Genomic DNA, 43,919 nt, shown 5'->3' on the forward strand with positions numbered 1-43,919 from the left:
TGGTCTTGGCTCAACAGCCGCATCCGCAAACAACTCGACCAGTTTAATTGTTTGCGAGATGCAATCGAGCATGTCTTATGCTTGTCGTCCTAATTACCTTGGCGATTGCTATATCTTAAAACTCAAAGAGGATTGCTATAGCCGCTTTGTGCGAACTGGCTCTTCAGGGGAATTTCTATCGAGAACTCAGTCCCCTGACCGGGTTGAGACATACATTTAAAGAAACCGCCGTGTTTTTCGACCACAATCTGGTAGCTAATGGAAAGTCCCAGACCTGTTCCTTTCCCAACCGGCTTGGTAGTGAAAAAAGGATCGAAAACTTGGCACTGCACGCCTGTACTCATGCCAGGGCCATTGTCATTAATCTGAATAACAACGCGGGGGACACCAGATGGGTTGTCCTGCATCAGAAAAGTACGAATGGTAATCTGACTGGGTAAGTTTTTAATTTCTTCTAGCGATCGCGATTCATCGCGTTGCTCTAGAGCGTCAATGGCATTGCCAATCACGTTCATAAAAACTTGATTCATCTGACCGGCGTAGCACTCAATCGGCGGTAAGTCCCCATACTCTTTCACTACGTCGATCTCGGCATGGTCTGGCTTTGCTTTCAGTCGATGTTGCAAGATTAACAGAGTGCTGTCGATGCCAGTGTGGATATTGACAGGCTTCCGATCAGCCTCGTCCAGTCGGGAGAAATTACGTAAAGACAGAACGATCTGGCGGATGCGATCGGCTCCAACCTTCATTGATGAGAGCATCTGCGGAAGATCCGAAGTCAGGAACTCTATGTCAATCGCCTCTGCTCGATCCACAATTTCAGCATGGGGATTTGGGTAATGCTGTTGATAGAGTTCCATGAGTTTGAGCATATCTTGGGTATATTCATCAACGTGGCTGATATTGCCGTAGATAAAATTAACCGGATTATTAATTTCGTGAGCAACACCGGCAACCAGTTGACCCAAACTCGACATCTTTTCGGTTTGAATTAGCTGGGTTTGGGTTTTCTGTAACTCTTGGAGGGCGCTGGAGAGTTGTTCGGCTTGCTGCTGGGTTTGAGCAAGTAATTCCGCTTGCTGTTGGTAGAGTTCGGCTTGCTGAATCGCGATCGCAGCTTGATCGGCGAGTTGTTGCAGCAGATCGACTTCCTCCGCCTTCCAAACTCTGGGTTCATGGCACTCATGGGCAACCAGTAGCCCCCACAGTTTCTCCCCTCTGCGAATCGGGACGACTAAATTGGCTTTTACCTGAATCTGTTCCAAGAATTCGACATGACAAGCTTGCAAAGAAGCTTGATGCACGTCGCTAATTGCCCGAACCCGTCCCCCCTGGTATAAGATCGCGTACTCTAGGGGAAAGCAGTTCTCGTCATAGACTTGCCCCAGAATTGATTTGGTATTGCCCGTGACCTCTTCGACAACCACCTTACCTTGCCAGCGTTGGGTGAACTGGTAAATTATCACTCGGTCTGTATTTAACAGGTTCCGGACTTCGCGCACGATGGTTTGGAGGATGGTTTTTAGTTCCAACGTGCTGCGGATTTGGTCGATGACTTGCTTCAGAACGCTTGCCCACTCCAAGGATTGTTGTAACTTGACTGTACGTTCTTGGACTTGACAATCGAGGTTGGCATTGAGACGCTGCACCTTTTGGTACAGTCCATACTGCTCAATCGCCATTGAGAAGCCATCGCCCAAAGCATCAGCGAGTTCAATCTCTTCCGGAGTCCATTGGCGCGATTGGCCTCTTTTTAGCTGTCGCCAAAGTTCAAAAGATTTCCGGGGATGAATTTGTCGCGCATCCGGGTCAAAATGCCCAGCCCATAAGGTTTCTGTGTCAATTTCATCTCGAAAAATTGTCAAGTATCCGACCAACTGTTGACGGTGTTGGAGGGGTACAATCAACACGCCTCGAATCAAAGTAGATTGAAATACAGTTTCAATCGATTGTAAATACGTTTGTTTATACAAGTCAGCGATCGCAATGATGCCACTACTACCCCTAGTATTTGCGGTAGCGACAGGGTTTAAATTTGCTCCGCCTTTTAACCATTCTTGCCACAGAGGATGCTGCTCAATTAAAACGGATGAGGCAGGTACTGCTACCACTCCCGGTTCTACGAGCTTCAATTGATCGCCACAGGTGTACACTATCGCTGACAAGCCAGTAGTTTCTGGGGCGATGTACAGTCTGCCACCGGAACCTTGCAGCGCGCTAACGGTTTCCTCCAGGGCGGATTGCAGCTCAATGGTAGGGAGTGTATGCAGCAGGGTAGCGACACGGTTAAGCGTGACTTCCCGCTGAGCTTTTTCGCGGGTTTGGGTGAGTAAAGTAGATTGAGCGATCGCAATCGATACTTGATCCGCTACCATCTGGACAATTTCCAGTTCCCGTTCTGAGATTACTTGCGGTTGCGAGTAGTGACCGACTAAAAGCCCCCACAAGCGATCGCCATGCAGAATCGGCACCACCAGAGAAGACTGCACACCCATTGCTTTGAGATATGCCACATGGCAAGGGTCTATAGGGCGATAGTGGATCTTTCTGGTTTCTAGGGATTCTCCAGAAACCGGAGAATCCATTAGCGATAAACCAATGAGTCCTGACGCAACATTCACAATCGAACGCAGACGCACTTTCTGATAGAGTTCGCGTGCTTGGGGAGGAATGTCATCCGCTGGAAAGTTCAAACCTTTTAAAGACGGAAGGCGATTTTTATAAATAAATTCGGCAATCACTTCTCCACTTTCATCAGCATGAAACCGATAGACCATGACGCGGTCTGCTTCTAGTAACGAACTGACTTCTGCCACCGTTGCGATTAAAATTTCTTGTAATTCCAAGGATTGACGAATCCGGTTAGTGATTCGGTGCAGCAATCCTTCCCGCTCTAATTCTGACTGTAATTCTGGCTTTAAAACTTGCGTATTTTTACTGATGGTCATTTTTTCATCCACTACGCTTATAATATTTGTGCCTTTTTCCGCACTGTATCTATTTTCGGTGTACTGACTAAGTTCAGCCATACGTGAAAATATGGAACTTTTTTTAAAAATTAGTTTCTATACCAATCTAAAATGATTCGTGAAGGTGCGATTCCCGACTTCGAGAAAGAAGTTAGGATCTGAAGGTTTGTCTCACAACTAAAATAGGATTGCTATATATATGTTTTCGAGCGAGTTTGAAATCGGGTTTTAAAATAATGCTGTAGATTTAGGGATTTTTTAGAAAATGAGTTGCTAAAATTCTATCCAGCTAAGGTTTCTAACTTTCTCGTCAGTGCGATCGCGCTTGATGAAGATTTGTTAGCTTAAACTCTAATTGGAATCTTGATAGCAAACTCAGCCCCTTGACCGGGTGCTGAAGTACACTCCAACTGTCCCCCATGTTTTTCGGTTACAATTTGGTAGCTAATCGCTAGACCCAGCCCAGTCCCTTTGCCAACGTTTTTCGTTGTGAAGAAAGGATCGAAAAGTCTTGACTGAACCTCAGTTGAAATCCCTGAACCATTGTCAATTATTCGGATTTCTACTTGATTGTTCCCTGCGACTTTGGTGCGAATTAAGATGGTAGCGGGATTGCCTTTAATTTCTTCGATCGAGCGTTTATGATTAAACTCATCAAGAGAATCAATTGCATTTGTAAGTAAATTCATAAACACTTGATTCAGTTGTCCGGCATAGCATTCTACTAAAGGTAAGTTGCCATACTCTTTAATCACCTGAATCTCCGGATGTCCCGGCTTATCTTTTAATTGATTCTGTAAAATTACTAGCGTATTCTCAAGACCCTCATGAATGTCAACGGCTTTCATCTCCGCTTCATCCAAACGAGAGAAGTTTCTTAGAGATAGAACAATTTGACGAATCCGTTCGGCTCCAAACTTCATGGAAGATAGAATTTTCTGAAAATCAAGGAGCAGGAAGTCGAGTTCGACTTCTTCGATATAGTCTTGAATTTCCGGGGTAGGATTGGGGTAGCATTGTTGGTACAACTTTAAGAGTTTGAGCAAATCTTCCAGATATTCATTGGCAGGAGTGATGTTGCCATAAATGAAGTTGACTGGATTGTTAATTTCATGTGCAACTCCAGCCACCAGTTGACCCAAACTAGACATTTTTTCAGTTTGAATTAATTGAGTTTGAGTTTGTCTCAACTCAGATAGAGTTTGTTGTAACTCTTGAGCTTTGTCTCGGTATTGGGTTTCAGCCTTTTGAATTTCTTCAAACAAGCGGGCATTTTCTAAAGCCGTGGCGATTTGTCCGGCGAGGGTGTTGAACGTCTCTAGATCCGTTTGACTGAAGCGATCGCTTTCCTTGTCTTGAATGTCCAGCACTCCTAGTAGCGCCCCACGGGCGACTAAGGGCACCACTGCGGAAGAACCCATTTGGATGGGTTTCAAGTCTCCTGCTAGCCCTGCACTGTCCTGTTTATCCACCCAGATCGTTTGCTGCTTTCGGGCAGCAAGGGCGACTAAGCTGCGATCGTCAAGAGACAGACAGGCGCTTTCATCATGCCCAAGCATACCCTGATTGCCAGAATCAGCCCGCCGGATGAGTTGATTCGTGGTCTGATCTAACAGATAAATTTGCACGTAGTGCAAGCCGAAGCGATTCTGCATTAGGGCGATCGCTTCGCGCAATAGCTTTTCCGGGTCTATAATCGCTTTCGACAACTCGCTGACGGCAACCGTAACGTGTTGACTAACTTCCAGTTCGCGGGTACGCTCTTCTAAGCCTTGAAGCAATTTACCGACTTGTTCTGCCATCCCATTGAAACTCAACGCTAGCACCCCAATTTCATCCTTTGATTGGATAGAAGTACGAGCATTGAGGTTGCCAGCAGTGAATTGAGTCACTGTTCCAGCGAGATTAATCAGTGGCTTAGCCAGTAGTTCTCCGATCGTAATCGCCGCGATAATGACTACACCTGCAATGATCGCAGCCAGCAACAGCGTGTCGCGGGCTTGGGCTTCGATAGGCGCTAGAAATACCGCTTTCGGTTGGACAAAAACCACAAACCACGGTCGCGTCTTTAGCTTGGTAACTGCTGCTGCGTTCGGCTCGTTGTTTGTAGAGGATAAGGCGGTTGTAAAGTAAGGGGATGTTGCAGCGTTATCTAAACCTTGCTCAAAATCAGGCAAATTTGTCGAAAAGTCTGCCGTTTTCCCCTTGGGCAACCGTCCTTCTGCTTGCAGAGCTTTCACTTTAGCCGGTGGGAGTGGTGCTACCGATTTAAAATTTAACTCAGGTGCGTTTCCGTGAGCTAAACGAATATGGTTTTCGTCTAGCAAAATCGCAAAGGAAGCGCTTCCTCTCACTAGGTCGGTATTTTGGCTAACCAATCGCTGGACAGCAGCAGCGTTATAACGGATACGTAAGACACCGATAGTATTTCCCGACGCATTTCGTACCGGACTACTGAAGTACAAACCGATCTCATTAGTACTTGGAGAAAACACGATGGGCGAGACATAGGGTAAGCCAGTTTTAAACGGTCGCTGAAAGTAATTCTGGTCAGATTTATCTGTACCGATATCTGGTGTATAGGTATCAATTACATCTCGCCCCTGACGATCGAGCAGCGCGTAGGACGAGATATTCAAAGTATCTTTACGGCTGAGCGAACGTAAAGCGCCCTCGACTTCTGAAGCGATACTTTGTCTCTGGTTAGCAGGTAAACTTAAGTACTTGGCGAAGACTGGCAACTGAGCTTCAACCCGGACAGCATCCAGATTCGAGTTTATAAAAGCATCTATACTCAGGGCAGTTTGAGAAGCAGATGTTAAGAGGGTTTGGTTAGCATTGTTCGTCAGCGTCTTTTGTGTGGCTCGCTGATTCAAGAAGGCTAGTAATGCTAAGGGGAGCAGTGCCACACCCAGGAAAGAAAAAATCAGCTTAGTGCGTAGGGTATAAAGTTGGAACTGTTTCACAGTCAATTTACCTTTTGTAACTGCTGCACAAAGGACGGGTTAATCAGTTTTTGAATATCCGGCGCAGCGCTTAGCCCTCCGGTACGAGTATAAAAGTCGGCGTACAATTTGGCTGTATGATACAGCGACTCTGTTGTTGAACCTAGAGTAAATGCCTTTAAGTTGTCTTGCAAAGTAGACAACTGGATGCCATCTACGGAAATGGTTTCAGGTTTGATATTCAGGGTTTTGGCAATTATTGCTTTGCTTTCTTCTGGATTGGCTTTCCAGTAGTCTTGGGCTTGGAACCAAGCGCGAATAAATGCCTTCACCTCTTGAGGGCGATCGCGTAGCACATTGCCGTGAAACACGATGACATCTGGAATCAACCCAGGAGTCTGCTTACTGGTGAATAGCACGTTAGCCCCAGATTTAACTGCTTGAGACACATAGGGTTCCCAGGTTTGCCCCGCTTGAATTTCACCACTTTTTAAGAAAGCTGGAATTGCTTCCGCTTCTATATTGACTAAGCTGACATCTTGACTAGAAAGACCTTTAGTTTCTAGTATCTTGGTGATAAACAGTTCTCCAAAATCACCTAACTTAGTGCCGATCCGCTTGCCCTTCAAATCAGCCACGCTTTTTATATCGCGCCCAGCTACCATTGCGTCAGCACCAGCTGATTGATCGGTGACTAAAACAATTTTTGCCTCTGGGTTTTGCCCAAGCTTACTCATCACGCTACCTAATGGCAGAGCAACCCCATCGTTTTTATTAGCACTGAAGTTAGACAGGGGTACGAGAAAGTTTTCTGAATAAACGGGTTCGACTTTAACACCCTGCGCTTGGAAGAAGCCTTTTTCTTGGGCGATCGCTATTGGAAAGTGTCCAGCCCAGAGACTATATCCGACCCTAAGAGGCAAAGACGTTGGGCTGGAAGTAACTACTGTTGTCGTGCTATTGCAGGCGGTGATTAGCACAATGCTGAGTAATACAAGAAATACAAAGCGTAGCAATCGAGATTTCATGCTAAAACCTGTTGATGTGTGTGACTGAATACGGTCAACTTCCTGGCTGCAACTGCTGCACAAAAGACGGATCGATCAGTTTTTGAATATCTGGCGCAGCGGTTAATCCTCCAGTGCGAATCGAGAAATCGGCGTACAATTTGGCGGTATGGTACAACGACTCTTCTGTGGAACCTGGAGTAAACGCTTTTAAGTTTTCTTTTAAGGTGGACAGCTGAATGTTATCGGTTGAAACGCTCTCCGGTTTAATCTTCAGCCGCTTAGCAATCAGTGATTTGCTTGCTTCTGGGTTGGCTTTCCAGTAATCTTGGGCTTGGAACCAAGCTCGGACAAATGCTTTTATCTGTCCAGGGCGATCGCGTATTACATTGCTGCGAAATAAGATGACATTCGGAATCAACCTAGGTGTTTGCTTACTGGTAAATAGTACCTGCGCTCCGGCTTTCACTGCCTCTAATGTGTAGGGATACCAAGTTTGTCCGGCTTGAATATCACCGCTTTTTATGTGTGCTGGAATGGCTTCCCCTTCTATATCGACTAGCGTCACGTCATCGGTAGTAAGACCATTGCTCTCCAGCATCTTGACAACAAACAATTCTCCGTAGTCGCCTAACTTCACGCCGAGTCGCTTGCCCTTCAAGTCAGCTACACTTTTAATATCGCGTTGCACCACTACGGTGTCAGCACCAGCCGATTGATCGGTTTCCAGGACAATGTGGATATCTGGGTTTTTCCCAATGATGCTCATCACACCACCCAATGTTACGATGATGCCATCATATTTACCTGCACTAAAATCAGAAACAACTCCTAAATAGTTTTCTGAATACACAGGTTCAACTTCCACCCCCTGTTCTGCGAAAAATCCTTGTTCTGAAGCAATCTCCATTGGGAAATATCCAGGCCACAGATTGTAGGCAATTCGCAGTGGTGGAAGCTCAGGTTTAGAGGTTATAAAGGTTCTGCCATTGCAGGCTGTAACCAGGAAAAGGCTGAGCAAAAAAAGAGACGCGAAGCGGAGAAATCGAGATTTCATCTTGAAAAACTGTTGATGTTTAACTGCATGGAATAACGCTTTTTTTCTCGTTAATTTCCTGCCTGCGACATCTGCACAAAAGAAGGATTAATCATTTTTTGAATATCTGGCGCGGTGCTTAATCCTCCGGTGCGAATATAGAAGTCGGTGTACAATTTGGCGGTATGGTACAACGACTCGGTTGTAGAACCAGGAGTAAATGCTTTTAAGTTGTCTTTTAAGGTGTACAACTTGACACCCTCAGTGGAAATTTCTTCAGGTTTGATGGAGAGCGTTTTCGCAATCAGTGCTTTACTTTCTTCGGGATTTGCCTGCCAGTAATCTTGCGCTTGAAACCAGGCGCGAATAAATGCTTGAATGTCTTTTGGGCGATCGCGTACTACTGAGGATCGAAACACTATTACACTCGAAATTAAGCCGGGTGTGTCCTTACTGGTGAATAATACTCGCCCTCCAGATTTGGTTACTTCAGATAAGTACGGTTCCCAAGTATGTCCCGCTTGAATATCCCCGCTCTTAAAACGTGCTGGAACCGCTTCTCCTTCTACGTTGACTAGGGTCAAATTATCGCTAGTCAAACCATGTTTCTGGAGCATTTCGCTGACAAATAATTCTCCATCACCTAACCTGACTCCGAGGCGCTTGCCTTTCAAGTCAGCGACACTTTTAACCTCTGGGCGAACTACTATTGAGTCAGAACCAGCCGATTCATCAGTTGCCATCGCAATCTGTAAATCCGGGTTTTTCTCAATGATGCTCATCAAGCTACTTACTGTGATGGCAACTCCATCATATTGTCCAGCACTGAATTCAGACACCGATTCTAGAAAGTTTTGGACATAGACGGGTTTGACTTTGACCCCTTGAGCTGTGAAGAATTCTTTTTCTTGAGCGATCGCGATTGGGAACAACCCAGGCCACAAATTGTAGCCGACGGTAAGGGGCTGAGTTTCTTTTTGGGAAGTCACCGTCGTGCTATTGCAGGCTGTAATCAGCACAATACTGAGCAAAAAAAGAGACACGAAGCGGAACAGTCGAGATTTCATAGAAACTATTTTTGTGACTTAACTGGGGTTATGCTGCCTTTTATCGCTGAACCGATCGACAGCTTTACGAAAGTTCGGTCTCAACTCTGGTGCTTCTATTGGCTCAAAGCCTTGTCATCCGTTGGTTTTTCTCTCGCTAACTCAAGAATTAAGCGATCGCCGACAAGGATGACCTGCAATGATTAGAGTTTGCATCAGTACCCTTCTTAGAATTCCCGATTTTCTTCGGGTTTTCACCATCTGTTCTATATCTTTAGTGGAGGGTGTGGGGATCGAAGCGGGTCGATTCCTTAGCGCTAGAGAGCCAACAAATGTAAAACACCTTGGCGTTGCCATTGGATTTGCAGGATGTGACAACGCAACTTGGTATAAGTATTAAATCAGCACCAATCAACAGATTGCTCTTTCCCAGCGCGAACTGACAAGTCAGCGCTAGGCTAACGCCTCGCTTCGGTAACGCGATCGCAGCCCAGAGGTAAGCGTTTTTGTCGAGTTGCAAGCAGTCTATGCATTTAAAATTCAGGGAGAATGCCCTATGACGATTTGGGTAAACGAACAGATCGATCCGTCTGGGATGATCCATGCCTGTATTGCCTGTTGTGATGAAGCGCAGGCAAAAGATTGTCATGAGTCCTACCAGCAAAATTTAACCGATTTCCAAAAGGAGTCCGGTTGGATCGCCAGATTGCGAACGGTTGATTCTTGGGATGAGGTGCCAGTGAATTCCCTGAAGCTGGATTAATTAAAGCGATCGCTAGGTAGAAAAACTAATTGGGTTAGGTATGCTTGGGCGGACGCAGTTTCCCAGAACTAATGGGAATGAGGATTTGGCTGAGGATTCGCAGTTGTTCTGCTGTACCCATGCAAATGAGCAAATCTCCCGCCAGTAATTGAGTTTCTCCCGTGGGACCCCCGATGAGGGTGCCATCGGCGCGACGAATGGCGAGAACTAAAGCGCCCGATTGCGATCGCAACCGGGCTTCTCTTAGGCTTTGTCTCACAACGGGACAACTTTGAGGATCGATCAGGAACTCTTCCATATAAAAAGCGCGATCGGTTCCCGTGAGGATACCATCCACAAAGTCCATCACCTGGGGTCTAAGCGCTGCTGCTGCCATGCGCCTGCCGCCAGTAATATAGGGGGAAACCACGGCATCAGCACCGGCGCGTTGCATTTTTTGCACCGCTTCTTCTGTACTTGCCCGCGCGATCGCTCGAATGTTTGGATTGAGCGTTTTCGCCGAAATCACCGTATAGAGATTTTCTGCATCCGAAGGCAGCGCCGCCACCAGACAAATCGCCCGTTCAATCGCTACCCTGTGAAGCGTGTCATCCAGTGTCGCATCGCCTTGCACCGCGATATAACCCAACTGTAGCGCCTCCTCTACCGGCTCCATCTGAGAGTCTATGGTCACAAACGCAATGCCTTCCGCCTTAAACTCTTTAGCAATCTGACGCCCGGTGCGTCCAAAGCCACAAAGGATATAGTGTTCGTTTAAAGAATCTACCAAACGCCGCCGCTGCCTCAGTCGTCCTCCCTCTTGAAAGTAGCCTTGAATCAGGGCTTCTGTAAACCGATTGACGATGTAACCGATGCTGACCACACCTGTTAAAATCAGGGCGATCGTAAACAAGCGACCGCGATTACCCAGCGGATTAGTTTCTCCATACCCCACAGTTGCTAGCGTGATCACAGTCATATAGGCGGCATCTGACCACGACCAACCCTCCACCAGCTTGTACCATAAAGTGCCGAGCAGGGCGACACCAAAGAGTGCGATCGCACCGCCAATCAACTCTTGACGAAGGCGTTCATATTTTTGCTCAAGTGCTGTCCGATCGTTGCTTACACTGCCTGTAGTCACCTAAGTCAATTTTAGAAAAAAATGTGGAGGATACCCTCGCAGGATAACCGCTCTCGACTTGTAAAGTGAAGCACAGAGTCAATATTTTTAGAGAGACAGCTATGTTTGTACTCATTGGTGGAGCCGGACTTGTTGGGTTGGATTTAGCGCAACGGCTGGTAGACCTGGGGCATACCGTCGCCGTAATTGATATCGATCCAAGTGCTTGCCGGTATGTCCGCGAACAAGTCGGCGCAATGGCATTTGAAGGCAGTGCGGTCAGTACCGAGGTGCTGCTAGAAGCCGGGATTCACAAAGCTGATGCCGTCGCAGCCGTTCTCCGTCATGATGCCTTAAATCTAGCAATGGTCACGCTTGCTAAACACTACGGCGTTTCCCATATTGTGAGTCGAGTGCGCCACCGGGATTTTGCCGAACCCCTACGCATTGTCGGGGCTTCTCATATCATCAGTACCGTTGATTTAGGAGTTTCTACAATGGTGAATGCGATTGAGTATCCGCAAGTAGAATCAATGATGCATTTTGAGCAGGGTCAAATTGAAGTTTTAAAACTCTCGATTCCCCAAAAGTGCTATGTTGTCGGTCTTACCGTTGCTGAAATCGCTCAAGAACCCCAATTTCCTACAGGCTCTTTAATTATTGGTTATCAATCCCATCCCCACATGGATTTAGAAATTCCCAACGGAAGTACAGTATTAGAGCCAGGAGCGACGATATTAATGGTGACGAAGCCAGGGTCATTACATCAAGCCATTGATTTTATTAATGGTTGTGCCTAATCATCTTCTAGTTTCATCAGTTGTTCATCAATTGTTTTTATTCGCCCTTGCACAATTTCCTCAGAGAGAATTCGCTGCCGGATCGCCTCATTTAGCGCCCCTTTTTCTGCCAAGAGTAATCGTCGTCGAATGGCGTCAAGTTTTGAGCGATCGCCTTCAACTAATTGTCCCGGACGACGATTATAAAGATTCCGCAGCGCTTTTTCTGCCCCGGCAACTTGCACCTGATAAACGGCTCGCATTTCTTCATAAACACTTTTTGGCAAAACCCCTTTTTTCAATAGACTATCCAATTCATCTTGAGCTGCCTTAGAAGCAATTAACTGAGCCTGCAATTCCTCAATTTGTTGGCGAGAATCTGAGAAGCGAGAGAGTTGCAACCGGCGTACAAACCAAGGTAAACTTACGCCCTGCCCTACGAGAGATAACAACACCGCACCAAACACTAAGGCGATCAACTGCTCTCGCCCCGGTAGTGTTGTAGGTAAGCTAAGGGCAAGAGCCATTGAAAGAGAGCCTTTGATGTTACCTAAAAACAGGACGTGCTGCCAGCGCAATGGAATCGGACGGTCAAACCAACGCACTCCAGCCAACAGCGGATAGACAGTGAGGACTCGCGCAATTTGGTAAGCCAAAACGGCAAGCAGAACCGCTGGCAAAGTCCTCCAGAACGTCACCGGGTTTATTTCTACACCAATCAGCAGAAAAATAAAGGTATTGACTGCAAAACTGGCATAGTCCCAAAAACTTAACAACGCGATCCGATCGGAAGCAGACGTGCTGCGAGAAAGCCCAACGTTCCCGAAAATTAATCCAGCTACAACCACAGCCACAGCACCGGATACCCCTAAAGATTGCCCGATTTGAAAGGTTCCTAATGCAACTGCAACGGTTAGCAAGAGACTGCTAAGGGGATCGTGTAAACGAAGAAATACAGGGATGCTTAAATAGCCCAAGACTAAGCCAACGAGACTGCCTCCCACGGCAACAAATAATAGTTGTTGGATTCCTTCTAATACTGTGAGCGAACCTGTCGAATACACTGTCAGAATCAGGTTAAATGAAACTAGGGCGGCAGCATCGTTGAAGAGGGTTTCTCCTTCAACGATCGTGGAAAGCCGGGAGGGTACAGGTATCTCCTTAAAAACGGCAATCATGGAAACCGTATCAGTGTTTGCGAGAATAACTCCAATTAGTAGCGCTGGTATCCAATCTAGCCCTAGCCCAAATTTCAACAGAACGGCAATAATCGCCGAGGAAAGTATCGCCCCTGGACCCGCTAAAAGGGCAATTGGTTTAAACGTGCTTCGGAGACGGCTAACATCTGTATTGATGCCAGCTTCAAAGATGAGAATTGGCAGGAAAAGATTCAATACTAAGGAAGGATCGAGTCCAATCCGGCGAGAAAATAGTTCCGTGATTGGTAAACCTGCCAACACTAAACCCGTGACATAGGGAACGCGAAGCCGCTGTGTCACCAGGGCAACAACTGTGGCAATTAGCAGGAGAATAATCAGAATTGGGACTAATTCTGCAATGTTTGCTTGAGGCTGCTGGTTTGTTTGGTTAAGATTAGCGAGAACAAACGGCTGCGGAAAGCACCAGACGGGGAGTTTTGCTAAGGATAAAAGATGCATCATCTGATTTAGCTGATTGGGACAAACAAAAATGAGGAGCGATCGCAACTTAAACTTTCCCAAAATCATCCTGTCAGACGAGCCGATTGGATCAAGTGCAATGCTCGCGGTCAATCTTAGACTCAACCTGGAGTCGCGTGGACGATGTTAACCGCCTCAGCTAACCTTTCGCAAGTAAGGCTGTTTCTGTTTTCTCAGGGTTTATAGTTCCCTTTAAACAGAACTTTTTGAAAATTCCCTTTAAGATTGCCAAATAAGGATAAAAAATTTCAGGAGTAAGCAGTGAGTCTAGAAACTCTGGTTGAAAATTCCTCAATTCCGGCAGAGTCAGGCGTGTCCGTTCCGTATGACCCAGAAGGCTTTGACGCCTCGGTGATGAGTACCTACGGGCGCTATCCCCTAGCTTTAGAACGGGGTGCGGGTTGCCGCCTGTGGGATAGCGAGGGGCGCGAATATCTGGACTTTGTTGCCGGGATTGCCACTTGTACCCTCGGACACGCTCACCCAGCTTTGGTGGAAACCGTAACTCGCCAAATCCAGACGCTGCACCATGTCTCTAACTTGTATTACATCCCGGTGCAAGGGGAATTGGCAAAATGGTTGATCGACCATTCCTGCGCGGATCGGGCGTTTTTCTGCAATTCCGGTGCTGAGGCAAACGAAGGGGCAATCAAACTGGCTCGGAAATATGCCCACACGGTCAAAGGGATCGAAAAGCCGATTATTTTGACGGCTCACGCCAGCTTCCACGGGCGCACGTTGGCGACGATTACCGCTACAGGTCAACCGAAGTACCAGAAAAATTTTGCCCCGTTGATGCCTGGTTTTTACTATGTGCCTTACAACGATATTGGGGCGATCAAGAATGCGATCGCTACCCTCGACGAAGGCGATCAAGGTGTCACCGCAATTATGCTGGAAGCCTTGCAGGGAGAAGGTGGCGTGCGTCCCGGCGATGTCAAATACTTCCAAGAATTGCGGAAAATCTGCGATGAGAACGACATCTTGCTAATTTTAGATGAAGTGCAAGTTGGCATGGGTCGCAGCGGCAAGTTCTGGGGATACGAGCATTTGGGAATTGAGCCGGATATCTTCACGTCTGCCAAGGGATTAGGTGGTGGCATTCCCATCGGTGCAACCTTGTGCAAGAAACATTGTGATGTTTTTCAGCCGGGAGATCATGCTAGCACTTATGGCGGCAATCCTTTTGCCTGTGCGGCTGCGTTAACCGTGTGTCAGACGCTAGAACGGGACAATATTCTGCAAAATGTACAAGATCGGGGCAAACAATTACGAGCGGGATTGAGCGCGATCGCATCTAAATATCCCGACCAAATTAGTGAAGTGCGTGGCTGGGGTTTAATCAATGGGATGGAGTTGAAGGCAGAGATTGATTTAACTTCAGCAGATGTTGTGAAAGCAGCGATCGCCGACGGCTTATTGTTGGTACCTGCTGGTCCCAAAGTGATTCGATTTGTGCCGCCGCTGATTGTCTCTGCTGAAGAGGTAGACCAAGCGCTGCAAGCCGTTGAACGGGCAATGGCAACCGTAACCGCGTAGGGAATCGGAAAGTTTTGAGTTATGAGTGTTGAGTTTTGAATTAAGAATGCTAACTCAAACTCATAACTCTTTTAAGCCGCTTCCAGAGGAGCCATTGTTAACCCAGCGCGGCTGAGTTGCTCGTGGTAAAGTTCTGCCTGCTCTTGGGGACCCACCCAAACAATCGCTTGACCTTCAAAGTGGATTTGATAGGTGTGTTCCCAAGCGAGATCGCTCGTCATGTCAGGGATATACTTCACCAAACACTCGTGAACGTGTTCAAACGTATTGAAATCATCGTCTAACACGATCACTTTGTAATTAGGATATAACTTGCGGACAACTTGACTAGATCGTTCAGGAGTCTGAACAGGAGCTTGAATCGGTGCAGCGGCGGTCGGTAAAGTTATACCGGAGGCGATCGCGCCAACAGCGGCTGAAAGTCTCCTAGTCATAAGGCAGATTGCGAAAAGACCTTAACAAAATTAATTTACAAGTATTTTGCTCTATTTTAACAATCCTGAATCCCCGAAAGTAACAGGTTAAGTCAGAATCATCTTCGTTTCCTGTGACAACCAAGCAAAACCAGAGCGGGATTTGGTGCAAAGTTTTGGCAAAATGTCAACAAAACCTAGAAACCCTCTACCAGGAATTGTTCAAAGCGTTGTATAAATCCAACCGCCAGCTGTACCAAAGGCCATCCTACCAAACAAATTAACGCCGAATTGCGAGTGCTGATATCTAACCCTTGGCGGACTGCTACAATCACAGCCAGCAAACTCCAAACGGCTAGCACCCGCTCAAGTGGTTGTCCGAACAAAGGAATCAGCGTTAAGAAATTCAGCACTTGCGGAGCATAGGCAAAGCCAATCGGAATCATCAAATCCCTATAGGTAACGTGATTTGGTTTTCGCCACTCCCCAATCTTCCAAATGGTAAGCGTCCAGAAATAGTAGCCTCCCACAATGCTCATCCCATCAATCAGAAGCGCCAGCAGCATTACGGGCAGCGTTGCCAGGTTAATTAATAAAATAACAGCACTACCCAAAGCATGGGACAGTGCTGCTAAAATCACAATAGTTTGGGCAATTCGATAGGTTTTAGGCGTATTTCGAGCATTTTCATAAAAATTTCCATCTAAAGCAAGTGCATTCCAAAGGGTCGTGCCCAAGCTTACTTTTGATTCCTCGCTGCTCACGTTGAATCCTTACTACTCACGATTGATGACAACTTTGGATAGGATACTGCGTCAGGGATGCCTCAGGGAGCCAATCACCAAAAAAATTCACTTCCTGACCGAAATTAATTGACGTTAAGACAGTAACAGTAAGCAACTAGATATTCTTGAATGCTGCGATTGATTTGGCGGATACTTATATGGCTTCGGGGGGGAACCTTAAAGCTGTTGCTCCTAGCGGTCTTTATACTCATAATCTGGGGTATTACTTCGCCAGTCGGGACTGTAGTATGGTGGCTGGAACAAGGAGCAGAAACTTTAGGTTTGAAGAAAAACCAAAGCTCGATCTTGCCACCCAACAATGACTCAAATCCTGATGCCAAATCCTCCCCAATCAATTGTTACATTGTGTTTTTGACAGGAGTAGGAGATTTTTCTGCCAATGAATTAACACCGGGGGAAGAAGTCTTTTTAGACCGGATTGTTGAGAGTCATCCTAACTGTGTAGCCGTAGGAGATGTTTTCCCATACTCAGCAGAGAACAAGGGTCTAGGAGGACAGCGCTTATTAAGCCCCGTATGGCACTTTGCGAATCGAAATGGTGGGATAGGAATCGCCAGCGTGCTGATCAAAATCCGCAATCTCTGGCGATTTGCGATTTCCGCCGATCCTCGCTATGGCTCTATTTATAATCAGGGGATTGCCAATGCCATCATCGAGCGGATGAATAGTGGGCAGCCCATTTCCCGTAAAGGGGGTCAACCGCTTGACATCATTCTCGTTGGAACGAGTGGTGGCGTACAAGTTGCCTTGGGTGCGGCTCCCTATCTTAACCAATGGCTAGATACAAAAATCACTATCGTCTCTGTGGGTGGGGTCTTTAATGGGAGGTCGGGCTTTCAGGCGGCTCGTTTCTATCACCTGCGAGGGAGTCGAGACTGGGTTGAGGATCTCGGCGGTATTGTCTTCCCCTCTCGGTGGCTGTGGAACGTGAGTTCCCAATTTAATCAAGCTCGTTTGCAAGGGCATTATTCAGCCCGGAGCAGCGGCTCCCACGCTCACGATGGCCCTGAAGGTTATTTTGGTCTAGAAGTTGCTAAGCCGGAGGACATGACTTATGTAGAGTTAACCCTCCAAGAGGTGAATAAACTTCCTATTTGGTCGCTAGAGAAGCCAGCAAAGTAGTCATTGCGAATCGGGAATGGCTATCCAATTAGCCATTCCCGATTCACAAATATCACTTCCAATCTTCCCAATTCTGGTTGAAAATTGAGGTGTCTGGAAAGACAGTCGGATTGTTATTCTTATCCAATCGACGTTTCAGCGCTTCTAGTTGTGGTTCGGCGCGTGGCAGTTCATCCACTAGCTGATAAGGCGCGATCGCATTTTCTAAGGCAAAAGCGGCTGTTGTTCCAGCAGCAGCCCCCGCCGACCATTCAAAGGAATGCACTCGATAGGCAGCGGCGGCAATATGACTGGTCGCAATACTTTTCCCTGCCACGAGCATATTGTTGATTTTTTGGGGAATCATCGCTCTGAGAGGGATTTGGAACGGATAAGCTTGACCTGCACCCCGTCGTTCACCTTCCCGTTCGGTGTTTCCTGGAGCTTCTGCGGGGCTTTGGGTCATGCAAGGATGGAAGTCGATGGCATAGTGACCAATGCCTACAGCGTCGGGATAGATGGTGGAACGAGTGCGCCGCATGACTTGTTCCGGCGGCTTGGTGCCGCTCAGTACAGACGCTACTTCCAGTCCTGCAAGCGATGCCTGTAGTCTCCGATAGGTATCTGGTGACAATGTTTGACGGTAGTAGTCGTCTTTGTAGTTACGGCGAGAAATATCAATTTCCCAAATGCTAAAACCTTGAGGATAAGCCAAGGTGGGGCGTCCAATAATTCGCCGTCCTTCCCGCATATAAGGATACTTAGATAACCCATGCACCGTTCCCATTGGGGAATCTAACCCACTCAGGTAACGGTTATTGGGTTTCGCCTGCTTAACTCCTGGGCCAAGTTGAGAGTCGGTGGTTCCAGCAACCAGCCAGTGAAAATATCCCAGCGCGTTTTCCTCGCCTTTGCGGAGGGTTTCGGTTCGCAATCCTCCCATCCATTCTCCAGGCTGTAGCTGTCCAGCGGCTTGCAACTGGTCGCGAGTGTAAACTAAGTTATCTTCGGCGTTTCCGGGGCGGTAGTCGTTGCCCCAAGTCCAGTTCTGCATGGAGATGTCGCCGGGAGTGGGTCCCGTATAGGAGAGACCCCCGAATTTGGTCGTTTCTCCAGCTTTAGGACTCCAAATCCGCCGGTAGGTGAAGACTAGCCCAAAGTCCGCCAGGCGCTTTAATTCATAGCTGTAGTAGGGTTCATATTGAGAATAGAACGGTGGCGGGGTATGGGTTTGTGGTTGTTGGGTTGCCTCCATTGCAAAGGTGTAGGTAAAGCCTTGGGTGCAATAGCGATCGCCCGTTTCACTTGAAGAAGAAGGTTCCAGGTAAGAACGGGGGTCGATACCTAGCCGGTAGGGAACGTCAGCCAGGGCAATCAGTTCGCCGGTTTCTGAGGCGTCAACCACGTACCAATTTGGGGCTGCGGGTGCTGGCTTTTTCGCTGGCTGGGGTACAAAACGGACAATGGTTTTTTCAAACTGAGGCGAGTTCTCGTAGCGATAAGAATCCTCAATCGTTTGCGATAGCGGCAGCGTGTTGAGAGGAGATGCGCCTTTAGCTGGGCGATGCTGGATAGCGATCGCACCTTGAATCAAATTGCCCGCTTGGTCGATATTCAGTTCTTTGATTACCGTCGAGGGAAACCATTTCAGCTTGCCTCTGCCTCTTTTGGCAGCATCTTGCAATTGGTCGTACAGCAGTTTGTGAGCATCGCGGGGAAGAAAGCAGGATTCACTAACCCAACAATCGCCAGGATTGAGTTCTCCATATTTGCGATTGATTCGCTGTCGCAAGTCCAGGTAGCCGCGAGAATATAACAGCTTTTGCCGTTGGGTAGGGCGTTCATCCAGTGCGGAAGTTCCCTGTGCGGAAATTTGTCCTCCTACCCAGTCGGTAATTTCCGTGAGGCAAACGGTTCGCCCCGCCAATAAGCCTTCGTAGGCAGTCGCCGCACCGGAGAGTCCCCCTCCAACGACCAAGATTTCACACTCCACTGTTTGATCTGGGTTTCTAGGGGGTGCTGCCAAAGCAATTGGAGTGAATGATTCTAGCAATGTTAAGCCTAGAGTCAGGCTAAGGAGCGATCGCTTCATGTTTAGACGTTTCAGCTTCTACGTATATCTAGCTAGCTCTCCGACGCTACCACTCTCAAATTGTTCATTGCAAGCTTTTCTGGCGGCAGTCAGAACAAGCGATCGCTCTAGCCTATCCCGAAAAGGCGATAAATATTCCTCTACTCGAATCCCCCTGTTGAATTAGATGGCGATTCAAGTCAGCATCTGCACTTTTCTATAGCTAGCAGTGCAGCTAATTCCCGCTATTGGTAGTGCTTCGGATTTTGATTGCAGTAGCGCTGCGAATAAATCCTAATTTCCTAAGGACTCGCTGAATAAGCCTCTACCTAATGAGATGTTTTTAGTTCTGAAAATCCCTTACTTTAGCCTAGTTTTTAATTTCATTATCCTGTATAAAACCGAACAAAAATAGATTGCATTCATTTTTATTCTAAAAAACAAATATCGATCGAGATTTAGTTGCAATTTAGAGCAAGCTAGAGATCGCATCTGATAGACACGGCGCTGTAATATGTTTTTTGGAATTTCCAGTGAAGCTACAAAGTAATCTTTAGCAGCAAGTAGGGTTTTAAAGAAGGAATTGATACGATTAGCTCTCTCGGTAAGCAAACATATCTAAAGAGAGAGGTAGTTGAAGAAAGATTAAGCAGTATTAGTAGATGTATACCTGCTCAGATGTAAATGATCGCTGAGTTGAGAAAAAAAATTTAGTGCATCAAGACTTTCCTGAATTTGTTAGCTCTTTTTTGGCTAACGAACCTACGGTCAGCCCTAGCAAACAAAAGCATTTCCTGGAGATTTAACCATGATGAAACGAACAACAGCAACTGCTGCCCTTGTAGCAGTTGGATTATTTACGTCTCTGGGCTTCTCAGCCGTAGCTCAGACCACCCGCCCCGTAACGCCATCAACCCGACCGGCAACGCCGTCAAACCGACAGGCAACGCCATCACGCAACAGCCAGTTGACTGCCCTAGATAGGCAGTTTATTATGGACGCCGCCCACGGGGGAATGGCAGAAGTACAACTTGGGCAACTGGCGTTAGAAAAGTCAACCGACCCGAATGTAAAGCAGTTCGCGCAGCAGATGATTCAGGAGCATACACGGGCGAACCAAGAGCTGATGCAGTTAGCGGCTCAGAAGGGAGTCACGCCTCCAACCACTCCGGGGCCAAAGTATGAAGCGGCAATGATGCGGCTTCAGCAGTTGTCTGGAAAGAGCTTCGACCAAGCCTATATGATGGAGGGCGGGCTGAACGGTCACTTGGAAAGTGCCGCAGTGTACCAGCGTCAAGTTGGACTGGGACAAGATCCCGATCTAAAAGCATTTGCTAACAAAATCTTGCCAAGGGTGCAGGGTCATTTAGAAATGGCTGCGTCGATGACAGGTGCCAGGGTGGCTGAGACAGACAATGCGATGCCTGGAATGCCTGGAATGTCTGGGATGCAGATGAACCGAGGGACGCAGATGAACCGAGGGACGCAGATGAACCGGGGGATGCAGATGAACCAGGGGACGCAGACAACCCCGAATATGCAGATGAACCGGGGAATGCAGACAACTCCTGGGACACAGATGACTCCTGGAACACAGACGACCCCAATGCAGATGAACCGTGGGACGCAGATGAACCAGTAACATTGAACCAGTAACATCGGGCAATACTATAGAGCGATCGCATTTTCCTACGGGAGAGTGCGATCGCTCTTGTTTGTAGAGACGCGATGAATCGCGTCTCTACAAACAAGGTTATTTAATCTACCATCCCAAGATGGTTTTAACGGAGGGAGCGATCGCTATTCTTTATGACTACACTAAGCGAAAAATAAACGGGTAGCGGTAGGGTTGCCATCATCTTCCACGCTGATTATCTCGCCAGAAGATAGTGAAGAACCAAGCGATCGCTCCCAACACCAACAAAACGGGTGTTAACCAATCGCCCCAACGCACATATAAAGTCTGTGTTTGTCGTCGATAAATTGTGGCTACGTGTAGCTGGTAAGTATTCATTTTAGATATCCACAAGGTTCTCCCGTGAGGATCTATCACGCCAGAAAATCCAGTATTCGTAGCGCGGACAGCCCAGCGATCGCTTTCAATTGCCCGCATTAAATCTTGAGCGTGATGTTGAGCCATCATTGATGAGGTGTAATGGGCATCGTTAGAGGCTGTAAGAATAAATTGCCCACCCGCAGCCGCCTGACGCCGGAACAGTTCGGGAAAGGCAGAATCATAGCAAATTCCCACAATGGCACGCCCAAAGGGTGTATCAAATATTTGATTTGTTTTGCCAGGAATTAAGTGAGCATCGAGAGGAGAAAGTTTATCAATTAGTTTCCCTAAAACTTTTTCAAAGGGAATAAATTCTCCTAAAGGCACTAGCTTAGTCTTGTCGTAGCGGCTAAAAGTTTCACCAGTACCCGTAATCGTATAAAGACTATTTGTATAATCATTTCCCGCTTCCCCAAAGGTTCCTATCCAAGCAACGACATCTTTATCCAAAATTGCTTGTAAGAAAGAATCTCGAATCCAACTCGGTTCCGTCCATTGGACGGGGAATGCTGTTTCTGGGATTAAAACAGCATCAACTCCTTCAGCGGCTAAAGTTTTGTAGCCACTGGTATAGCCTTCGATGGCGCGACGCCAACCAATCGGATCGAATTTGAGTTTATTGGGAATATTTCCTTGAATAATTCCTACTTTTAAAGCAGTTTGTGGAGGTTGAATCAAGGGACGGCTATACAGTCCAAATCCGAGGAGATGTAACGCGATTAATAATCCAGCCGCAATGCTTAAATAACCAGGATGGAGAACGAACCGCCTTAGCGAAGCCATGCGCGTTAGGGCTTTAGGCGAAAAGGATACGAAGGAAGAGGGAGAAGAATTAGTTTCTTCTATTTGTCTTGTGTATTGTTTGCGGTTAATCCATGCTTCGGCAATTAAGCAATTAACCGCTACAATTGCTGCGGTTACTGTGTTAGGACCAGAGATTTGACCAAGGTGTAGAATGGCGAGGTTGTGAGGACTTTGGGTATAAGAAAGGGAAGTCCACCATAGCGATCCAGAACCCCAAAGGCTTTCTAGTCCGCACCACAGAGCAACGCCAATTAAAACGCGAATTAGAGTTTTAAGTTTTAAGTTTTGAGTTTTGAGTTTTGAGTTTTGAAAATTATTTAAAATTGCCATAGCAGCCGCCCAAATGGCAACTAATACGGCTCCCCAAAGGGTGATGAAAGTCCAACAAAAGAATGCGATCGCTAAACTTGCCAGCCAGGGAACCCCTAACCACGTCATCGGGTGAATCCCGGTAATCCAAGATAAGGCAACGCCGTGATAGCCAATCCCCCACGCCAAACCAATTAAAAAGGGAGAATTAAAACTAAAAAATGAAGAAGTTTCTCCTCCTTTTTTAAGCTTCAATTCTCCCTTTTTAAGGATTAAAATCCACAGAGGGGCTAAGGCAATCCAAGCTAGGGGCCATGCTTGGATAGGAGCTGTTGTCACCCCCATCAAGATGCCACCTACCAGAGAAATTAAAAATGCAGAATTAAAAATTAAAAAAGGTAGTTTCTTCATTTTTAATTTTGCATTTTTAATTTTTAATTCTCTACTTCTTCCTCATCATCAGTCGAGTCAGTCGAGTCAGTCGAGGGGGGTACTAAGGCAACAGCAGCGATCGCATCATCTTCATCCAGGCGTTGCACCCGGACTCCAGTTGCCATCCGGGATTGCAGGGAAATCGCATCGGTTGCTTGACGGATGATAATGCCTCGGTTCGTCACCATCATTAGCTCATCGCCTTCATTGATTACCCGCAATGCTGCGAGTCGATCCTTCGGCTTCCGGAACTTCGTCGCGACTAACCCCATCCCGGCTCGATTTTGCAGGCGGAATTGAGAAACCGGGATTCGCTTACCGTATCCACCCATTGTAATCGCTAACACCCACGGCCCTTGACCATTGGTGATGGGGGCGTCTTCACTGGTTGCTTCCAATGCTTCCGATGCTTCCGACTCCTCACTCTCGACGATCTTCGCAACCACTTGACTTGGCAAGATATCCATGCTAATCAGTTCATCCGCATTGCGGAGAGCCATTGCCCGGACGCCTCGCGTGGCGCGACCGAGGGGACGCAGTTGCTCGTGATTGGTTCTAAAGTGAATTGCCATTCCTTGTCGCGATCCGATGATGATGCTATCATCGGCTCTCGCTCTTCGCACCCACCGCAACTGGTCGCCTTCTTCCAGGGAAATCGCAATCAAGCCATTTGCCCGAATATTGCCGAAAGCAGACAGTTCTGTCTTTTTGATGTAACCACCCTTGGTCAGCATCACCAGATATTCATCGCTGGTAAACTCTGTAACCGGCACGATGGAGGTGATTTTTTCGTCTCGCGGGATGGGCAGCATTTGCACAATCGGGATACCCCGCGCCGTGCGAGACGAAGCTGGGATTTGGTACGCCTTGAGGCAGTAAACGACACCGCGATCGCTAAAAAATAGAACGCTATCGTGGTCGCAGCAGGTGAGGAAATGCTCAACGCCATCATCCTCTTTCATGCCAGTGCCTTTCTTCCCTCTCGTATTGCGACTTTGCGCCTCGAAGGTATTGACTGGCATCCGTTTGATATAACCCTGCTCTGTTAGCAGAATTAAGGCTTTTTCGTTGGCAATTAAATCGGTGTCATCAATCTCACCTTCCGCGTGTTCGATAGTGGTTCGTCGCGGTGTTGCGAAGGTGGTTTTGATTTGCGTCACTTCATTTTCAATGATTTCCAGGATGCGACTTTTGTTCGCCAAAATATCCTGCAAATCGGCAATTTGCGCTTGTAACTCTTCGTGTTCTAAGCGAATTTTTTCTGCTTCCAGTGCTGTCAGTCGTCGCAACTGCATCTGCAAAATCGCATCCGCTTGCGACTCAGACAACCCGTAAGTCTCCATCATTTCCGCTTTGGCGGTTGGGGTGTCGGCGGCTCTGCGGATTAGCTCAATCATCGCATCCAGGTGCAACAGGGCAATCAGCAGCCCTTGCAGCATATGGTCTCGCTCTTCTGCTTTCCTCAATTCGTAGCGGGTGCGACGGGTGATGCACTCAATCCGGAAATCTAGGAAAACGGTGAGGAATTTCTTGAGACTGAGTAACTGGGGTTCCCCATTTACCAGCGCCAGCATATTCGCCCCAAAGTTTGCTTGGATGGGCGTTTGCTTGTAGAGGTTATTCAAGACAACGCGGGGATAAGCGTCTCGCCGGAGTTCTACGACAATCCGCATGCCATCGCGATCGCTTTCATCCCGAATATCGGCAATTCCCTCTAACCGCTTCTCATTCACCATTTCGGCAATTTTCTCAATCAGCGCCGCCTTATTCGTTTGGTAAGGCAACTGAGTGATAATGATTGCTTCCCGGTCAGGACGCCCCCGATGTTCAATGGTTTCTATTTGGGCAACGCCCCGCATCGTAATCGAGCCGCGTCCAGTCGTATAAGCTTCCTTAATCCCAGAAACTCCCAGAATTTGTCCGCCTGTAGGAAAGTCTGGGCCAGGAATATACTGCATCAACTCCAGGTCAGTAATTTCTGGATTGTGGATCAAGGCGATCAATCCAGAGATTAACTCTCCCAGATTATGCGGGGGAATGTTCGTTGCCATTCCCACGGCAATCCCGGAAGAACCATTGAGCAACATCTGGGGAATGCGTGCGGGTAATACCAGCGGTTCTTGCTGGGAACCATCGAAGTTATCCCCAAAATCTACTGTTTCCGCTTCAATATCCTGGAGGAGGGCAACCCCTGTGAGGGCTTGCAAGCGGCATTCGGTGTATCGCATTGCCGCTGGTGGATCGTTGTCCACCGAGCCGAAGTTGCCGTGTCCGTTAATCAGCGGGTCGCGCATGGAAAAATCCTGCGCCATCCGCACTAGGGCGTCGTATACCGCTGTATCACCGTGAGGATGGTATTTACCCAGCACTTCCCCCACCACACGGGCACATTTGCGGAAAGGTCGATCGTGGGTAAGACCCAGCTCATTCATGGCGTAGAGAATCCGCCGGTGTACAGGTTTCAGACCATCCCTAGCGTCTGGGAGTGCCCTACCAACAATTACGCTCATCGCGTATTCCAGGTAAGACCGGGACATCTCGCTCCCTAAATCCGTGGGGATAATCCGCTCCGGGGAAGTGGTCATACTGTGAAAAAGCTCCAAAAGTATAGAAAAATGGCAGATAATATGCAAAGGCTTGCAATAAATTCCGCCTTAATTCCAAATAATGACAAATTCTATTAAAATTTTATCACATTTTGGTCTTTCTGGGTCGTTAGTTCCGGCTTAATTCCTAATGATTAATGGCGAATCGTTTGTGGCTAGTAATGCGTTTTGCTATTCGCCCCAAACCATCCAGAATTAATAATCTTTTAACTGACTTTGGTTACTCAGCGATCGCTTCTTGCTGCGTTTTGAGTTGAGCCGTAATCAGAGGTGCTTTGGGAGCTAGAAAAAAGCCAATCAAACTGGCAAACAAGACAGGCGTTAACGGACTGATGTTCGTTAGTTTTGTCAACAGTAAAGTTGTACTTACGGGCGTCCGCGTTACCGATGCATTAAAAGCCGCCATGACGCAAATCATGGCAAGGGCAGGATTCAGTCCCGGAATCAACAGGGCGATCGCTTTGCCGATACAAGCACCCGTGAAAAAGATCGGGATAATAAACCCACCCCGCCAACCACCCGTGACTGTGATGGAAATCGCCACCATTTTTGCAATTGCTAGCGTTAACAAGAAAGCCATTGAAAAATCATGCTCAAGGACTTCTGCTAACTCTTCGTGTCCAAAATAACGGGTGAGGGGGAAAAGAGTCGCCAAAAGGCCTAATCCTAACCCCGCAAAAGTCGTCCGCACATAAATGGGGCCGGGAATTCGAGCCAAAAGGCGATCGCATCCTCGAAAAATGCTCATGAACAGCCATCCGGCTATGGCTCCAATCACTCCGTACAGGATCGCCATCGCAAAATCATCAATGTTGTCGAGGGTGTACTGGGGAAAATGCCAAGTTGGGGCAATCCCCAGTTTGGTAATTGCCGCAAAAACTAGATAACTCGCGCAACTCGCCACAATCGCTGGCAGGATTGCTTCGTAATACTCCAAAACGTGTTGATGGTGCAAAATCTCTAAGGCGAACATGGCACCGCCCAGAGGTGCGCCAAATAAAGCAGTGAAGCCCGCCGCCATCGCCGCTAAACTCATCGATCGCAGGTCTTCCCCCTGCAAATTCAAGCGGTCAGCGACCCAAGTTCCCAAGGAGCCAGTGACTTGTACCAGCGGTGCTTCTGGGCCAGCACTGCCCCCAGCCGAGATGCTCAATAGGGACGCCAGAATCATCGAGGGATTTTTGGTCGCATCCAGGCGTCCGCCGCGAAAGTGGATATTATCAACAAGTACGGCAATTTCACCGGGATTCCCTAGAAAATAAATCACCAAGCCGATTAGCAACCCGGCAAGTGGCATCACCAGCAGTAGAGTCGGCCCTTCAACCCGGTTAAGGATGTGAATCAAGAACTCCAGAACGTTCCAGTACAACCCAGCGAATAAGCCACAAGCAGTACCGAGAACCGTCCAGCGTAAGACCCAGCGTGAAATCATCAGAGGATTTCGCTTTGCCAAGCCAAAAAGTTGAGGAAATCTCCAGCGTTGAGTGCGATCGGGGGGGTTGGGCTTTTTTGGTGACACTGCTATTTCCTCGCTATTGCAGGTAAAAGAGTTTTCTCCTCCGCCCAGACTCCGCAATCGGGCGTAAAAGTTATACTTTTTTATTCATAAATTGAATCATAAGATACAAAATTTTGAGGTTAGTTATGAACAACTTATCTACGCGATAAGTTTCTGTTGGATGATCCAGGAGAAGCGAGAGAGGACGGATAAGGCAGACGGCATTTTAAAATTTAAGCCTCAAGACAGTGTATGTCTCCCCACGGAGGAGTTTAAGCTGAGTCACGGACAGTTAAACCTATTTGGGTAAATATATATGAGCGCTGAACAAGTTTCTCAAGATGAAGAGATGAACGAACAAGAAGAAGCACTAGACCCAGAAGTGAAAGAAGCGATCGCTAAGATCAAACAGCCTCCGTCAATCAACGAAACTCTGTTGAATGTAGAGCCAGGTGAACTGAAGAATAACCCGGCGGTGGCACCTCAAATGTACAACGAAGGTGAAGATTTGAGGGATGATTTGAAACGGGATTAAGCAAGGTGCAGATAATGCCAGAAAGCATTGATGCTGCCTATGATTGATCCTGGTGTTGCCAACCTTTCTCGGACTATGCTGCCTGTAATCTACTCAGATGAGTTTCTCGATCACGACACGGGTCGATCCCACCCAGAACGACCCGCACGCCTGACGGCAATTGTGAACGCTTTAAAAGCTGCGCCTTGGGCAGCTCAAATTGAATGGCAGCTGCCAACGCCAGTAGAGAACCGTGCGATCGCGCCGATTTTACAACAAGTCCACACTCAACAACACATTGAGAAAGTCCGGCAGATTGCCCAGAATGGTGGCGGATATTTGGATGGTGGCGATACCCTCGTTTCCCCTCGGAGTTACGATGTGGCAATGCTTGCAGCCAGCGCGTGGCTGGATGGGGTAGATCGCGTCCTCGCTACCAATAACCCAGCTTTTGTGCTGGCACGTCCCCCCGGACACCATGCAGAACGCAATTATGGCATGGGGTTTTGTTTATTTTCCAATGCAGCGATCGCAGCCCACTATGCCCTCGAACAACCCCACATCAATCGCGTTGCCATCCTTGACTGGGATGTTCATCATGGCAACGGTACGCAAAATATTGTAGAAACCCACCCTCAAATTGCCTACTGTTCCTTGCACCAATCTCCTTGCTATCCCGGCACCGGACAAGCTTCCGAACGTGGTATCCACAACAATGTGCTGAATTTCCCCATGTTTCCTGGCAGCACAATCACTGAATACCAACCGCTTTTTGAGCAGAAGATTGTACCCTTTTTAACCAATTTTCAGCCAGATTTGCTGATAGTCAGTGCCGGTTATGACGCGAATGCAGATGACCCATTAGCTAGTATTAACCTGCAACCGCAAGATTATGGGTTATTTACCGATTATTGTCTGCAAGTAACTCGTCGCATTGTTTTTGGTCTTGAGGGCGGTTATGACCTCTCATCATTAGCGAGATCTGTTCTATCAACGATTGAGCGATGTTTAGTATAGGCTTTTGGCGCTCAGTTTTTGCCGCTTAAAATAGGACGCAGGACTGAAGGGTGAGGACTGAGTAACTAATCGTTTAAAGCACCATTATTTAGCGATCAAGAAAAAAGAGTTGTTTCTATTCTGGCGCAGCCCAAAGAAATTCTCGTGTGATTATTTCCAGTCTCAATGGCATTAAGGAAATATACTTAGTCCTTGCTTTGCACTGCAACGCTTAACATCACTTTTATCTGAGTCAGTCAAGCGTTGCGCTAGCTCCAAACTCTTTAACTCTTTCCACTCCAAGCAATCGGAGGACTGGGATAGGATGCCGAGTAAGAAGCACTAGGGCGAGTTTTCGTTTCTTCGTCTAGGACTTTCACAACTTTGTTGTAAATTTCTTCTGCCTGTTGCAGAGAATCACCAATACTGGTTAATCCCAGCTTGCCGAACTCGGAAAGACAACCCATGAGATGGAATACAGTTCCGGTTTCTGTACTGGTATCAAAGTGCAGTCGTTGGTGGGCAATAATATCCATCAAATCATTCGGCAACAGCCCTACATAACGTTCTTTTTGGAGGTTGTCGGTAGCAACATAGTATTTTGGGCGACCTTGTTGGCTGTAGAACAAACCCGTGGAACTGTCATAGCGACCGTTGGTTAAAAACTTGAGGGTCATAAACGGGTGGGTCGTCCCGCCCTTCCGCAAATTGATTTCAATCGCTTGGATGTCCCACTGCTCGCCAGATTTTTCGGGGTGATGACAGGCGATAAAGTCCACCCCAAAGCGTTCTAAAGCTCCTTTTTTTGCCAGGTTTCGCCCCACACGCAATCCTAAGTCCTGCAAGCGCAGGCGGTAAGCTTCATCGGCGGGGAAGTTGCAACCGAGATAAATCTGACCATCTGGGCCACCCAGAATTTGGTCGTGCGTGGAGAGAATTTCTACCTCTCCATTGGGGTCAATGCGACCTTGAACGCTAGGCGATCGCTTATGCTCTCCTTCAATAAAAGCTTCTACAATTGCCCCTAACTCTGGGATACGGCTGGAAAAATTTTCCCAAGTTTCTGCTTTGGCTTGAAAGCTTAAGGAGGAAAAGCGATCGCTGATAGCGGCAACCCTTTCGGCATGGGAGGCTTCTCCGGGTGCTACATTTTTGATCGGTCTGAGATCCAGTAGCGCATTTCCCTCCCCGGAAAATCCTTCATTGAGTTTGACAACCATCCGCTTTAACTGGGGTTGGCGTTCCCATAATTCGGCTGCTGCTACACCCAAGTCTTCTGCATTCCAGACACTGTCGCTGCCATCGGGATGAGGAACCCCACACTCGGCAAAGATTTTCCGGCTGCCGCTTTTGGTGCCCCAGGTGAGTAAATCAGGATCGAGCGCCAGAAGGGGAATGCCCATCTGTACTGCCAAATCTCGCTCTAGGAGTGTGGAATTGTAACAGATCATGTAAGATTTTTCGGGGCGCAAGGCTTGCCGCATCCGCTCCATCAAGCGAGGGCGCTCTAAAATCTTTTGAGTGAGAGGTTTGGCTGAGGAATCGTAGGTAGAAAATAGTAACAAGCGATCGCGAGCATGAGAAAACGGAATTCCCGGCAACAGTTGCAAGTAGTAATCAATCACAATCGGCGGTAACGGCTGTGAAGTTACATAAATCAGCCGCGTGCGTGGGTGTCGCAGGCGAATTAAAGAAAAGAGCAGCCGCTCTTCATAATTGAGAAAGCCCTGAATTTTGAGCAGTTCCCGCTGATCGAGGCTGACCGAAGGAATCACTAAAATATCGTAGTCATCGCTGTCGAACAAATCGACTCCCTGCCAGCGATCGCGCAGTTGGGCTTGAAGCAGTTGAAACTGCTCCGCCTGCTTAGAGGAATTCTCTACACCTTGCATTACCATAGACCTCCGCCTTGCTCCCAACGCTGCCCCTATCAGCGATTTTACCCAGATCAGGGGGAAAATATGGGCTTTGCGACACAAAACTGTAATTCTGCTTGACTGATGGCGCGAGTTGGAAACAAACAAACAGATTCCGCCTCGGCTGTTTCCAAAAAAAAGATACCCTCACTAAACCCGTAGATTTGAGGATAATGAGGGATTTTGATGAAGTTTAAAGTTTAGTCCAATCTACTTGGGAACCCCCGCCGTCAGTACCTCATGTCCTGATTCAGTAACTAACACATCATCTTCAATGCGGATACCAATCCCACGCCACCTGTCATCAATTGCCGGTTGCCCCTCGGCTGGTTCTACATCCAGTCCAATATATAGACCCGGTTCCACTGTTAGCACATGACCGGGTTGCAAACTCTGCCAAACTTCTTCCCCGTGCTTATAAACACCAGCATCGTGGACATCTAAACCCAGCCAATGTCCGGTGCGGTGCATATAAAAGGGTTTATATTTCTCCTCTTTGATAATTTCTTCAATATCACCCGCCAGGAGTCCCACATCGATTAAACCTTCGACCAAAACGCGCACTGCCGTGTCGTGACCTAAGTTGTAGGGATTTCCGGGTTGAACTTGCGCGATCGCCTGTAACTGCGCTTCTAATACAATGTCGTAAAGTATCTTCTGCTCTGTCGTAAACTTGCCCCCGACCGGAAATGTGCGCGTGATGTCGCCGTTGTAGTAGTCGTAGCAACAACCCGCATCAATTAGCAGTAACTCGTTATCCTGCATCTGCCGATTATTCTCAATGTAGTGCAGTACGCAAGCATTCGCGCCAGAGGCAACAATTGAGGGATAAGCTGGCCCCATTCCACCCCGTTTTCGGAAGATGTGTTCTATCTCCGCCTGCACTTCGTACTCGTAACGCCCCGGTTGAGCGAATTCTCGCGCCCAGTTGTGAGCTTCTGCTGAGATGTCAGCCGCACGACGCATCAATTCTATCTCGGCTGGACTCTTCACCAGTCGCATCCCGTGAAGCACCGGATTGGTGTCTTCAATCGCAATGGGTCCCGTACCCCGCTTGGGATAACCCGCCATCAACCGCTGCCAGTGGGTGAGGATAGTCTCATTGAAAGCGCGATCGCGTCCCAAATGATAATAAATCCGGTCGGCTTTTTCTAAATACTGAGGTAGTTTCTCATTTAGTTCTGCAATCGGGTAAGCTTCATCCGCCCCATAGAATTCTTTTGCCTTTTCCACCCCGACCCGATATCCTGTCCAAACTTCCTTATCTCGTTCCTTCGGCTGGACAAACAATACAAATCGGTGTTCTGCATGGTGGGGCGCTAAAACTGCCACCGCCTCTGGTTCATTAAATCCAGTTAAGTAATAAAAATCACTATCCTGCCGAAAAGTGTACTCAACATCGTTGTGCATGACAGCCATTGGGGCACTCCGAAAGATGGCAGTGCCGTTGCCAATTTTCGCCATCAACTGCTCGCGACGCGCTGCGTATTCTGCTTGCATAATCTCAACTACGTATCTTTGTTTTTCTAGGTGGTCGAGTCAGTCGAATTGACCAATATATTTTCAAGGTTATACTATGAGAGATTTGGTAACAAATCTTTATAGGGTGTACTCGAATACAACTCAAATTAAAATTTTCTGAATCGTTAGCGATTTTTTCAGGGGATTGGCTGCGCGATCGCTAATGACTGGATTCGACGGAACGATACTCCCGATCGACTCTTGCATCTATTAAATGAGAACAAAAATATTTCAGATAACAAAAAAACCGCTTCCATCTCGCTTAGCAATTTTACAAACGAATGATAGAGGCAACTATGACTCGCTTCCCCCTTCAAGAACAAGATGAAGTCACAGATTTAAAGGTCAAAACAGTATATAACGAAATTTTGTCTGAATTAGGGTTTGGCATCATTCCCAACATTTTCAAATCAATGGCGATAAATCCCGGTGTGCTGGAAGCGAATTGGAAAAAATTCCGCGCTACCATCCTGCAAGGAGATGTGCCCCGCACCCTGAAGGAAATGGTGGGAGTTGCCATCTCTCAAGCTCACAACAGCCCCTATGCCCTCAACGTTCACTTGCATGGATTATCTGCTCTAGGAATGAGCGAGGAAGTTCTCCGGACATTGGTTTCAGACTTTGCTGCCTGTCCCCTCCCCAAGCGCGAAAAAGCAGTCATTAGTTTTGGCTTACTTGCCGGGACTAAACCCCAGGAACTGACCGCAAAAGATTACCAAAATCTCCGAGAGTTGGGGCTAGATGACTCAGAAATCTTCGAGATTATTGCGACTGCTGACTTATTTACCAGCATAAATCGATACACAGATGCGATCGCTCTCGAAATTGACCAATTGTAAATTGCCAGTTTTCTCGTGAGTCCGTATTTTCTTGAGAATGTCGTTCGTTAAATTTCAGGAAAAACAGAATCATCCCAATAATGGGCAATACCCATGACTCTTTCCCTCCGTTTGATAGTAGCAATGAGCTAGAAAAACAAGCTCGCGAACCACTACTGCTGATAGCCCGCCGTCTGCTTGCGGAAGCCCAAGCTCTTTCCAGCCGCATCGCCGCTGTCAATGAAATTGCGACAGCGATTAACCGTACCCTGGATATAGACGAGATTTTGCGGGTTGTTGGTAAACAAGCTAAATGGCTCTTGGATTTCGAGCATTGTAGTGTCTATATCTGCACCGATACCAGTTCTTGCCGCCTCGTAACCCTATTTGGCGATCCTGTAGAGTTGACTGCCACGATTGTCGCAGAGGACAGCCCTTTAGGTCGTGCAATGAAAACAGGTCAATCGCAACTGATTCGAGAAGGCTCTCCATCTGTTTTTCTGCACTCTTATGCTTCCCAAATATTCGTCCCCCTACAGAGCGATCGCCAAGTCATTGGTACTATCAACTTTGCGACTACCCAAGCCCACGCTTACACACTGGAAGATTTACGCATTAGTTATTTACTAGCCTTGCAAGTATCGGCAGCAATTCGTAACGCTAGTGGCTTCGCCCAATTAAATCAGCTATATGCCCAACTAGAGGCAGAAAAACGCAAATCTGAGCAACTGTTACTGAACGTACTTCCTGTACGTGTAGCCGATGAATTAAAACGCACTGGCAGAGTTAAACCCGTGCATTATGACTCTGCCTCAGTATTGTTTACCGACTTTAAAGATTTCACTCAATTAGCCGAACAACTCACTCCCGAAGATTTAGTCAATGAATTAGATTATTGCTTTTCTTGCTTCGATATGCTCATTGAAACCCACAAGTTAGAGAAATTAAAAACAATTGGTGACAGTTATATGTGTGTTGGAGGAATTCCCACTCCTAACCGCACGCATGCAATTGATGCTGTACTAGCCGCCTTACAAATTCAAGCCTTTATGCAATGGCGGCGGCTCGAAAAAATCAAAAATAATCATCCCTATTGGGAAGTCCGCATCGGCATCCACTCAGGACCCTTGCTAGCGGGTGCGATTGGTCATAATAAATTTTCCTATGATGTTTGGGGCGATACGGTTAATACTGCCTCCAGAATGGAATCCTGTGGAGTTTGTGGCAACATTAATATTTCAAAAGCCACGTTTGAGTTAGTGAAAAATTTTTTTGATTGTGAATATCGGGGAAAAGTCAATGCAAAAAATAAGGGTGACATTGATATGTATCTTGTCACCCGCCTCAAAAAATGCTTTTCCCTAGATCCCACCGGATTGTTACCCAATGAGGATTTTAATCAACTTTATGCGGCAATCCAATCGGGGCATCCTGATTAGTCATTAGCCATTCACTAAATAATAACTAGGGACTCATCACGCATGATTGTTTAAAACTTATAACTCATCACTGCGATCGCAGTGCCATTTTCTGGCAAATCCGTTGATTTAACCGTCAAAGTATCACTATTGACCCGACGCACCGGCATCCCATCCATCAATGCCAAAAATTCATCCACGGAGACAATATCGCAACTCGCAGCATCGGCGGCTTGGGTGCGGTAATGCGTGGGAATCACCAATTTGGGATTGAGGACTTGTACTGCCTGCATGGCTTCCTGAGGCGTGTAGGCTTTGTCACTTCCGCCTACGGGTACTAACAATACATCGGGACGTCCCATCAGGATTTTTTGCTCAATATCAATCGGTGCTGCTGCACCGCCTAAATGCAGAATATTGATTCCTCCTTGCGTCCAACGCCAAGCCACGTTCGTGCCAAATCGGCGTCCACCGTTGCGATCGTGGTTAATGCTCATTCCTTGAATTTTTAGGTTGTCAACTTGGTAAACTCCCGGTTTATATAAAAACTGGGGATTCCCTGGCAACCCTTCCACCGCCCCTTCATCAAGTAATAGGCTGCTGACTAGCACTAAATCCGCCGCCACCTTCGATGAACGATACCCAGCCGTACAGCCCAGCTTCTGAAAGGGATTCGCCAAGACTCGTTTACCACTTCCAGTAAACAAAAAGCTGGTATGCCCCAGCCATTTCACAGAGACAGATCCACCAGGTGTTGCCGCCTGATAAGTCTGAAATCCAGAAGCCAAGCCTGTTCCTAATGCTGTAAGCAAACCCGCCCCAGCATAGCGCATCAACTGTCGCCGTTTCATCAGAATTTAGTCCTCAGTCATTAGTCATTAGTCCTTTGCTAATCGCTAATGCTTAATTGAGCGATGAACAATTAGCCATTAGCCATTAGCACTAAAGCGATTCCAGGAAGTTTCGCAGCAATTGCTTTCCTGAAGCCGTCAGAATACTCTCCGGATGGAATTGGACGCCCTCAATATGCGGATAGTTCCGATGCCGGACGCCCATGATGGTTCCGTCGTCTACCCAAGCCGTAATTTCCAGGACATCTGGGCAGCTGTGTCGGTCAATCACCAAACTATGATACCGGGTAGCGGTAAAGGGATTGTCTAATCCTCGAAATACGCCGACACCTGTGTGATGAATTGGAGAAGTTTTGCCATGCATCAACATGGGTGCAGAAACAATTTCACCGCCGAATACTTGACCAATGCCTTGATGTCCCAGGCAAACGCCCAAAATGGGTACCCCGGAACCCATCTTTTGAATTAACTCCAGGGAAATTCCCGCATCTTCTGGACGCCCTGGTCCCGGCGAAATCACAATTCCATCGGGTTTAAGCTTTTCGATTTGCTCTAGGGAGATTTGGTCATTGCGATACACCTGAATTTCAGATGCTACGGGCAGTTCAGCGCCAAGTTCTCCCAAATACTGCACCAAGTTATAGGTAAAACTGTCGTAATTATCAATAACCAGAATCAAATGTAAACTCCTTGTGAGTCAGAAGCCTTCAACTCAAAACTCAAAACTACTTAGCGCAGCATCGACTGAATCCGAATTACAAGGGGTGGCAAAAGCAGCGAACCAGCTACCAATACTGACACGAGTGCCGAAACCAGAACGGCACCAGCAGCACAGTCTTTAGCAATTTTGGCAAGCTCATGGTAAGCCTGCTTAACCGTTAAGTCAACAACTGACTCAATTGCCGTATTCAATAACTCCAGCGCCAACACTAGCCCAATTGTTATTCCAATCACCGCCATTTCGACTGCCTTCAACTGCAAAAAGACACCCAAACCAATGGCTAGGGTGCCTATAACTACATGGATGCGAAAGTTGCGTTGGGTAATAAAGGCATATCGAAGTCCGGCCCAAGCATATTTAAAACTAATTATTAAGTTCGGCGCAATTCGCCAAGCTAAATCCCGGTTTGGTTTCACTACATCTGAGTGGTTCAAAGAAGGTGTGGAAATTTCTTGAGACATGGCAAGGGTTTTACGGGGCTGAAGGGCATGAACCATCGCTCCGGCTGGCGCGTGGGCGAAACTTGAATCTAAGTCTTGAATCTAAGTACAGATGAAGGCTATTGGGTATAGCTAGGCTAGATAGTAAGACCAATAACCTGGAGTAAAGTTTCCTGCTGGTTCAACATTTTAGTCAGGCTATCTTCATCGGGATGATCCCAGCCGAGTAGATGAAGCAAACCGTGAGCCGCTAACCAGGCTAGCTCCGTTTTTAAAGGATGTTCCTGTTGTAGAGCCTGCCGAGTCGCAGTCTCAACGGAGATGGCGATATCACCAAGATACAGAGGTGTATCCTCTAAAAAATCCATCGGCTGAGGACAGTCTACCTCTAAGGATGCAAAAGCTAATACATCTGTCGGTTTATTTTGATGACGATACTGGGCGTTGAGGGTTTGTATTTCTTTATCGTCCGTGAGGCGCAAACTCAGTTCATAGGCATCCGCTTGAGGAATATCTAGATGCAGCGTTTCCATCCAACGATGGAACCAAGTTTCCCAAGTTTCAGGTGAAATTTCTTCTTGGGCACTGGCATCTGCTGGATTGGACGAGAAGAAATAGTCTTGGATGCTAACTTCTATGTTTATGCCCATACAACCGTGTTCCGGATTAACGAGTCAGGTAAGAAAGACCGATCAGCAGCGCCACAAGACCAATGGTTGACAGGGCAAAATGTTTTAACGAAGTGCCTCCTTTTCGTACCATGTTTCGCATTGCCAGCTTCACGTAGCTGGGTTGAGGCTCTGTCGAGGCGGGTGTCGATTCAGAAATGGGTTCTGGAGTTTGTGATGCCGCTTGTGGCGTTGAAGAGGAGTTGCTCATAAGGATAATTACTGAAGACTCAAAAGTGGTTTTTCCAGCTGATGATAAGCCAGGGATAAACTTTTCTTCCAACAATGTAACAGTTTGTTTCGCAATTGATGGCAAATCACCGAATCAGCAAGTAAAGGACAAAGGAGCGCTCGCTTTTGCGCGAGCGCTCCTTTGTCCACCCGATGTTACTAATTTCTTGGTGTCTTGGTGGCTAAGTAACCCTCTCACTGAGGCTACCCTAAAGACCAAACGGCGCAGCTTTTAGGTAAGCTGATTTTCTTGGCGCAGATAGGCTTCAATGAACGAATCGAGGTCGCCATTCATCACATCGTTAATGGCAGTCGTTTCCACACCTGTCCGCAGATCCTTGACCATCTGGTACGGGTGGAAAACGTAGTTACGAATTTGGTTGCCCCAAGCTGCCTCTACCATATCCCCTCGAATGTCCGCAATTTCCTTGGCGCGTTGCTCTTGGGCGACAATCAGCAACTTAGCTTTGAGGATAGCAAGACCTTTTTCTTTGTTTTGCAGCTGACTTCGCTCTTCAGTACAGCGCACGGCAATGCCGGTGGGAATGTGAACAATCCGCACCGCTGTTTCCACTTTGTTGACATTTTGTCCACCTTTACCACCAGCCCTAGAGGTGGTGATTTCTAAATCCTTATCTGGAATGTCTAGAGTCACGGATCTATCCAGAGTTGGCATTACTTCCACTCCAGCAAAGCTTGTTTGGCGCTTGTCGTTGGCGTTGAAAGGCGATATCCGCACCAGCCGGTGGGTTCCTTTTTCTGCCTTCAGGTAGCCATAAGCATAACGCCCTTCAATCTCTAAGGTGGCTGACTTAAGCCCCGCTTCTTCTCCTTTGGAGATTTCCGCTAAGGTAACTTTGTAACCGTGGTTTTCCGCCCAACGAGTGTACATCCGCAACAACATTTCCGCCCAGTCTTGGGCGTCTGTGCCACCCGCTCCGGCATTAATAGTTAAAACGGCTCCGCTTTGGTCATAAGTACCGGAAAGCATCTGTTGCAATTCCCATCGCTCAAGTTCCTGATTGAGCTTGGTAATGTTGCTTTCAGCTTCTAAAAGCAGTGACTCGTCAGCTTCTAATTCCAGCAGTTCCACAACCGCCCTAGCGTCTTCCAGGCTGTTTTTCCACTGGTGAAATTGTTCCAAGTGGGATTTAAGGTCATTGAGTTCTTGGAGGGTTTTCTGGGCACTCGTTTGGTCGTCCCAAAAATCCGGTTGAGCCGCGACTTGCTCCAAGTCTTGAATTTTGGCAGTTAGAGCAGGAACGTCAAAGATAGTCCTGGGTTTTACCCAGGCGATCGCACAACGTTTCGACTTCGCGTTTAATGTCTAGGAGTTCAATCATTGTTTTGAGCTTTTTCCGATGAGCGCTTGGTAGTAAAGTTGCACTCTTTTCGATCTTAGCTGGAGTGTCTCTCCCAATCACTAAGACCTGAACAAAGAAAGCGAAGGAGAGGAACAGGGGAAGTTACCAATTATCTTTTACCCATTACCCCATTAAGATTGAATTTGTGGAGTAACTGCTGAAAGTTAAAGATAGTCTTGATCTTGATCCAGATGCTAAGACAACGTTTCTACTTCACGTTGGATGTCTATGATTTCCAGCATTGCTTTAGCGCTTTTTCTTGATCGCTGCTCATATTGCACTGCAATCAAATTTATCTAAGTTTCTTGCTAAATGTCCAGTCCCAAAAAAAGCCGTGGGAAACCACGGCTTCAAGATGTGTGCGCTTAATGAAACTTTTGCCTGTTAGTCGCGGCTATTGAGCGCGTTCAGCAACCGCAGAATGAAAATGAACAAATTGATGTAAGTCAGATACATCGACAAAGCAGCAGGCAGATATTGGTCATCGCGGTAAGCGCGGGGCAGGATATAGAAATCTACCACAGCAGCACCGGCAAACAAAAACACGCCAATTCCAGAAATGGCAATTTCTAGCCAAGTGGGTGTATAGACACCAAACAAAGACAACAGCAGCTGACCCACTAGCACCACAACTAGGGCAATAATACCTAGCTGTACTGTTTTAGTGAGAGCCATGCCGTCTTGCTCCGACAGATTGGAGCCAATCTGTCGTGCAGCAATAAAGGTAACGCCACAGCCGAGGGCGGCAAAACCAATTCCTGCCACACCGACCCCTGGTGTCCTCAGAGCCACGAATATCAATCCGCTCAGGGTATAGCCCGACAACAGACTGTAGGTAGCCAGAAGGGGCAGAGCAACGCTTTTCTTGCCATTAATGGCAACGTTTTGGGCAACGAAGAAAAGGGCAAATTCTGCAATCAGGGCAACCCAGAAGGTTGGCATGAATAGCCCTGGGTTGGAACGGAGAACGCCAAGACCCCCGTAGGTGCCAAGTGCAGTTAAGACAAGGCCACCGCCGACGTAGGGGAGGGCGTTGGCAATAACGTTGGGGCCAACGAGTGCGTGATTTTTAGCCTCACGCATCGCTTGACGGAAGTTACTGGTGTTACTCATGAAGCTTCCTCAGAAATATTACGAGTCATTTACATTTATGCGATCGCCAGTCTAATTCAATTGTGACGTAGAGCCGGAGTCCTTAAAAGGGTGGGTTTCACGAAGCAAACGCTTACGGTTTGTTTTTGAAGTAAGGATTAGTTTTTGGCTACATCAAACTGCAACTTACGTATATATGCTGACATTCCGGGAGAGGCTCTCTGTGAGTTCCGTATTCCAACGATGGTTGTTGAAAGCGCCTATACAGAAAATGAATTCAGTTAGACGAAATGAAGAGATAGCGATTTCCCAATCTCCCAAACGGGGTGGTTTTACAGAGGCTTTGACAATGGCGACTCAATCTTCTTGCAGCTCCGATTCGATGGAACTTTTGATTGCTTACTATAAAAATCCATCAGTTGAAGTTCGCAATCAACTGGTGCAGTTGAATGCTGGACTGGTTCGGAAGATGGCTCATCGAGTCAGCTATCAGTGTGCGGAACCTTATGAAGATTTGGAACAACTCGGCTATCTCGGTTTGATTCGGGCGATTGAGCGATTCAATCCCCATCAAGGTTATGCTTTTAGTTCCTTTGCGGTTCCTTACATTCGCGGCGAGATGCTGCATTATTTACGCGACAGAAGCGGCGTAATGAAAATGCCTCGTCGGTGGCAGGAAATCCAGCAGGAAGGACAAAAGGCGCGAAAAGAGTTGGCACAAACTTTAGGGCGATCGCCAAAAGAAGCTGAAATTGCCCAAGCAATTAAAGTATCTCTAGAAGAGTGGAGTGAAAGCAAGGTTGCGGCTCAAAACTGCCGACCATTAAGTTTAGATAGTGTCGTTTTTGAGCAGTCTGACTTTCAGGTGACGTTGGCGGAAACACTCCCTGACCCTCGCTATCAATCTTGGCAAAGTCAAGAAGAAGAACGGCAAGAGCTGGAAGGGGCAATGAGTTATTTGGACAACAAAACTCAAGCAGCAATTGAGTTGGTGTTGGTACGAGATCTTCCTCGGAAAGAAGCGGCTAAGCGAATTGGTGTCAGCCCGATGACGGTGACACGGCATCTTCAAAGAGGAGTTGAGCAGTTGGTATCGCTGTTGCAACCTCAATCAACCGAGCGTTTGGCTAGTTAAAGGCTTCCTGGAAAGAATTACAAGCAAGACAGCTTGTTTGGGAAGTAGTCGCCAGTTAAAAATTAGTAGAGAGTTTGTAGAGTGGTATATACCACTCTATTTTTTTAGGTGGCATAACGCCTGAAGGCGTTCGGCTACATTTTCCCCAAAGCTACCACTGCATTCTGCCCTCCGAAACCAAAGCTGAAACAAAGCACCTGTTTAATTTCACCTTGACGCGGGACTTTAACTAAATCTAAATCAAATTCTGGTTCCTTTAACCCCACACACGGTGGCAAGATTTGATGCTTCAATGCCATTAGGGAGAAAGCGACACCTAAGGCTCCAGATGCTCCCAATGTATGACCTGTGGCTCCTTTAGTAGAACTGACTGGCACCGTTTGGGGAAAGAGATACTGAATTAAGTGCGCCTCATTTTGGTCGTTGAGCTGGGTAGCGGTACCGTGAGCGTGGATGTAATGGATGTCCGCAGGCAAAAGGTTGCTGCGATCGCAACATTGCTTGACGGCTGCGATCGCACTCCGACTTCCTGGCTCAGGGGTATTCGTATGATAAGCGTCCGATGTCAAGCCAAATCCCAGCACTTGACCATAAATCCGTGCTGAGCGACGCTTTGCCAATTCTGCGGATTCCAGTACCAAGACGGCTCCCCCCTCTCCCAAGGCTAAGCCTTCCCGCCGCCGATCAAAAGGATAAGCGCCCGTTTGAGCTAAAGCGCCCATCTGCTGAAACCCTGCCAGGGTCAGCGGTGTAATCGATGATTCCACGGCTCCAGCAATGACTTGCTGACAGTGCCCAGTTTCCAAGAGCGACGCTGCTTGCGCGATCGCCCAAATTCCAGTTGCACAAGCCGCCATTGGTGCCAAGACTGACCCAGTTGCCCCGATTTGACGAGCGGCTGCGATCGCATTCATGTGGGGCAGCGTCTCCAAAAAAGCCTGGGTTGGCAGGTGTTTGTATCGCGGCGATTTTACTGGTTCGGCATCCCGATAGAACTCCCGCGCCAATTTCTCCCAAGATGCCTGATAAGAGCGACTCGAACCAATGACGACTCCACAATCGGGCAAAGGCGAAACTAAACCAGCATCTTCCAGCGCCATAGCGACAACCCGCTGAGTCAGGGTTGCTAACTCAGCGGGTTGTTTCCCTATCAATCCTAAGGGTCGGGGGGCAAGTTCTGGAAAGGGTTGATGCAACTGAATGCCAGATTGACCGGCGATTAAACGTTGCCAGCTCGTCTGCAAGCTGTTACCCAAAGCCGAGACTAAACCAATCCCAGTAACGACAATCTCCACCGATTACCCAGCGAATCGCCAATTGCTATTTCTTGAGATTTTCCGCACCTTTGGTCACCTTAGCCGATTCAATGCGATCGCCCTGCTGAATCTTGTCAACGACCTCCATCCCTTTGGTTACATAGCCAAAAACAGCATAGTCACCATCCAAGAACGGCAAATCGGCTAAAGCAATGTAAAACTGCGACGAAGCCGAGTCGGGTAAAGATGAGCGAGCCATTGCGACAGCGCCACGAGTATGTCGCAACTGCGGGGGTTGAGAAACACCCGCACTTTTGAGCGTTTCGCTGAGAACGGGTTTTTCCGCCCCTTTGGGCTTAATTTCGAGGGGAATGTAACGCGCTTGACCCGTCGCTGGATCGATAAAACCACCCATCCCCAGACGTTCTGTGGGCACATTCGGGTCTTTACTTTGCGGATCGCCACCCTGAGCAACAAAGGGTTGCGGTTGCCGCACTACGCGGTGAAAGACCAGTCCGTTATAGACACCTCTTTGAACTAAATCGACGAAATTCCCAGATGTAATCGGGGCATTAGTGCCATCGACTTCAATCGTAATTAGCGAGCCTTTAACCGTCATGTCTACGGTGGCTTTACCTTCTAGGCGGGGCAAACTGCTTGTTTTGGGACTACTCGCTGGAGTGGCAGATGCTGAGGTTGTTGCAGTTGCTGAGGGGCTGGTATCCGAGGAAGTAGCCTGCTCGGTGGTACATCCCCCCAACATCAGTCCTGCGATCGCAAAAAGTAATATAAACCAGTGCCGGATTTGTATCTGCATTTTCATTTCACCTAATTGGTAGCCAGAGCTACTGAATCATCTTATGCAGATATTGGGAGGCTCAACCAAGAATTGTTAGAGACCTTCAATGGGCACTTCCAAGAAGCGAGCCAGTTGGGCACCCTGATTTTCCAGCTCTGACAAGGGTAGAGGTTCCCCAACTCGCGTCAGGGGAATATCGCGGCGTCCTTTGACGCGCAGATAAATCGACCGGCGTGGGTTGAGACCTTCTTTAATTTCCACCCGAATCGCTTGGACATCTTGTATGCGACAGCCGACTTCAATTTGGCGGTTTTTGCCGAGAAAGCCCCATCTAAAAATCCGAATATATCCGGTTTCTTGATTAAACTCGTTGTAACCGCCCCCTACGTCTAAAAGAATCATCATCCATAGATAGAGCGCTACGAGTAACCCGGCTAACCCGTAAAGTCCCATGACTATCCCTTGAGGGATAAAAAGTAACTTGGTGGGGTCAGCAAAAGGGAGAAGATTAACTTTTAGGTAACTTGAAATTCCGGCCAATAAAAAGCCTGTAGCTCCCAAGGAGACTACGGTTGCCCACCAATAGTTACTCAAACGACGAGAGCCTAAAACCTCTTGACGGAGAACGCGGTTACTTGTAGATGTTGTCGGTGCAGCCATGAAAGAAAACTCTGTGTTCGCCAAAGTTGTTAAGGAAAATTTTTAAGATCGGACTGATTCAGATTATCTAGCTTCCCAGGGATTTATGCTATTGATTTAGCAATCTAACTGAGCTAGAGATTAATGAGAAGTACGTGTCAGATTGTAAAAATTCTGATATTTTCTTATCATAGAGGACACGTGCTAGAACCCTAGGGTTTTACTTTGGGGACAAAAAGCGCCCCATTCCCAAATAACAGTAGCCTGAAACCCGGTATCAGGGCGACAGGTTAGTGGAAATTGACACGCAGGGGAATCAAGCGAGTGTGTCTATTGAAGACAGAACCCGGCAAACTTCTCCAAAATATCCCACTACTGTCTGACGTGGGTCGTGTCAAATAAATAATGTTAATTGCTCAAGTTCAGACGATTTGACGCAATAGTAAGAGGATTTGAAATGACCATTGCAGTCGGACGCGCGCCAAGTTCAAGAGGGTGGTTTGACGCCATTGACGACTGGCTCAAGCGCGATCGCTTCGTATTTGTCGGCTGGTCCGGCCTACTGCTATTCCCCTGCGC

General features: G+C 47.5%; 36 protein-coding genes and 1 pseudogene. 11 read left to right on the forward strand and 26 right to left on the reverse strand.

The genetic code is table 11. The features are described from left to right. Positions 1 to 122: 122 nt before the first annotated feature. The 6 genes from NC996_RS23640 to NC996_RS23665 form a co-directional block, all read right to left on the reverse strand. Complete coding sequence (locus tag NC996_RS23640) at positions 123 to 2,948, reverse strand: GAF domain-containing protein (RefSeq protein WP_190688668.1); 2,826 nt, start codon at positions 2,946 to 2,948, stop codon at positions 123 to 125. Between the two features lie 365 nt (positions 2,949 to 3,313). Next, positions 3,314 to 5,935, reverse strand: coding sequence for an ATP-binding protein (locus NC996_RS23645; protein WP_190688624.1), 2,622 nt, complete (start codon positions 5,933 to 5,935; stop codon positions 3,314 to 3,316). A gap of 2 nt (positions 5,936 to 5,937) precedes the next feature. Then, on the reverse strand, positions 5,938 to 6,942 hold the full coding sequence (locus NC996_RS23650; protein ID WP_190688627.1) for an ABC transporter substrate-binding protein: 1,005 nt from the start codon (positions 6,940 to 6,942) through the stop codon (positions 5,938 to 5,940). A 34-nt stretch (positions 6,943 to 6,976) separates the two neighbouring features. Further along, the gene (locus NC996_RS23655) at positions 6,977 to 7,978 is read right to left on the reverse strand and encodes an ABC transporter substrate-binding protein (RefSeq protein WP_190526221.1); all 1,002 of its coding nucleotides are present in this window, start codon (positions 7,976 to 7,978) and stop codon (positions 6,977 to 6,979) included. Positions 7,979 to 8,028: 50 nt separating this feature from the next. Next, positions 8,029 to 9,024: an ABC transporter substrate-binding protein gene (locus NC996_RS23660; protein WP_190688630.1), complete on the reverse strand. Its 996-nt coding sequence runs from the start codon at positions 9,022 to 9,024 to the stop codon at positions 8,029 to 8,031. A gap of 253 nt (positions 9,025 to 9,277) precedes the next feature. Then, on the reverse strand, positions 9,278 to 9,523 hold the full coding sequence (locus NC996_RS23665) for a hypothetical protein (protein ID WP_190688634.1): 246 nt from the start codon (positions 9,521 to 9,523) through the stop codon (positions 9,278 to 9,280). A gap of 36 nt (positions 9,524 to 9,559) precedes the next feature. Here NC996_RS23665 and NC996_RS23670 point away from each other — a divergent pair, with 36 nt between their 5' ends. Then, a complete protein-coding gene (locus tag NC996_RS23670) occupies positions 9,560 to 9,766 on the forward strand; it encodes a glycogen debranching protein (protein ID WP_190526217.1) in 207 nt (68 codons plus the stop codon). A 34-nt stretch (positions 9,767 to 9,800) separates the two neighbouring features. Here NC996_RS23670 and NC996_RS23675 read toward each other — a convergent pair whose 3' ends face one another. Next, entirely contained in the window at positions 9,801 to 10,889 is a 1,089-nt protein-coding gene (locus tag NC996_RS23675; protein WP_190414453.1) for an NAD-binding protein, read from the reverse strand. Positions 10,890 to 10,990: 101 nt separating this feature from the next. Between NC996_RS23675 and NC996_RS23680 the strand changes: the two genes are divergently transcribed. Beyond that, positions 10,991 to 11,668, forward strand: coding sequence for a TrkA family potassium uptake protein (locus tag NC996_RS23680; protein ID WP_190414454.1), 678 nt, complete (start codon positions 10,991 to 10,993; stop codon positions 11,666 to 11,668). Here NC996_RS23680 and NC996_RS23685 read toward each other — a convergent pair. Continuing rightward, positions 11,665 to 13,308: a sodium:proton antiporter gene (locus NC996_RS23685; protein ID WP_242029114.1), complete on the reverse strand. Its 1,644-nt coding sequence runs from the start codon at positions 13,306 to 13,308 to the stop codon at positions 11,665 to 11,667. The genes NC996_RS23680 and NC996_RS23685 overlap by 4 nt on opposite strands. Before the next feature lie 279 nt (positions 13,309 to 13,587). Here NC996_RS23685 and NC996_RS23690 point away from each other — a divergent pair, with 279 nt between their 5' ends. Beyond that, on the forward strand, positions 13,588 to 14,865 hold the full coding sequence (locus NC996_RS23690; RefSeq protein WP_190688638.1) for an acetylornithine/succinylornithine family transaminase: 1,278 nt from the start codon (positions 13,588 to 13,590) through the stop codon (positions 14,863 to 14,865). Positions 14,866 to 14,936: 71 nt separating this feature from the next. Here the strand turns inward: NC996_RS23690 and clpS are convergent, their stop codons facing one another. Further along, on the reverse strand, positions 14,937 to 15,299 hold the full coding sequence (gene clpS, locus NC996_RS23695; RefSeq protein ID WP_190414456.1) for an ATP-dependent Clp protease adapter ClpS: 363 nt from the start codon (positions 15,297 to 15,299) through the stop codon (positions 14,937 to 14,939). Positions 15,300 to 15,475: 176 nt separating this feature from the next. Continuing rightward, on the reverse strand, positions 15,476 to 16,042 hold the full coding sequence (locus tag NC996_RS23700) for a hypothetical protein (protein ID WP_190414457.1): 567 nt from the start codon (positions 16,040 to 16,042) through the stop codon (positions 15,476 to 15,478). Between the two features lie 150 nt (positions 16,043 to 16,192). Here NC996_RS23700 and NC996_RS23705 point away from each other — a divergent pair, with 150 nt between their 5' ends. Continuing rightward, the gene (locus tag NC996_RS23705) at positions 16,193 to 17,206 is read left to right on the forward strand and encodes a hypothetical protein (RefSeq protein WP_190688641.1); all 1,014 of its coding nucleotides are present in this window, start codon (positions 16,193 to 16,195) and stop codon (positions 17,204 to 17,206) included. 52 nt (positions 17,207 to 17,258) lie between these two features. Here NC996_RS23705 and NC996_RS23710 read toward each other — a convergent pair whose 3' ends face one another. Then, positions 17,259 to 19,277, reverse strand: a complete 2,019-nt coding sequence (locus tag NC996_RS23710) for an FAD-dependent oxidoreductase (RefSeq protein WP_190688643.1) — start codon at positions 19,275 to 19,277, stop codon at positions 17,259 to 17,261. 787 nt (positions 19,278 to 20,064) lie between these two features. Here NC996_RS23710 and NC996_RS23715 point away from each other — a divergent pair. Continuing rightward, positions 20,065 to 20,898: a DUF4142 domain-containing protein gene (locus NC996_RS23715; RefSeq protein ID WP_242030467.1), complete on the forward strand. Its 834-nt coding sequence runs from the start codon at positions 20,065 to 20,067 to the stop codon at positions 20,896 to 20,898. A gap of 213 nt (positions 20,899 to 21,111) precedes the next feature. On the opposite strand, the gene lnt is transcribed toward NC996_RS23715, so the two are convergent. The 3 genes from lnt to NC996_RS23730 form a co-directional block, all read right to left on the reverse strand. Then, entirely contained in the window at positions 21,112 to 22,836 is a 1,725-nt protein-coding gene (gene lnt, locus NC996_RS23720; protein ID WP_190688646.1) for an apolipoprotein N-acyltransferase, read from the reverse strand. Positions 22,837 to 22,859: 23 nt separating this feature from the next. Continuing rightward, positions 22,860 to 25,442 (reverse strand): DNA gyrase subunit A, encoded by a 2,583-nt coding sequence (gene gyrA, locus NC996_RS23725; protein ID WP_190688649.1) that lies wholly within the window; start codon positions 25,440 to 25,442, stop codon positions 22,860 to 22,862. A gap of 241 nt (positions 25,443 to 25,683) precedes the next feature. Beyond that, positions 25,684 to 26,982, reverse strand: coding sequence for a chloride channel protein (locus tag NC996_RS23730; RefSeq protein ID WP_339380449.1), 1,299 nt, complete (start codon positions 26,980 to 26,982; stop codon positions 25,684 to 25,686). A gap of 295 nt (positions 26,983 to 27,277) precedes the next feature. Here NC996_RS23730 and NC996_RS23735 point away from each other — a divergent pair, with 295 nt between their 5' ends. Next, positions 27,278 to 27,496 carry a hypothetical protein gene (locus NC996_RS23735; protein WP_190526198.1) on the forward strand — a complete coding sequence of 73 codons (219 nt, stop codon included), beginning with the start codon at positions 27,278 to 27,280 and terminating at the stop codon, positions 27,494 to 27,496. A 75-nt stretch (positions 27,497 to 27,571) separates the two neighbouring features. Then, the gene (locus NC996_RS23740) at positions 27,572 to 28,492 is read left to right on the forward strand and encodes a histone deacetylase (protein WP_190688673.1); all 921 of its coding nucleotides are present in this window, start codon (positions 27,572 to 27,574) and stop codon (positions 28,490 to 28,492) included. A gap of 263 nt (positions 28,493 to 28,755) precedes the next feature. Here NC996_RS23740 and NC996_RS23745 read toward each other — a convergent pair whose 3' ends face one another. Together NC996_RS23745 and NC996_RS23750 are read right to left on the reverse strand one after the other, a co-directional pair. Beyond that, positions 28,756 to 30,363 (reverse strand): peptide ligase PGM1-related protein, encoded by a 1,608-nt coding sequence (locus tag NC996_RS23745; protein WP_190430613.1) that lies wholly within the window; start codon positions 30,361 to 30,363, stop codon positions 28,756 to 28,758. 234 nt (positions 30,364 to 30,597) lie between these two features. Beyond that, positions 30,598 to 31,887, reverse strand: coding sequence for an aminopeptidase P N-terminal domain-containing protein (locus NC996_RS23750; protein WP_190688651.1), 1,290 nt, complete (start codon positions 31,885 to 31,887; stop codon positions 30,598 to 30,600). Positions 31,888 to 32,204: 317 nt separating this feature from the next. Between NC996_RS23750 and NC996_RS23755 the strand changes: the two genes are divergently transcribed. Then, positions 32,205 to 32,747, forward strand: coding sequence for a carboxymuconolactone decarboxylase family protein (locus NC996_RS23755; protein WP_190688654.1), 543 nt, complete (start codon positions 32,205 to 32,207; stop codon positions 32,745 to 32,747). Between the two features lie 80 nt (positions 32,748 to 32,827). Further along, the gene (locus NC996_RS23760; RefSeq protein ID WP_190414468.1) at positions 32,828 to 34,165 is read left to right on the forward strand and encodes an adenylate/guanylate cyclase domain-containing protein; all 1,338 of its coding nucleotides are present in this window, start codon (positions 32,828 to 32,830) and stop codon (positions 34,163 to 34,165) included. Between the two features lie 50 nt (positions 34,166 to 34,215). Here NC996_RS23760 and NC996_RS23765 read toward each other — a convergent pair whose 3' ends face one another. The 7 genes from NC996_RS23765 to NC996_RS23795 all read right to left on the reverse strand — a co-directional run bounded on the left by NC996_RS23765 (position 34,216) and on the right by NC996_RS23795 (position 39,532). Continuing rightward, a complete protein-coding gene (locus NC996_RS23765; RefSeq protein WP_190688656.1) occupies positions 34,216 to 34,995 on the reverse strand; it encodes an MBL fold metallo-hydrolase in 780 nt (259 codons plus the stop codon). A gap of 91 nt (positions 34,996 to 35,086) precedes the next feature. After that, positions 35,087 to 35,674: an aminodeoxychorismate/anthranilate synthase component II gene (locus NC996_RS23770; protein ID WP_190414470.1), complete on the reverse strand. Its 588-nt coding sequence runs from the start codon at positions 35,672 to 35,674 to the stop codon at positions 35,087 to 35,089. A gap of 50 nt (positions 35,675 to 35,724) precedes the next feature. Further along, positions 35,725 to 36,177: a diacylglycerol kinase family protein gene (locus NC996_RS23775; RefSeq protein WP_190414492.1), complete on the reverse strand. Its 453-nt coding sequence runs from the start codon at positions 36,175 to 36,177 to the stop codon at positions 35,725 to 35,727. 116 nt (positions 36,178 to 36,293) lie between these two features. After that, positions 36,294 to 36,800, reverse strand: a complete 507-nt coding sequence (gene ybeY, locus NC996_RS23780) for an rRNA maturation RNase YbeY (protein WP_190688676.1) — start codon at positions 36,798 to 36,800, stop codon at positions 36,294 to 36,296. 22 nt (positions 36,801 to 36,822) lie between these two features. After that, positions 36,823 to 36,984 carry a DUF3285 domain-containing protein gene (locus tag NC996_RS23785; protein ID WP_347275892.1) on the reverse strand — a complete coding sequence of 54 codons (162 nt, stop codon included), beginning with the start codon at positions 36,982 to 36,984 and terminating at the stop codon, positions 36,823 to 36,825. 303 nt (positions 36,985 to 37,287) lie between these two features. Beyond that, positions 37,288 to 38,395, reverse strand: a protein-coding gene (prfB, locus tag NC996_RS23790) for a peptide chain release factor 2 (RefSeq protein ID WP_190688679.1) whose coding sequence is annotated in 2 segments (ribosomal slippage) — positions 37,288 to 38,322 and positions 38,324 to 38,395 — 1,107 coding nt in all. Because the reading frame shifts where the segments join, the coding sequence is not laid out codon by codon here. A gap of 408 nt (positions 38,396 to 38,803) precedes the next feature. After that, the gene (locus NC996_RS23795) at positions 38,804 to 39,532 is read right to left on the reverse strand and encodes a Bax inhibitor-1 family protein (RefSeq protein ID WP_190688659.1); all 729 of its coding nucleotides are present in this window, start codon (positions 39,530 to 39,532) and stop codon (positions 38,804 to 38,806) included. A 328-nt stretch (positions 39,533 to 39,860) separates the two neighbouring features. Here NC996_RS23795 and NC996_RS23800 point away from each other — a divergent pair, with 328 nt between their 5' ends. After that, the gene (locus NC996_RS23800) at positions 39,861 to 40,646 is read left to right on the forward strand and encodes an RNA polymerase sigma factor SigF (protein ID WP_190414495.1); all 786 of its coding nucleotides are present in this window, start codon (positions 39,861 to 39,863) and stop codon (positions 40,644 to 40,646) included. 134 nt (positions 40,647 to 40,780) lie between these two features. On the opposite strand, the gene NC996_RS23805 is transcribed toward NC996_RS23800, so the two are convergent. From NC996_RS23805 to NC996_RS23815, 3 genes are all read right to left on the reverse strand, one after another. Next, entirely contained in the window at positions 40,781 to 41,941 is a 1,161-nt protein-coding gene (locus tag NC996_RS23805; protein ID WP_190688662.1) for a beta-ketoacyl-ACP synthase, read from the reverse strand. A 25-nt stretch (positions 41,942 to 41,966) separates the two neighbouring features. Then, positions 41,967 to 42,719 carry a peptidylprolyl isomerase gene (locus NC996_RS23810; protein ID WP_190688665.1) on the reverse strand — a complete coding sequence of 251 codons (753 nt, stop codon included), beginning with the start codon at positions 42,717 to 42,719 and terminating at the stop codon, positions 41,967 to 41,969. A 75-nt stretch (positions 42,720 to 42,794) separates the two neighbouring features. Further along, the gene (locus NC996_RS23815) at positions 42,795 to 43,361 is read right to left on the reverse strand and encodes a photosystem I assembly protein Ycf4 (protein ID WP_190414475.1); all 567 of its coding nucleotides are present in this window, start codon (positions 43,359 to 43,361) and stop codon (positions 42,795 to 42,797) included. Positions 43,362 to 43,797: 436 nt separating this feature from the next. Between NC996_RS23815 and NC996_RS23820 the strand changes: the two are divergent. Continuing rightward, positions 43,798 to 43,919: pseudogene (locus tag NC996_RS23820) on the forward strand (photosystem II D2 protein (photosystem q(a) protein)); the annotation flags it as partial.

It is taken from the genome of Trichocoleus sp. ST-U2 (assembly GCF_039961875.1).
In the GTDB taxonomy this organism is placed as follows: Bacteria; Cyanobacteriota; Cyanobacteriia; order Cyanobacteriales; family FACHB-T130; genus FACHB-T130.

What these genes read in the sequence shown, in the direction of transcription:
- NC996_RS23640 (WP_190688668.1), bottom strand. Translation starts at nt 2,948, where the DNA reads ATGACCATCAGTAAAAATACGCAAGTTTTAAAGCCAGAATTACAGTCA.
- NC996_RS23740 (WP_190688673.1), top strand. Translation starts at nt 27,572, where the DNA reads ATGCTGCCTGTAATCTACTCAGATGAGTTTCTCGATCACGACACGGGT.
- NC996_RS23650 (WP_190688627.1), bottom strand. Translation starts at nt 6,942, where the DNA reads ATGAAATCTCGATTGCTACGCTTTGTATTTCTTGTATTACTCAGCATT.
- NC996_RS23795 (WP_190688659.1), bottom strand. Translation starts at nt 39,532, where the DNA reads ATGAGTAACACCAGTAACTTCCGTCAAGCGATGCGTGAGGCTAAAAAT.
- NC996_RS23685 (WP_242029114.1), bottom strand. Translation starts at nt 13,308, where the DNA reads ATGATGCATCTTTTATCCTTAGCAAAACTCCCCGTCTGGTGCTTTCCG.
- NC996_RS23680 (WP_190414454.1), top strand. Translation starts at nt 10,991, where the DNA reads ATGTTTGTACTCATTGGTGGAGCCGGACTTGTTGGGTTGGATTTAGCG.
- NC996_RS23810 (WP_190688665.1), bottom strand. Translation starts at nt 42,719, where the DNA reads ATGCAGATACAAATCCGGCACTGGTTTATATTACTTTTTGCGATCGCA.
- NC996_RS23715 (WP_242030467.1), top strand. Translation starts at nt 20,065, where the DNA reads ATGATGAAACGAACAACAGCAACTGCTGCCCTTGTAGCAGTTGGATTA.
- NC996_RS23760 (WP_190414468.1), top strand. Translation starts at nt 32,828, where the DNA reads ATGGGCAATACCCATGACTCTTTCCCTCCGTTTGATAGTAGCAATGAG.
- NC996_RS23750 (WP_190688651.1), bottom strand. Translation starts at nt 31,887, where the DNA reads ATGCAAGCAGAATACGCAGCGCGTCGCGAGCAGTTGATGGCGAAAATT.
- NC996_RS23660 (WP_190688630.1), bottom strand. Translation starts at nt 9,024, where the DNA reads ATGAAATCTCGACTGTTCCGCTTCGTGTCTCTTTTTTTGCTCAGTATT.
- gyrA (WP_190688649.1), bottom strand. Translation starts at nt 25,442, where the DNA reads ATGACCACTTCCCCGGAGCGGATTATCCCCACGGATTTAGGGAGCGAG.
- lnt (WP_190688646.1), bottom strand. Translation starts at nt 22,836, where the DNA reads ATGAAGAAACTACCTTTTTTAATTTTTAATTCTGCATTTTTAATTTCT.
- NC996_RS23655 (WP_190526221.1), bottom strand. Translation starts at nt 7,978, where the DNA reads ATGAAATCTCGATTTCTCCGCTTCGCGTCTCTTTTTTTGCTCAGCCTT.
- NC996_RS23710 (WP_190688643.1), bottom strand. Translation starts at nt 19,277, where the DNA reads ATGAAGCGATCGCTCCTTAGCCTGACTCTAGGCTTAACATTGCTAGAA.
- NC996_RS23705 (WP_190688641.1), top strand. Translation starts at nt 16,193, where the DNA reads ATGCTGCGATTGATTTGGCGGATACTTATATGGCTTCGGGGGGGAACC.
- NC996_RS23815 (WP_190414475.1), bottom strand. Translation starts at nt 43,361, where the DNA reads ATGGCTGCACCGACAACATCTACAAGTAACCGCGTTCTCCGTCAAGAG.
- NC996_RS23775 (WP_190414492.1), bottom strand. Translation starts at nt 36,177, where the DNA reads ATGTCTCAAGAAATTTCCACACCTTCTTTGAACCACTCAGATGTAGTG.
- clpS (WP_190414456.1), bottom strand. Translation starts at nt 15,299, where the DNA reads ATGACTAGGAGACTTTCAGCCGCTGTTGGCGCGATCGCCTCCGGTATA.
- NC996_RS23735 (WP_190526198.1), top strand. Translation starts at nt 27,278, where the DNA reads ATGAGCGCTGAACAAGTTTCTCAAGATGAAGAGATGAACGAACAAGAA.
- NC996_RS23755 (WP_190688654.1), top strand. Translation starts at nt 32,205, where the DNA reads ATGACTCGCTTCCCCCTTCAAGAACAAGATGAAGTCACAGATTTAAAG.
- NC996_RS23765 (WP_190688656.1), bottom strand. Translation starts at nt 34,995, where the DNA reads ATGAAACGGCGACAGTTGATGCGCTATGCTGGGGCGGGTTTGCTTACA.
- NC996_RS23800 (WP_190414495.1), top strand. Translation starts at nt 39,861, where the DNA reads ATGGCGACTCAATCTTCTTGCAGCTCCGATTCGATGGAACTTTTGATT.
- NC996_RS23745 (WP_190430613.1), bottom strand. Translation starts at nt 30,363, where the DNA reads ATGCAAGGTGTAGAGAATTCCTCTAAGCAGGCGGAGCAGTTTCAACTG.
- NC996_RS23670 (WP_190526217.1), top strand. Translation starts at nt 9,560, where the DNA reads ATGACGATTTGGGTAAACGAACAGATCGATCCGTCTGGGATGATCCAT.